Here is a 44,424-nt window from a genome sequence, read left to right on the forward strand (position 1 = left end):
CTGGCTCCATTGCGCCGCCCATCAGGTGGCCTCATTACGCCGCCCCCGGATTGGCTCCATAACGCCGCCCCGTGACATCATCGGCGCAATCGATTCGACCGCTGCCCACATCGACGGGTGTTCGCTACGCTGTTCGCGTACCAGACGCACTGCGCGCTCCCGCACTTCCGGGGAAAATTTGCTTGCCTTCTTGTTCATGACTCGATTCTCTCAAGAATACGAGCCTCCACAAAATCCGGTGCGGTTCACTGCCTCGAAAAGCGTTTTGTCACGCGTGACTAAAAACACGCCGGGTGTGCCTGAACCGAGCACGTGCTGAGGCTCCAACTTGGCGACCTGCTTCCAAAATTCTTCCGTGTAAGTGTCATCGACGTTGAGCGGACTAAACCCTAAACGATTCACGAAATTCGCATGGGGCTCAAATTTTATAAACCTATCGTACACGTACCATTCGTCAAAGCCAGGCATCGGAAGCTGAGATACCTCCGTGACTAACGGACTGACCGCGAGTGCGCCAATCTTTGACCATCCCGCCGTGAATTCCTCATCGGTCGGCGTATATGGGCCGCTGTCACAACTTGCAATCGCAACATATCGCCCTAGCACTAATTCTGGACAGCGTAGAACTAAGTCCTCGATCGCCCCGTCAGTCCCGTCGTTCCATTCGACAATCCGATAGCGGGCGCGTTCGCCTGTTCGCGTTACTCTCTCCCCGCTCTCGTCCGTCAGATTATCGATCATCTTTTCTAGCAATGCCCGCACATGTGCTTCCGCTTCTTCGCGGGTACCCTCGAAGTTCAACCTAATAGCGCCACTTCCGAATTGACAATCAGTTGCCTCCTGCACTACTTCGTAGCCGACTATGAATGCTCCATCGTTGCGCTGATATACGTGAAATCCAACGTCGTACGCCAAGCCGTGCGCATTTTGTCGCACATACCGAAACGTCTGATCATATCCGGCCCGGAGTTTCATCTGGTTTCCTCCATTCGACAGCAATTGAGACCTACGATTGGGATTTCTGTGCGGCTCCGTGCAGAAGGGTCAGGAAGCGAGGAGGGGCTTATCGGCGTCGCTGAGCGTCATCTTGGTTGCAGCCGGCCCGGGGATGAATCGCTTCCACATAGATAATGAGTCGAGGTTTGCGGCTACCGAGGCCTGTAAATCTTAGCCTTCCAATCCAGCAGCAGCTCGGCGACGTGTTTTGAATGCTCGCAGTTCTCCTGCAAGCCCATTCTCTCGGTCGCGACCGCCTCCAGATATCTTGCGACGGACGATGTGTCTGCTCCTTCCTGCAACATGGCGAATACCTTCGGCAGGTACGCTTGATATTCGTCGCGTGCCGCAGGATTAAGTGACACTCCAACAGGATCCCATACGTAGTACAGAACCTCATCCACGCGTTTGTATAGCTCCAGCTCGGTATCGGTCACAGCACCTCACCCCTTTCTTTCTACTGACCGTCGACGAACACGCGCGCGTCGATTGTCGACAATCTAGACGTTGACGTCGACCGACCGCTTCTGGCCGAGGGTGTGTCAAAACTCGAATTTACCGGGTTTCCGGGTGTCGCTTTACCCTTCCCGAAGTGCCGCGAAGCCGATACAGAGCGTTCTGGTGGGTCGACTTTCGCACCTCTGTCGAAGTCGCACGTTTTGACACACCCTCGGTCGACATGAGCCGGTCGGACGACACACCCGCAGGGCGCTCAAATGTGCAGCGCAACAGAAAACGCGCGCATCAACCGGGAAATACGAATACCCAAGATAGACTGACCTGACGCGCTCCTTAGTACCGTTCGCCGGCCGACGCGATGAGGCCGGAGCGGTGCTTCTTGCCCCACGACTTGCCGCCGCGCAGGAAGTGCAGCCAGCCGAGCACCGCGCCGACGTGGCGTAGCAACTGGAACGTGAACGGCTCCGCGATGGCCGCCGCGACGGCCATCCAAAGGCTCGATCCGGCGCGCAGGCCGGTCCAGCGCCGGTAAAGGTGGATGCTCCACACGTAGAACGCCAGATCGAGTACCGTCTTCAGAAAAATGACGCTGAAGATCGACACGACGATCGCGTCGTGGCGGCCGAGCAGAAACGCGACCAGCAGGCCGAAGGCGGTCAGTCCGTAGACTGGCTGCATCGTATCGAACGCCTTCACGGGCAACATCAGCGTGCCGAGCGTTCCGTACCGCCGGTTGCCCGTCATGTCGCTATTCCAGGATTGGGTCTCGAGGAAACCCGCGAACCAGCGGCGGCGTTGCCGCAAAAAACTGGCGAGCGTGCCGGGCGCGTCGGTGCGCGCGTGCGCGTCGCCGACCACGCGCACGTCCCAGTCGAGCCGTCGGTCTGCCGAATAGCGGCGCAGCCGGTGGATCAGCTCGTAGTCTTCTACGAGGCATTGCGGATCGAAGCCGCCGACCGCGACGAGAGCGTCCCGCCGGAACGATGCGAACGCGCCCGACACGAGCAGCAGGCTGTCCGCTCGCATCCACGCAAAGCGCGCGATGAAGTTGCGCATGTATTCATACGTCTGGAACCACTGGAACATGCGGCCGCCCACGGACTTGCTGCATACCGGCACCAGAATGCCCGTGGCCGCCACGAGCGTCGGTCTTCCGGCGAAGGCCGCGCGCATTGCGCGGGTGGCGTCGGGCGCGAGCAGCGTGTCGGCGTCAACGGTCATCACGGTCTCGGTCGTCGTCGCCGCTATCGCCGCGTTCAGCGCGCGCGCCTTGCCGCCGTGCGGCACGCGCAGCCAGTAGAGGTTCGGGTGACGAGAGCTCGGCGCGCTCAACTCGCCGAGCGCAGGCGCCGTCAGGCCGAATCGGCGGGTGAGCAGCTCGGCGGTGCCGTCGGTGGAGCCGTCGTCGGCGATCACGATCTGCGCCGGACCGTCGACCTGTTCGAGCAGCGCGGCGAGCGTCACCGGCAGCACGGCCGCCTCGTCATGCGCCGCGACGATGACACCCATCTCCGGCAACGGTCGCTCATGCTGCGCCGCGCGCGTCGATACGATTCGCCGTGCGAGCGGCAGCGTTTTTGCCGTAACGAAAAACAGCAGCAGCGTGTCGTAGACGACATAGATGATGCCGCTCGACCATGCGACGACACCGTGGAGAAAGAACGCTCGCGCGAACAGCAGCAGCCACAGCACCGTGACGCCGCCGTGAATCAGCCTGCTGGCCCACGTCGCCGGGCGCGGCACGATACGCGGAGACACGCGCGCCAACGCTTCATCCAGCAACTTCTTCCGCGCGGCTGCCGAACCGGTCGATCGTGCCGCCGGGCGCACGGCGTCAATGACGATATCGGCGTCCATCACGGCGCCATCCGTTTGAAGACCGACTGACGATCGAGCCATTGATGCTTGAGCGCGCCGCCGATGTGCATCGCGAGCAACGCATACAGCGCATAACCGAGCCACGTATGCAGCGTGCCGAGGCCCGTGTGCAGCGGTTCCTTGACGGACGGATCGAGGTTCATCACGAAGCCGATGCGCGGCCACGGGAACAGGTTGAAAAGCCGCATCGGATGCGTGAGCGCATCCTTCCATGCGGAGTCGTGCGCCCATCCCGAGAGCGGCAGCGCGATCATCAACAGGTATAGCAGGAAGTGCGCGACGTGTGCGGCCACGCGCTCCCACGACGGGAACTCGCGCGGCAGCGGCGGCGGTCGGTGTGAAACGCGCCACAGGATGCGCATGAGCGCAAGGCCGAGCACGGTGATGCCGATCGACTTGTGCGTGTCGATTACCGGACGCACCCAGCCATCGGACAGTGAGTCCGCGCTCAAGCCAAGGGCCGCGTTACCGATCATCAAAACGGCGATGGTCCAGTGAAGGACCATCGCCGTGCGTGTGTACTGCGACGGCGCCTGCGCGCCGTCGAGCGCGATAGGTGGCGATTCGACGCGTGTCGTCATAAGTTGATTGATGGGGCAAAAGTTTGGGGTCGAAAGCGTTTTGAAAAGCGCGTCGGAAAGTACGACCCATCCATCTCGGGGAACGTTCCGGTGCGCCGTTTTGTTCCCTTGCTTCGTGTATAAAGGAAGCGATCTTGGACGAACAGAGCCCGCCGTGCCCGAAACACCACCCTCAAGCACAAAACCCACTTCTGAAGGCTTGCGCACATCGGTCTGGCGCCGTGCCAGGCCATGGGCCATTGCCGGCGGCATCGGCCTTTTGCTTGTGAGCCTGTTGGTGGTGTTGAGCCCTTTTCGGGAAAAACTGGATGAACGGGCGCTGATCGATCTGGGATTTTACGCGGGCGCCTGCAATGACAGCAGCGATTCCGCTACGACACCCGAGTCGGGATGCCTGGCATTGCGGGCAAAGCCGGCATTGACGACCTCGCAGCTCGCCGCGGCGCTCCCGCATCTAAGCAAGCTCCGCCTCAGACTCGAGTTGAATCTGGCAGACACCGAAGTCGATAACATCGACTCGCTTGACGGACTGGGTGGTCTTCAATCGCTCGACCTCACGGGGACTCCGGTCTGGCGCATCGACGCGCTCAAGGGCATGCGTTCCCTGAAACGACTCGTGGTCCACCGCACCCAAGTCCAGAACATCGATGCGCTTCGAGGACTGACCGGCCTGCAATCGCTCAATCTGTGGGAGACCCGGGTCTCGAACCTCGATGCGCTGAAGGGCTTGACCGACCTGCGGGAACTCGATCTCCGGGACACACAGGTTCGGGACCTCGACGCGTTGGAGAAATTGCCTCACCTGGAAACACTCAAGCTGGGTGGTGCGAGGAATGTCCGGAACATCAAGCCGCTCAGCCAGCTGACCGCGTTGAAAACGCTCGATCTCAACGAGACGCAAGTCGAGCGCCTCGATGCGTTGAAGAAGCTGGACGATCTGCAGGCGCTCTATCTCGCCAATACTCCAGTTCGGAACCTCGATTTGCTAACGGGAATGCCCACCCTGAAAACGCTCGTGCTCGACGGCTCCAACGTCGAGAACATTGATGCGATGAAGGGATTGCGCCAGTTGGAAACACTCGTGCTTGCGCGCACGCAAGTCAGGAACATCGATGCGCTGAAGGGCCTGACGGACCTGCGAAGGCTCAATCTCGCCGACACCAGGGTCGAGAACATCGATGCGCTGAAAGACCTGACGGGCCTTCGAACGCTGAATCTCTTTCGCACCGACGTTCAAAACATCGATGCGCTGAAGGGCTTGACCAGTCTGCAAGAGCTCTATCTCGCAAACACGCCGGTCCAGGACATCGAAGTACTGAAGGGCCTGACAGGACTCCGAGAGCTGGTTCTCTACGGCACCAGGGCCAAGAACGTCGATGAGCTCAAGGCGGCCCTGCCAAACACTCGAGTTGTCTGGTGACCATTCGAATCGAATCGCAGCGTTGAAAGGATCCAAATGGCTGCCGACCTCGCCCAATCCTGGTTGAACTTCAGCGCGCCTGTGGCTGCCGCACGGGCCGTCGGCCGCCCACTCGTGGCGCTGGAATCGTCGACCATCATTGCCCACGGCATGCCCTACCCGGAGAACGTCAACACTGCGCGCGAAGTGGAGGCCTTGATCCGCGATTTGGGAGCGGAGCCGGCGACTATCGCGCTGATCGGCGGGCGCATCCACATCGGCCTGACAGCCGACGAACTCGAACTGCTCGGCCGCTCGGACCAGGTACACAACGTGAGCCGCCGCGAAGGCTCTAAATCGCTCGCGCTCGGCGATTGTCGGTGGCAAGCTCGAAGCTTAATCGGCAATCGTCTCATGTCGGCGCGCGACCGGACATTCGAAAATCCTGACTGAGCGTCTCACACGGGTCGATCAGCGCCGGTCGCGCGTTGCTGGGTGGTAGCCGGCCGAGTTCGGCCAGTTCCGGTCATTCGACATCGATGTCAAAATCGTTGACAATCAGCGCAGGATCAGGAAGCCGCCAGCGGAGTGCAGTACGAATCTCGCGGTACTGTACGTTGAGGGGAAAAGCGACGCACTAGAAAGCCTTCTTGACATGCTGCTCCGTAAGCCGGACGCTGAGTGGAAAGTAGGCGAATTGAAGCGTGAGTACTGCATCCCGAGCGCCTACAGCCGGAAGGTTCTGTATCAGCCCCGGTTCGGCTGTGAAGAGCCATTCAGGCCCAGCATGAATGCTGTCTTTCTACAGCTTCAATAGGAGCCTTCCAGCTATGCGAATGCGCACAAAGGCCACGCTCTTTTATATGGCAGCCACTGCGGTACCACTTGGCGTTGCTGTGCCTCTTTTTATCGTCTTGCCAGCGTCAGGCAAAGGCTTGGCGTTGATTCCTTTCCTTGTAATTGCAATGTGTTTTAATGTGGCTGGGCTTGCCGTCCTAGTCTGCCCGCATTGCAAATCACTTGCCATTCGTACTCCACGTGGCACATGGACTCCTTGGGTTGGTTCTAAGTGCCGCTACTGTCATAAGCCGTACTAGGCGAATCCATGCTGGGTAATGTTCAAATTTGGTCGAGGGCCAGCATGCGCTTGTAGTGGTGAGGCGCCGAGCACGTCCTTCCGTGAAGCTTAACTATTGCCGCCCGTGTAGTCAGGATTTGAGTGTCTGCTGTCGGAAAACCGGTGCGGCCGATTTGGGTCGGGTAGCGACCGTCGCTCAGCGAGCAAACTCGACCCAATATTTCTGAAAGAAAATTGTCATGAAATCGTTCGTCAACGGACTATCGCGGGCAACGGAACGGCTTTGTCGGCTGTCGGTCACTTGCCGGTCAGGAGCGGACTGTCGCAGGACCGTCGGACTTGCGTCTCACCAACCTATGGAATCTCGTTCGGTTTCGCACAGGTGACCGCCGTCCAATCTGGGTACCATGCGCCGGACGGGCAGCCCCTGTCCCAGTTGGATAGGTTGTCTATCGCGCTTGCGGGTACCGAATGCTCACGCCCAAGAGACGACCATCGACAAAGCAGTGTAGATACTCGACAATCAAACGGCGGCTAATCAAGAGTGGGCGACTGCGTCATGCCACAAATCTTCTATCGAGCCTGGCCGATCCCACCGAGAATGTCCCGGTCGGAGTATTTGAGGTTTCGCCTTAGGTTGCTCGCGCTTATTGTCGTTTGGGCAATTACTTGTATCGCCTTGGTAATTTTTTGGGGGCGTCTGCCCGTCCTGCTGAAGGGCCTCGTTGTGGTGCTGGAATACGTGTTTGGTCCTGATTTGGATTTGATCGAGAATCTGTTCGTTTCGTACGAGAAATACCTCAAAAATGGTCTGTGGTGACAGTGTGTCTCGTTGATCAACATGGCGCGGCGCGGTAGACAAAGCTGGCATCAAACTATTTGCTTCGGGTCGAACTCAAACGGCTGAGTTCGGCCAGAAGGTGAGAACAACGATCTTTAACTCTTTCCAGACGATTGGCCCCTGCTTCGTCCTATGGCTCACTGTCATTTGCTCGTCGACGGCCATAGCTGACGCGAGACTTTGTACAGTAGAAGAGGCTCATTGGGCAGAAGCTGCAGCTGCAGTAGCTACGTCGTGGAAGCAGTTGCATCGACAATTCGAACAATATGCACATTGTGATGATGGAGCCATAGCGGAAGGTTTCAGCGAGTCAATTACTCTTTTGCTTGCCGATCACTGGAAAACTTTGCGACAGATTGAACCCATGATCATGGCAGAGCCACCTTTCCGTAAATTTATCGTCCGGCATATCGACGAAACCGTGCCTGCAAAGCGATTGCAGCGGATCGCCAGAAATGCGAGTCAACAATGTCCTCGCAATCTAAAGAGCTTTTGTCAAGATATTCAAGCAGCGGCGACGAAATGAAATCGAACGTCCGTTTTCGAGAAATGCCTCTGACCGCTTCGAAATGTTCTCACTCACAATCGGGCCGGTTTCGGAGTGGACCGGCCGTTCGAGTGACCGCGTTGTGTGTCGGGCGACCGGCCGCTGCCGTTCGTTCCCCTCCCCGCCAACGACCGTTCTCACAAGTCCAGCGGTCATTTTCCCAAGCGACCACACCTGGCGCGACGACGATTGACCAACCTCCTGCGCAAGAAGATGTACGCCAAGCCGATGCTTGGCTGGCGCACTTCAGCCTTCAGCACCGAGGCCCGGCGATGTCGCACCACCTCGGCGCTTCGAGCATGTGCGATTCAAGGTCACGCCTTGAAGGATCGCGGCAGCGCCTGTCCGTGCTTCCGGAACAGGCGGGCGAGATAGGACGGTGAATCGAGACCGACCGCTGCCGCCGCCATGACGACCGTCATGCCGGGTGATTGCAATAGCAGCGACGCGTGGCGCACACGCTGCCGCGATTGATAGTCGACGATGGATTCGCCTGTGACGTCGCGAAACATGCGCGTCAACGTGCGCCGCGACAGCCCGAACTCGTAGGCAACGCGATCGAGCCCGATTGATTGATCGAGTGTCGAGTCGAGAAACGCCCGAATGTCTTTCACCAATTCACGGCGAGCGTCGGCAGGCGTCAACGGAAGGTGGCCCGAGCTCAACCCCGCCTCGACGCACGTGGCCGCCAACGTCTTGTTGGTCAGTTCCTTGCGATAGGCGGCGAGTTCGCCGACGTCGCGCTGAGCTGTGTCGGTGGCGAGACGCACCGCGTTGAGCAGCGGCAACGGTGCGGACCAGATGGATATCTTCGCGCACGACAGCCTTCTTTGCGCCTTGCGCTCGCAGTACGCGACGAAATCGCTCGCCACATAAACGGCGACGTGTTCCTGCTGCGTCCGATAGCCGTGCGTGTCATGCAGGCGCCGCGGCGGCACCACGACAAACGACATCGGCGCCACGCGCAAAGGCGAGGCGTTCGATTCGACGTTCAGGATCAGTTGGCCCGTGCGCGGCAGCAAAAACATGTACTCGTCATGTTCGTGCGGCTGCGTGCGGTAATCGCCGATCGAAACCTGCCGGACATCGGCAACGCGATCTTCGGACAAATGGGTACTGGCGGTCGGATAGTGCTTCACGAAATTACCCTTGGGCGCCACATACGGTGGGTAGCCACCAGCCATAGCGGGACTGGCAGACCGCTGTATCAACGGGACGGCCCAGTATAGCGTTTCAGACTTCCGTGCACGTAGCCCGGGCACTCACACACCCGGCCGCCAACCCGGTTCTCGGGGAAAACACGGGGGTGCGCGGACTCCCGCGCGCTGGGCCGGACGTGCACTTGGCCCGATTGTGTGCTTGTCGTGGCCCGACAGGCGGCGAAACATGGCTTCACCTTCGGCATGCTGGCGTCACTTACACGCCGGAGCCCGTTCATGTCGGTTGAAAACGACCTTTCCTTGTTGCCTCACTCACCCAACGCCACGTTCGCGTTGCGCCCTCACGGGGATCTGCATTTCGTGCGCGTCTTTCCCGCGGGGCCGGGCGGCGGCAACCCCGCGCCCGTCGTACTGGATGCGGATGCCATGTCCGCGGACGAGATGAAGGCGATTGCAGCGCGCTACGGCCACGAAAGCGCATTCGTGTGCACACCGCGCAATACGGCCAACACGTATCGCCTGCGCTTCTTCGTCCCCCACCACGAGATGGAGATGTGCGGTCATGCGACGCTCGGCGCATTGTGGCTTCTGCGCAGGCTTGGTCGCTGGACGTCCCGCGTCGCGACGCTCGAAACGTTGAGCGGCATCGTCGACGCGCGCTTTGACGAAAGCACGCAATCCATCGAAGTGAGCCAGCCCAAAGGCATCGTGCAACCGATCGAAGACGAACGGTTGCACGCCGCGATACGCGATGTGCTGCGCATCGACATTGGCGATCTGGATTCGCTCGCCATTGTCAACGCCGCGACGAGCCGGACCAAGACGCTGATACCGATTCGCTCGGTGCAGCGACTTCAGGCACTGACGCCGTCCTTTGACAAGGTGCAGGCGTTATGTGACGCGCTCGGATCGACGGGTCTCTATCCGTTTGCCGTCGAGCGGACACAACCTCTCGAAGTGCACGCGCGGCAGTTTCCGCGCTCGTCCGGGTATCCCGAAGATGCCGCGACCGGTATCGCCGCGGCTGCGACCCTGTACGGTGTGCTGCACTACGGTCTGCTCGCGCGTGGCGCGTCGAGTCTGGCCGTGCATCAAGGGTACGCGATGGGCAAACCGTCCAGCATCCAGGTCGAAATGCGAGACCCCGACAACGCCGACGCGGGCTGCTGGATCAGCGGCGCAGTCGAAAGCATGACGCTGGAGCCGCGGCAATGAAACGCTTTACCAACGACCAGATCGCAGCCGTGCTCGACATGCGCTCGGCATCGGACGCCATTCGCGCTGCGTATCTCGACCTGCAAAACGGTGCGGCCGCCGTTCAGCCGCGCGCGCGCATCGGCTTGTCCGACGTGAAGTTCAGCGCAATGAGCGCCATGCTGGGCATGGCCAAGGTTGCGGCGATCAAGATGTACACGACGCTCGATGGCCAGTTCCGCTTTTACATCGCGTTGTTTTCGCTCGTGGATGGCGCGCTCCTCGCGATGCTCGAAGGCGATGCGATCACGGGTGTGCGCACGGCCGCGACCACCGCGCTTGCAGCCCGACATCTGGCACGTGCGGAGAGCCGAAGCCTGGGACTGTTCGGCAGCGGCGTGCAGGCACGGGCTCATGCAGAGGCGTTGGCCGAACGACCCGGATTGCGCGACGTTCTGATTCACAGTCGCGATGCCGCATCCGCGGATGCACTTGCCGACAGCCTCAGGCATCGGTTCGATCTCAACGTATCGGTGGTCGATGCCGAAGCGTCCGCCGCCGCCGACATCGTCGTCATCGCAACGCGTGCATCCGAACCGGTAATCCGCGGCGAATGGTTACGGCCGGGCGCATTCGTCGCGAGCATCGGCGCGACGCGTCCCGATCAACGCGAGCTCGACGACGCATCGTTGCTCGCGGCATCGCGCATCGTCGTGGACTGGACGCGGCAGACGCCATTCGAAACGGGCGATCTGCTGCTTCCGTCGCGTGCGCTGATCGAGAGCAGGACGTTGGTGGATCTTTCGTCCGTCATCGGCGCCGACGAGCAGCGCGCCCGGGACGCCACCGACATCGTGATCTACAAGGCAGTCGGTATCGCCCTGCAGGACGCGGCCGTCGCACACATGGCTTACCTGCGGCTCAACGCCTGACACCTCTCGTCAATGTCGTTTGTCGAAGACACGCTTGGAGACCCTCATGAAATTTCCTCTTGCTGCGCGCATTGTTGTCGGGATGACGCTCGGTATCGCAACCGGTGTTGCCTGTCATGCGCTGCTGCCCAACGCGGATGCGGCCAACCAGGTCGGCGGCTATTTCTCGCTTCTGGCCGACGTGTTTCTGCGCCTGGTCAAGATGATCATTGCACCGCTTGTGTTCTGCTCGCTCGTCATCGGCGTGACGAAGATTGGCGATGTCCACGCGGTGGGCCGCATCGGGCTCAGGACGCTGGGCTGGTTTCTTGCCGCGTCTTTCATCTCGCTCGCGCTAGGCGCGCTGTTCGCCAACTGGTTGAAACCCGGCAGCGCGCTCAACTTGCCGTTGCCCGCGATAAACGCCTCGACCGGGTTGAGCACGAGTGGACTGTCGCCCAAGGAATTCGTGGTGCATCTCGTGCCGAGCAGCGTTGTGGGGGCGATGGCAACCAACGAAATCCTGCAGATCGTGGTGTTCTCCGCCTTCTTCAGCGTCGGGCTTACGACGCTTGGCGACAAGGCACAACTCGTCATTCGCATGCTCGATCAGGTTTCTCACGTCATGCTGAAGGTGACAGGCTATGTGATGGCGCTCGCGCCGTTCGCGGTGTTCGGCGCGATCGCGAACGTCGTGACGACGCGCGGTGTGTCGGTTCTCGTCACCTTTGGCCGGTTCATGGGCGAATTCTACGGAAGCCTGATCGTGCTGTGGCTTCTGATGGTATTGGCGGGTGGCGTGTTGCTCGGCCGCAGGGTATTTTCGCTGGTGCGTTTCATGCGCGTGCCGATGCTGATCGGCTTCAGTACGGCCAGCAGCGAGTCCGTTTACCCGAAGATGCTGGAACAACTGGTCCGTTTCGGTGTCCCCGAACGTATCGCGAGCTTCGTATTGCCCATCGGCTACTCGTTCAATCTCGATGGCACGATGATGTACTGCACATTTGCCACGCTGTTCATCGCGCAGGCGTATGGTGTTCATCTGTCGTTCGCGCAGCAGTTGTCGATGCTTGCGATCCTGATGCTGACCAGTAAAGGCATGGCCGGGGTGCCGCGTGCCTCTCTGGTCGTGATCGCCGCGACGCTGGGCCAGTTCAATATCCCCGAGGCCGGGCTGCTCCTCATCATCGGCGTCGATCATTTCCTGGACATGGGACGTACCGCAACCAACGTGCTTGGTAATGCGGTCGCCTCGGTCGCCGTCGCGAAATGGGAAAACGTGCTCGCGCCGTCGTTGTCCGCGGATGTTTCGGTTGATGATGCCGGCGGACATCACAAGGACGGGATTCGTTCGGACGATGAAGCGGCTATTGCGGGAGTGTGACGCGAGGGGCCAATGACAGCAGCTCATGCGGTTGAACGTAAATCGGGATTGCCATCGGCGCAAATCGCGCCGGTGGTCTGTGTCGGAGGATGAATGCCCGCTCCCTCCCCGAACGGGTCAACATCGCCGCGAGACTTCATCCTGAGCGCTGTCTAGTTGCTCGATTCGTCCGCTGACCATTTGGTTTAAATTTCCACAATGGCAGAGTGTGATCTGCCGTCTCCAGTGCATCCAGGTAGCGCTGAATGCTTTGTTCGATCTGCTTCAGGCGCTTCTCGATCCTGTTGGGCGTGAAGTTTCGGTCGCGGCTGTTGACCGCCTTAAGCTTGCTGCTATCGATCGCCACGACCGCTTGCGTGAACAGCTTCAGGTCACGGCATATCATCACGAAGCGTCGGCATACGTTGCGAATGCCATCCCCATTGTTTCGCCTGAATTCCGAAATGGTCTTGAAGGCCGGCCAGTCAGCCACATCAGTTCGATATTGCGCTGGCACTCCCGCTCCAAGCGCCGGCTCGACTGTACGCGATTGAGATAGCCGTAGATGTAGATCTTGAATCACGCGGCCGCGTGACAAGAGGGTCGGCCCGCGCGCCCCGCATCAGCAACTGCCACCGCAATGGTGCAGCAGTACCTGCGCCTTATCTGAAAACGGACCGATTCAAAACCTACGCTACCCACTGCGTCGGGCTGAAATCAGGTGCCTCGCCTTGCTTTGACGGATCGGGACATTGCTCCTCAACGACGTCCTTGCATTGCGACGGCGACGACAACGCCTGAAACGAACGTGACCATGGCGATCACCAGAATGGCATCGGCAAAGCCGAAGCGATCGGCAATGAGACCCGACGAAAGCGCGCCGATCGCATAGCCCAGGTCTCGCCAGAACCTGTACACGCTCAGCGATCGAGCGCGCCAGCGCGGGTCGGAAGCATCCGAGACGGATGCAATCAAGGTCGGGTAGACCATTGACGTACCGAGTCCGAGGAGCACGCTTGCCAAAAGCCACCACTCGAATCGCCTCGTGACGGCGGTTAGAAAGAGCCCGATTGCCTGAACCCACATGCCAGCGACGATAAGGCCCTTGCGTCCCCATCTGTCGCTCAACGGGCCGGTGATAACCTGAAAGACGCCCCACACGATCGGATAAACGGCCTTGAGTATCCCGATCCGTGTGACACCGAGCCCAAGTCCCGTGAAAAACAGCGGGAAAATGCCCCAGCTCATGCCGTCGTTGAGGTTATTGATCAACCCGGCCTGCGACGCGGCGAACAGGTTGCGGTCTTTGACAGACGTCAACAGAAAAACGTCGCGAAACGAGAGTGACGACGCCTCCGTCGGTTTGGCAGCCACCTCCAGGCGAACATGGTCGCGAGTATCTCGCACGACGAGGATCGACAGGATCAGGCCCGCTGCCGCATAGAAGACGCCCAGATAGATCGGCGTTGGACGAAGGCCGTGCCGGCTCGCCAGATAGCCTGTGAGAAACGCGGTCAGGCCGACCGAGAAGTAGCCCGCGAACTCGTTGAGTCCGACCGCCAACCCTCGCCCTTTCGGGCCGACAAGATCCACCTTCATGATCACGGTCATCGACCATGCAAATCCTTGGCTGACGCCAAGCAGCGCGTTGGCCGCAACCACCCACTCCCAATTCGGAGCGGTGATGATCATGAACGGAACCGGCAACGCAAGCAGCCATCCCGCAACCAATACACGCTTGCGGCCCCACGTATCGGCCAACTGCCCGGAAACGAGGTTGGCGAGCGCCTTGACGACCCCAAAGCTGACGATGAATGACGTAATGAGCGTCGCGGATTCGATATGGAATTCTTTCGCCCCGATCAGTGGTACGACCGTCCGCTCGATACCGACCATTCCTCCCACGAAGGCATTGATCAGCACGAGCAAAGAGAACTGTCGCCAGTTCTCCTTGAGCCCGAGCCGAATCGGAGGCCTCACTGACGAAATGGGCGCCTTCCCTGCCACGCGATGCTCCAAGAGTGCCGCGGCCCGCATCGACTGCGCATGGCCGGGCCGCTTCGGGCGGTGCAGGCGGTACGTCGTCTGCGCTGCATCCGGCAACTGACGCACATCCAAGACAACCTGATGTCCGACTGAGTCACGGATCCATGTAGCGTCACGTTGCAATCCAGGTTGAAATGCAACGCCTAGACCTCGACCAAAATTGACGACAGCGGGATCTGCGCTGCGATAGTGACGCCATGGCCCGGGCTGCTTTCGACGGACAGAACGCCACCGAGTTGCAGGATCCGCTCACGCATCCCGACAAGGCCGAAGGCGTCGGGACGCGGCGTCGACTCGTGAGGCAACCCCACGCCGTCATCACTGACCCGCAGGTAACAGTAGCGATGATTTGCGGACAGCGAGACCAATACTTCATTGGCCTGGGCGTGTCGTGCCACGTTGGTCAAGGCTTCCTGAACCACGCGATACAGCGAAATGGCAGCCAGATCATTCAGGCGTAGCGTCTCACCACGGATCTCGCATCGCGCAGAGACACCGTACTGATGTTCGAAGCCCTGCGTCATCCATTCGAGCGCGGCCTCGAGTCCCAGGTCGTCGAGGACGGGCGGGCGAAGATCGGCTGCGATGCGCCGCACCGACGTCGCCATGGTGTCGATCAGGCCTGCGATCTCATGAATGGAAGGCCGGGGCGTGAGCGCCTCCTGACGGACGTGCCTGGTCAGTTCCGTCTCGTGGAGCGCAAGTGTCATTTTCAGCGCGGTAAGCTGCTGGCCCAGATCGTCATGCAATTCGCGCGCGATGCGCTTCTGTTCATTTTCACGCGCTTGCTGGACGAGTGCCGACGTCGCAATGGCTCGTTCAAGCTCCTCCAGCCGACGCCGCTCGCTCAGGTCGCGCGTGATCTTCGCGAATCCGATCAGGTCCCCGGTTTCATTGTGAATGGCGGTGATGATGACGTTCGCCCAGAACTGGCTGCCGTCCTTGCGCACGCGCCACCCTTCGTCCTCCACTCGCCCCTGCAACGCCGCGGCAGCCAGCAAATGGGCGGGCTTGCCAGAAGCGCGGTCCTCTTCGGTATAGAACACGGAGAAGTGCCGGCCGACAATTTCATCCGACGAATAACCCTTGGCTCGCTGGGCACCGCGATTCCAGCTCGTCACCTTCCCCGATGGGTCGAGCATGAAGATGGCGTAATCCTCCAGCGCGTCAATGAATAGCCGGTAGCGGTGCTCGATCTCGATATCGCTCAAATTGACCGATGACCTGCCGGAGGTGGAGTTCCCCTGTGGCATGACGATCTCCTGGCCTGGGTACAAGAACCGGATGCAGACAGGACAGTCCGTTCGTCAGACTGTCACTGGGTCAGCGGTGACCTGATGAAACAATGGTAGTTGAGTTGACCCGGAATGTTCGTAACCGCGAGTTTCTCCGCACATAGCGCGTGGGCGTGTTGCGCCGACCAGACAAGCTGCTGAGTCATTCTGAATCCTGCGCGCCCTGGCGCGATCCGCAGTATTGTCGGAATCAATCCGACAGCGAGCCGTTTTTGCTGGTCCTGGCTTCGGCCTTTAACCAGCCGATGAACTGCGTCGCGACCTCACTCAGGGCCTGGTGACGCCGGGTCAAGATGTGATATGCGTGCCAGTGGCGCATCGTCATATCAGGAAAGGGCGTGACGAGCTCGCCTCGGCGCAATTGTGGCTCAATCAGTTCCAGCGCGCAGAGCGCAACTCCGTGGCCTTCGACCGCCATCTGCGCGAGGACATTCGAGTCCGTCACGATGTGTCCACGCTCAAAACACAGCTGGACGTTGGGGAACTGCTTCTGCCACCGCTCCCAGTCGTCGTGACTGCGGTCGTGCAGCAGTTGCTGGTGCCGCAGGTCAGAAGGTTCCAGCAAAGCCTTGGTGCCTTTCATGAGAGTCGGGCAGCACACCGGCGCGTAGTTCAGACCCATCAAGAACTCGGATTCGAAGCCAGGCCAGTGTCCGTCCCCCCACTTGATAGCGAGTTCGACCTCTCTCGGGAATTCGACTCTGTGGGTGGTAAGAAGCAACTTTATCTGAAGTCCTGGATAACGCTGCGTGAACTGCCTGAGCCGCGGGGTTAACCAGAATGCGCTCAGCACCGGTTCAGCCTCGACATGCAGCGTGGGAGCCTCGCCTTTGCGCGCGCAGCGGTCGAATGCCGTCACCAGTTGCTCGAAAGCACCCCGAATATCGTTCAACAGTTCGTTGCCCGCTGACGTCAGGCTTACGGCTCGGGTCGACCTGACAAACAGTTGCACGCCGAGCGCCTCTTCAAGCCGGACCACCTGTTGACTAACCGCAGACTGCGAAAGATGAAGGATGTCCGCAGCACGCGTGAAGCTGCCTTCCTCCGCCACCGTCTTGAACGCCAGTAGCAGACTGAGGTGCGGCAAGCGCGTAATTGCTTGCCGGTCGTTCGGCCGTTTTATAAGCACCGGTGATAAATCCATTAAGAATGCGCGTTTCTCGTGCCTGCAGTGCTGAGTTTACATTAGCCCTTGCCTCAAGGCGTCAGTGTTGGTTCATAACTAAAGGAGCGAGACATCATGCGAGTCGTGACATTGCCGTTTACCCTATGCAGGAGGTCGTCGTGAGCGCACAGCTTCCTGTCGATTCCGTCCCTCAGAAAGACCGCACCCTCATTATCACGAGCATCCTTGTAGTTGCGCTGACGGTCACGGCGCTTATGATTTTTCCCGACCGCTCGAAGGTAATTGCCGACCAGCTGTTTAACGGCGCAACCAGGATGTTCGGCACGGCAGTCCAGTTGCTCGGGTTCGCATGCGTTGTGCTTATTGTCTGGCTCGCTGCCGGAAAATACGGCAGCATTCGTCTCGGGAGCGGACGCCCCGAATACAGCAACGTAGCTTGGGTTTTCATGTTCATCTGCGCCGGATTGGGTTCGGCCACGATGTACTGGGCGTTCACCGAATGGGCATACTATTACGTGACCCCGGGGCTCAATATTGCGGCTTCCAGCAAACAGGCGCTGGAATTCAGCGTTGCCTACTCGTTCTTCCACTGGGGCATTACCCCTTGGGCGTTTTACGGCATCGCGTCTCTCGCGATGGCGTATCACTTCCACGTTCGTCGGAATAAGGGCTTGAGCCTCGCCAGCATCATTGAGGCGATCACCGGACTGAGCGCTCATGGAATCCTGGGGCGGGTCATCGATCTCGTATTCTTGTTCGCGACGTTCGGTGGCCTGATTCTGACGACGACACTGACGACCTCGACGGTCTCCAAGGGACTGTCAGACCTGCTCGGCGTCAGCGACAGCTTCGGTCTCAAGGCATTCCTTGTTGCCCTCGTGACATTCGTGTTCTCGTTGAGCTCGTGGATTGGTATCGGCTCCGGGATGCAACGACTGGCGAAGTTGGCTTGCGGACTGACGCTCACGTTTGCACTGGTTGTGCTCGTCCTTGGACCCACGGGGTTCATCGTCAACAACTTCACGAATGCAGTGGGCTTGAGCCTTCAGAATTTCATCCACATGAGCCTGTTCACGGACCCAACCGGCGACGGCGCATTCACGCGCGACTGGACGGTGTTCTACTGGCTCTACTGGATTACGTATACGCCCGGCGTCGCGATTTTCGTGACGCGTGTGTCGAAGGGCCGGACAATCCGCGAAGTCGTTCTGGCAATGATTCTGGGTGGATGCGGTGGCTGCTGGTTCTTCTTCGGAAGTCTCGAAAGCTACGCGATTCATCAATTCATTGGCAACGTCGTCAACACGCCAGCCATGCTCAACGGAATCGGCGGTGAAGCCGCCGTGTCCCAATTGCTTGCAAACCTGCCGCTCGGCAAGTTGATGTCGGTGGTGTATTTCCTGCTGATGCTGGTGTTCCTTGCTTCTCACCTGGATGCAACGGCCTATACGGTCGCGGCTGCCAGCACCCGAAATCTCCGTGAGGGGCAGGATCCGTCTCCGACTCTGCGATTGTTCTGGTGCGTGATGCTGGCGGCGCTCCCGTTGGCGATGCTCTATATCAAGGCGCCGCTCAGTACGCTCAAGACGGCGGTGATTCTGACGGCGATCCCGTTCATCTGCATCCTGGTGGTGAAAATATGGGGACTCTTCAAGTGGCTTCGAGAGGACCACGGGGCGGTAGCCCAAGAACCTGAAAAGCAAACGACGCCTTCTACCCAGAGCCACCTCTCCGGTGTCGAAGTCCAGAATCAGGTTTAAGCCATCGTCCATAGGCAAAAAAGCGATAAATGAAATATGAAAATTATTGACGTAGAAGCCATCTGGTTGCGCGTTCCCGCCCTTGACCAGCCTTGCGAGTGGGGAGAGGATGCCCTGATTGTCCGTGTGCATACCGACTCGGGACTGGTTGGTATTGGTGAGGCCGACAGTTCTCCCATGGTCATCAAGGCGCTGATTGAGACCCCTGCATCTCATGAGACGTGTCAGGGGTTGAAGCAGGTCCTCTTGGGCGAAAATCCCTTGGACATCGAGCGGCTGTGGAAGAAGATGTATCGCTCGACCGAGTATGTCGGCCGGCGCGGTGCGGCAATTCATGCGATTAGCGCGCTGGATATCGCGCTTTGGGACATCGCGGGACAGCATTACGGCGTGCCTGTGCATACGTTGCTGGGCGGAAAGTATCGTGACTCCATTGAGGCTTACGGAACCTTTATTCCGGCCGCCACGGACGAGGGGAATCGTCAAATTGTCAGCAGGCTTCTGGCCCAGGGACTTCGCAGTATCAAGCTCGGAGGCGCCGGGTTTGGAGAGAACCCAACGCGGGACAAGCAGCTTCTGCGCGCGATTCGCGATCATGTGGGTGATGACGTCCAACTTCAGATTGACCTCGTGGGTCGTTGGCTCAATGCCTCCCATGCGATGACCCAGTGCGACGCGCTGAGGGAATTCAACCTGGGCTGGATCGAGGAGCCGCTTCCGTCCGACGACCTGCGGGGCCTGGCTTACCTTTCCGAGCATGCGGCTATCCCGATTTCTGGCGGTGAAGGGCTCGCGACCCGTCACGAGTTTCGGGCATTTATCGAAGGGAGTCGTCCGGCGATTGTTCAGCCGGACATTACCCGCTGCGGCGGCATCAGCGAGATGGTTCATATCTACGAGATCGCTCGGGAGTATGGTGCCCAGCTCGTGCCTCACGGATTCAGTACAGGCATCCTGCTGGCCGCGACAATTCATTTCCTTGCGTCGCGCGAGTTCGGCGGATTAATTGAGTATTCACAAAGTGACAGTCCGCTCTTCAGAAAACTCGTCAAGAACCTAGTCCCGCTGGACAATGGCAGAGTAGCGGTGCCGACCGCTCCGGGGCTGGGAATTGTTCTCGACGAGGAGGTCGTGGAGCGTTATCGGGTCGGGCTGTAAGCTCGGCTCTCACCCCGGCTGAATGAGTATTTTTCTTGCGCGATCGTAAGAGGCCAGTTCAAAGTAAGCGCGCAATTTGGCACACCTCATGAGCAGCGGCATGCAAGGGACGAGCGAGCATAGCCTCACCGCGGCGATCGATCTCGACCGGCGATGTCCATTGTGTGGAATTGCTCATGCCGCTTGCTCGCGACGAGGCCAAACGAAGCGATCCGCCTCGAGCCGCTTCAACATCAGCCAGAAGCCGGCGCGATCATAGAGCAACAGCTTCACGCGATCGCGTTTCCGGTTGTGGAGCGCGAAGACGGCTCGTGCGAGCGGGTCGAGATGCATCGACTGCTCGACCATCGTCACCAGCGTGTTCACCCCGGCACGGAAGTCGATCGGCTCGCGGTGCAGTTTGCCGTCTGGATCGAATGATCGTTTGCCATTCGGGGCGACGTGCGTCACCTTCAGAGGCGGGAAATCGAGGTCAATCGTGTCAAGTGTCATCGTGGTTGCGTCCGCAAGTGTGGAGGTTGCGGACGCAAGCGTGACCTTTCTCAGACTTGCACGCTATGTGCGGAGAATTTCGCGCTTACGAATGTTCGAACAACGTGAATGGGATTTGCGATGCATCGGCGACCCCAACCCCGCCGCTTCCTGCTGTGGGCCTGAATCGCCGGCCCCGTTCCATGCGCCGGCATTGGTCAACTCCACCGATCGGCGTTAGCGCGTACCGCGACCACCAGCGGGCTTGCCGGCCGGTTTCCGCGAACCCGCAGCCGGCTTGCCGGCGGGTTTGCCGCGTGGCTTTTGCACGCTGAACGGACTACCGCTCAACACGCTTGCCCCCTTGCCCGAGGCGCCAGCCCGCTGCCCCTCGGCCTTGCGCTTGCCCTCACCACCTTGCGGCTTCGGCTTTTTGCCAGCCACCGGCATAGCCCCCGCCCCAGCCTGCGGAACTTTGGGCTTCTTCGGCTTTTTCGGCTTCTTGATGATCTGCCCCGTCGCGCTGGTTTCCGGCACGCGGTGTTCAGCTTCGAAACCCGGCTCTTCTTCGCGGCGCAGCGTCTGCCGGATCAGCGCTTCGATCGCGGCCAGTTGCGGTGCTTCATCCGCACACACCAGCGACACCGCCACACCGCTGGCCCCCGCGCGGCCGGTCCGGCCGATACGGTGCACATAGTCCTGCGCCACGATCGGCAGATCCACGTTGATCACCAGCGGCAGGTCGTCGATATCCAGCCCGCGCGCCGCCACATCGGTCGCGACCAGCATCTGCACTTCGCCCGTCTTGAAGCGCTCCAGCGCACGCAGGCGCGCGGGTTGCGGCTTGTCGCCGTGGATGGTGTCGACCGCATAGCCGGCATCGTCCAGCATCGCCGCCAGGTAATCCACGCCAACGCGGGTCTTGACGAACACCAGCGCGTGGCCCCAGTTGTTCTCGGCCACGAGGTGCATGAAGAGGTCCGGCTTGTTCCTTTTATCCACCGGCACCACCCACTGCTTGATCTTGCTGGCCGTGACGTTGGGCGGGCTGACGCTGATATTGACCGGACCGCGCAGAATGGTCGCCGCCATCGCGCGAATGTCGTCGGTAAACGTGGCGGAGAACAGCAGTGTCTGGCGCTGTGCGGGCAACGCGGCAAAGACGGCGTTGAGTTCGCGCGCGAAGCCCAGATCGAGCATGCGGTCGGCTTCATCCAGCACCAGCGTTTGCACCTGATCGAACTGCACCGCGTTCTGCCGATTGAGGTCCAGCAGTCGGCCCGGCGTGGCAACGAGCACATCCACGCCCTTGCGCAACTTCATCATCTGCGGGTTGATGCTCACCCCGCCGTAGGCGGCCAGAAACCGCAAGTCGAGGCCTTTGCCGTACTCGACAAAGCTTTGCAGCACCTGTTCGGCCAGTTCACGCGTGGGCACCAGCACCAGAACGCGCGCACGGTTGCTGGACACCGCCGGCCCATGTTGCACCAGGCGTTGCAGCAGCGGCAGCGCAAAACCCGCCGTCTTGCCGGTGCCGGTCTGTGCCGCCGCCATGACGTCCTTGCCGCCGAGCACCGCGGGAATCGCCTTGGCCTGCACCGGCGTCGGTGTCTGGTAATTGAGGCCCAGCAGATTACGCAGCAAGGGATCGATCAGGCCTAGCGAGGCAAAAGACATGGACGTGTTCCGAACTAAAACCGCAATTCTAGCCGCTGCCGCCGCGGCAACCGCATCGCGCAGCCCCCATCGTCGGAAAGATCGACGGGGATCGCGTTGAATCGCGCGGCGCTCATGAACGGGCACGCCGCGTGTCCGCGCGCAACCACGCGCCACCACCGCCTTCTGGGCATCGCTCAAAATGATCGATTCGATCATATTAGGGTTTTCATTGACTGATTCAGTCACGTCATCAGCTAGAATGCTCACATCGCGCAACGACTTTGATCGAAACGAGCAACTTGTTTCGTCATATGAGTTGCGTTGGCTGACGTGCGTGGCGGCACGGTCGTACCCGCAAACGCGCAGCCCCGCTGATTTCTGCCTAACCCATGGAGACGGCGCGTCCTCCCGCCGTCCCCTCTGCGATGGAGCAAGCATGTCAATTTCGTTCAAGGGGATCGTTCCCGCGCTGATCACGCCGATGACGGCGGACGAGAACGTCGATGAAGACGGTCTGCGCGCGCTGGTCGAACGGCTCATCGAGTCGGGCGTGCATGGGCTCTTCGTGCTCGGCACCAATGGCGAATTCATCGCCCTGAACGAGGAAGAGAAGCTGCGCATCGCGCGCATCGCGGTCAGCCAGGCCCGCTCGCGCGTTCCCGTCATCGCGGGCACGGGCGCCTATGCGACGCGTGACGTGATCGACCTGAACCGGAAGATGGCCGAGGTCGGCGTGGACGGCGTTTCGGTGATCACGCCGTATTTCAACGGCGCCACGCAGCCGGAGCTCTACACCCATTACAGGAAGATCGCCGAGGCAACGCCGCTTCCGGTCATGCTCTACACGATTCCCGCGAAGGCGGGCATCACGCTGACCGTCGACACCGTGCGCCGCCTTTCGGAGATTCCGAACATCCGCGGCATCAAGGACAGCGGCGGCGACTTCGATCGCCTGCTGCAACTGATCAATTTGCGGCGCGACGATTTCTCGGTCTTCACCGGCACCGACTCGATGATTCTCTGGACGTTGATCGCGGGCGGCGACGGCGCGGTCGCCGCGACGACCAATGCCGTTCCGCATGTCGTCATGTCCATCTGGAACAAGTTCCAGGCCGGCGATATCGCCGGCGCGCGCGCGGCCCAGGAATCGCTGCGTGCGCTGCGCGATGCATTCGCGCTGGGCACGATGCCCGTCGTGCTCAAGACCGCCGCGCAGATGCTCGGGATGCCTGCAGGCCCCGCGCGTTCTCCCGCCCAGCCGCTCGACGACAGCGCCCGCGAGCGTCTGGCGCAAGCGCTCTCCATTTACCACGACGCCGCGCGCGGCCACTGAAACGGGTCATCAGCATGACGAATTATCACTTCCAGACAGTCAAGCACATCGTCCACGGCGCCGGCAGCCTCGCCACGCTTCCCGACAAGCTGTCGCTGCTCGATACGCCGGTCCAGCGCATTGCGCTGATCACGCAACCCGCGATGGAAGCGCTCGGCATTGCCGATCGCGTGATCGAATCGCTCAAGGCGAAAGACGTCGACGTGCGCATCATTCGCGGTGTCGAGCCGGAGCCGACCATCGGCAACGTCGAGACGGTTTTCAAGGAGCAGATCGAGCCCTTCGCGCCTCAGGCGATTCTGTCCATCGGCGGCGGCAGCGTGCTCGATGCGGCGAAGCTGTTCGCGGTCCGGCTGACCAACGACGAGCCGCTGCGGAACTGGCTCGGCATCGACCTCATCAAGCACCCCGGCGTGCCGATGATTCTGGTGCCGACGACCGCCGGGACCGGCTCCGAGGTCACGCCCAACGCGATCGTGACGCTGCCGGACGAAGCGTTGAAGGTGGGGATCGTCAGCCGTCACCTGCTGCCGCAGATCGTCATTCTCGATGCGGAACTGACGCTCGGCCTGCCGAAGCCGATCACGGCCGCGACCGGCATGGACGCATTCGTGCATGCGCTCGAATCGTACATCTCGACGAAGGCGAATCCGGTCAGCGACATGTATGCGATGGAGTCGATGCGGCTGATCGGCGCGAACATCGTCGACGCGTACGAAAACGGCCAGTCGCTGAAAGCGCGCGAAGCGATGATGCTCGGGTCGATGTATGGCGGCCTCGCGCTCACCGCCGCCGGCACGGCAGCGGTGCATGCGCTGGCCTACCCGCTCGGCGGGATGTTCAACGTCACGCACGGCGTGGCGAACGCGATGCTCCTGCCGCACGTGATGGCCTTCAATCTCGATGCGATCGAAGGCCGGCTGTCGAACGTCGCGCGCGCACTCGATCTCGCGTCGAAGGCCGACTCGGACGCGGTCGCCGCACGCAAGCTGATCGACAAGATGGAGGAGTGGACCGCGGCCGTCGACATTCCGCAGGACCTGCGCAAGTTCGGCGTGTCGGAAGAACATCTCGACGCGCTGGCGGTCGCGGCATCGAAGGTCAAGCGCCTGCTCGGCAACAATCCGAAGGCGCTGACGCTCGACGACATGAAGTCCATCTACCGTCGCCTGCTGCCATGAACGCAGTCGCACAGCACGCGGCACGGCTCCTGATCGTCGCCGACGACCTGTCGGGCGCGGCCGACTGCGCGATGGCCGGGTTGCGTCACGGACTGACGGCGATGGTCCTGCTCGACACGGAGCATGCACCGGCGCCGACGAGCGGCCTGGACATCCTGTCGGTCGACGTGGACTCGCGCCGCGCATCGAAGGACGTGGCCGCCCGGCGCAACGTCGCCGCCGTCGAGTCGCTGTCGCGTGCCGGCACGCGCATCTACAAGAAGGTGGATTCCACGCTGCGGGGCAATGTCGCGGCGGAGGTCGCCGCGCTGGCGCCGCGCCTTGGCATGGCGATCGTGTGCCCCGCTTACCCGGCATCGGGACGCACCACGCGGGACGGACGCCAATGGGTTCGCGGCGTGCCGGTCGAAGCAAGCGAATACTGGCGCAACGAGAACATCCCGGGCAAGGCCGATCTGGTTGCGCTGCTGTCCGCCGAGCATCTGCGCGTCGAACACGCGGGAGTCGGCTCGGTGCGCGGCGAACCGGACGCGCTCGCGGCGCACCTGCGGCAGTTGCAAACCGCAGGCGTGCAAGCCGTCGTGTGCGATGCGGAGTCCGACGAGGACCTGCAACGCATCGCCCGCGCATCCGCGCGGCTCGACGACGTGTTCTGGGTGGGCTCGGCCGGCCTGGCCCCGGCCGTCATCGAAGCGCTCGCGCCAACCCGAAGCACGGCCGGCCCGGCTGCCGACCGAGAGGATCCGCAGGGGCCCGTGCTCACGGTGGTCGGCAGCATGTCGAGCATCTCGCACGCGCAACTGGACTGCCTCAAGGCCAACGCCGGCGCCAGCCTCGTGGCGCTCGAGGTCGCCGTCGCCGCGCTGGATGACCCGCGCGGCGACGTGACGACGGTCGTCTGCGACGCCCTGCGTCGCGGCCAGCATGTGGTGGTCTCGTTGAGCCAGACGCAGCGCGGCGACGTCGAGGACGGCCTGCTGTTCTGCAACCGTCTTGCCGCATTGCTGGCACCTGCCGTGCGCTATGCCGGCGGGATCATCGCGACGGGTGGCGAAACGGCGCGCGCACTGCTCACCGCGGCCGGCGCGAGCGCGTTGCGGGTCGTCGACGAAATCGAGGACGGCATGCCGCTGCTCGAATGCCGGCTGCCAGGCAAGACACTCCCCGTCGTGACCAAGGCGGGCGGCTTCGGCCAGCCCGGGTCGCTCCATCACGCGTGGCGCCGGCTTGCGAACGAAGGCAAGACGGCCAACACCGATCAAATCAATTTGTGAAGGGAACTGCCATGGACAACCGTCCCATCATCGGCATCACCATGGGCGACGCGGCCGGCGTCGGACCGGAAATCATCATGAAGAGCCTTGCCCATGCCTCCGTGTATGAGCAGTGCCGCCCCGTGGTCATCGGCGACGCCGCGCGCCTGCGGGACGCCGGCCGCAGGGCGGGCGTCGAGCTCGAGGTGCGTGCCGTCAGCCGGCCGTCCGACGGCGCGTTCCGCGTGGGCATCGTCGATTGCATCGACATGGCGCTCATTCCGGCCGACCTGCCTTACGGCAAGCTGTCCGCGATCGCCGGAGACGCCGCGTACCAATACATCGCGCGCACCGTGGAGCTGACGTCGAAAGGCGAGCTCGACGCGATCTGCACCGCTCCGCTCAACAAGGAAGCGCTGCATGCCGGCGGCCATATTTTCCCCGGACACACGGAAATGCTCGCGCATCTGACGGGCATCGACGAGGTGTCGATGATGCTGGTCGCGCCCAATCTTCGCGTGATTCACGTGACGACGCACATCGGCCTGCTCGACGCCATTCGCAAGATCGAGCCGGGCCTCGTGCAACGCACGATCGAACGCGCACATGACACGCTGGTTCGCGCCGGCATCGCGGATCCCCGCATCGGCGTATGCGGGATCAATCCCCATGCGGGCGAGAACGGCCTGTTCGGCTATGGCGAAGAGGAAGAGAAGATCGTTCCGGCGGTCCAGCTCCTTCAGGCGCGCGGCTGGGACGTGGAAGGCCCGCTGCCGGCGGACACGCTGTTCTTCCGCGCGGGCCGCGGCGATTTCGACGTGGTGGTCGCGATGTATCACGACCAGGGACACGGGCCGGTGAAGGTGATGGGTCTCGAAGCCGGCGTGAACGTGACGGTCGGCCTGCCCGTCATTCGCACGTCGGTCGACCACGGCACCGCATTCGACATCGCCGGCAAGGGCATCGCCGACGAACGCAGCCTGCTGGAGGCTTTCCGCCAGGCCGTGGACCTCGCGACGCGACGCCACGAGCCGTCGCCCGTGGCCAGCGCCGCCTGAGCAGCACATGTAACGACACGCATCGACCCAGGAGCGATACCGGCAGGAACATGCCGGATCGCCCGACACACCCGAACGCATATCAACCGAAGGTAACGTGGAGACAAACGATGGCCACCTTCAGTTATTGGGACACAGCCACCATCATCGGCATGGTTGTCGTCTACATTGTGATTACGAGCCTGATCAGCATTCGCCTGCGCAGCCGTAACTCCGAACAGTTCATGGTGGCCGGGCGCTCGATGCCCGCGCTGGTGGTCGCCATCCTGCTGATGTCGGAATTCATCGGCGCGAAATCGACGGTCGGGACGTCGCAGGAGGCCTTCTCGGCCGGCATCGCCGCTTCGTGGTCGGTCCTGGCGGCAGCCATCGGCTTTCTCCTCTTCGGCCTGTTCATGGCCAAGCGCCTGTATGCGTCCGGCGAGTTCACCATCTCCGGATTCATCGCCCAGCGGTACGGCCATGGCGCGAAGCTCGCCGTCTCCGCGATCATGATCTACGCGCTGTTCGTGGTGAACGTCGGCAACTACGTGAGCGGTGCGGCGGCGATCTCGACGGTCATGCGCATCAACCTGCCGACGGCCGCCATCATCACCGCCATCGTCAGCACCATCTACTTCGTCTGGGGCGGCCTCAAGAGCGTCGCGTACCTGACGGTCGTTCACAGCGCCGTGAAGCTGCTCGGCATCGCCATCCTGGTCGGCGTCGCGTGGAAGCTGTCGGGCGGCATCAAGCCGATGGCGCAGAACATGCCCGCGCACTATTTCACGTGGACCGGTGCACTGTCGGGCGGCACGATCGGCGCATGGATCATCGGCACGGCCGGCGCGATCTTCTCGACGCAGTTCATCATCCAGGCCATCTCCGCCACCCGCAGCCCCGAGGGCGCGCGCGCGTCCTCGCTGATCGCCGCGCTCCTGTGCGTGCCGATCGGGCTCGCGCTCGGCTTCATCGGCGTGACGGCCAAGTACCTGTATCCGAACATCAAGAGCCTGTACGCGCTGCCGGTGTTCCTGCAACACATGAACCCGATCCTGGCCGGCATCGTCACGACGTCGCTCGTGGCATCCATCTTCGTGAGCGTCTGCACCGTCGCGCTGGCGATCGCCTCGCTGATCGTCAAGGATTTCTATGTACCGCGCTTCAAGCCGACGCCCGATGTCGAACTGAGAATGACGCGCTGGATCTCGCTGATCGTCGGTTTCCTCCCGCTGATCTTCGTGCTGTTCGTCCCGCAGATCCTCGCGCTGTCGTTCTTCAGCCGCGCGCTGCGCCTGTCCGTGTCGGTCGTCGCGCTGATCGGCATCTACCTGCCGTTCTTCAGCGGCAAGCGCGGTGCCGTCTCGGCGCTCATCGTCGCGACGATCGCCACGACGGTCTGGTACCTGCTCGGCAATCCGTTCGGCATCGACAACATGTACGTCGCGCTCGTGACGCCCGCCATCGTGCTGGTCATCGGCAAGCTGCTGTTCCATGGCGAGGGCTCGGACCTGCGCGACAAGCGGCTCACGCATCGCGAATCGCACTAACCTCGCAACTCGAGACACATTTCATGAGCACGAATCTCGTTGAAGCGGCGAGCGCCGCGTCGGATCACCGCGTTCGCACGGCGTATGCCGACGCGGAACGGCAAGAGGCGTTCCTGCCCACCGCCTGCGTGCAGAACCACGCGGCCAACCTGCACTGCCTCGACAACGGCGACCTGCTGTGCGTCTGGTTCGGCGGCACCCAGGAAGGCATTCCCGACGTTTCCATCTACATGTCGCGTCTCGCGGCCGGAACGGACGAGTGGTCATCGCCTCGGAAACTGTCGGACGACCCCACGCGCTCGGAACAGAACCCGGTGCTGTTCACCGCGCCGGACGGCCGCCTGTGGCTGATCTACACCGCGCAACTGTCCGGCCATCAAAACACCGCGATCGTTCGCCGTCGCGTGTCGATGGACGGCGGCGTCACCTGGGGCCCCGTCGAAACCCTGTTCGACCGCCCGGGGACGTTCGTCCGCCAGCCGATCATCGCCCTCGACAGCGGTACGTGGATTTGCCCGGTATTCCTGTGCCGCACGGCGCCCGGCGAACGATGGGTCGGCAACGACGACGTCAGCGCGGTCATGGTCTCCGACGACCAGGGCGCGTCGTGGGCGCTGCATGAGGTACCGGACAGCGTCGGGTGCGTGCACATGAACGTTCACGTGCTGCACGACGGCTCGCTGCTGGCGCTCTACCGCAGCCGCTGGGCGGACTTCGTCTACGCGAGCCGTTCGACGGATGGCCGCACGTGGAGCGCGCCCGAGCCGACCGCGGTGCCGAACAACAACTCGTCGGTTCAGTTCACGGTGCTGCGGAACGGTCATCTCGCGCTCGTGTTCAACGAGAGCGATGCGTCGCACGCCACGGAACGCCGCGCCTCCCTGTACGACGACATCGAGGACTCCGAGGACAGCGGCGAGCTGCGCGACCAGAAGGCGTCCGCGCGCGGCACCGCCTTCTGGGGCGCACCACGCGCGCCGATGTCGCTGGCCATCTCCGAGGACGGCGGCAGGACATGGTCGCGCCGCCGCAACCTGGAAATCGGCGACGGGTACTGCATGACGAACAACTCCGCCGACCAGCGCAACCGCGAGTATTCATATCCGTCCATCGTGCAGTCGCAAGACGGGGCATTGCACATCGCATTCACCTGGTTCCGCCAGAAAATCAAGTACGTGCGCGTCGACGAAGCGTGGGTTCGCGGTCGATGACACCCGCCGGTGCAACTGGCCCGTCACTGCGGCAATTCGATAAACTTGTCGGTCGCGATGCGCAGACTTGCGCGCCAATTCGATCAGACCAGGAAATCACGCACATGAAAGTGACCAGGCGCCGGGAGGCGATGCTGCAGGCCGTGCTCGGGGGCATGACGGACGTCGCGACGTTGTGCGAGCACTTCGGAATGTCGGAAGCGACGGTTCGCCGGGATCTGCGTGCACTGGCGAGCGACCGTCGCATCCTGCGCACGTATGGCGGGGCCGCCGCGGTTGGCGGCCATGAGCCGGAACCGTCGCTCGAGGAGCGGCGCGTCAGCTCGCAGGAGCAGAAGGAAGCGATCGCGCACGCGGCAAGCACGTTCATCGAAGATGGCGACACCGTGTTCCTCGACGGCGGCACCACGACGGCGGCGCTCGCGCACCGGCTTGCCGGCCGGACCGCCGTTCACGTGGTCACCAACAACCTGCTGGTCGTGAGCCCGCTCGCATCGTCCGGCGTTCCGGTGACGGTGATCGGCGGCGACGTCCGGTCGTCCAGCATGAGCACGCTGGGACCGCTCGCGCAGATCGCGTTGAGCCGCCTGAGCGTCGACAAGGCGTTCCTCGGCGCCGATGGCGTGGTCGCCGAACTGGGGTTGTGCGAGGCGAGCAGCGAGCAATCGTATCTGAAGGAGTGCGTGATGCGGCAGGCCGCCGAGGTTTACGTGCTCGTGACCGCGGACAAGCTCGGGCGCGCGAGCCAGCAGCACTGGACGCCGCTGGAGCGCGACTGGACGCTCGTGACGGATGACGCAGCCCAGCACGAGCAGCTCGAACCGTTCCAATCGCAGGCGCGGATCACGGTGCATGCGGTCAGCACGAAGGCGACGCCGGCGTCCGCCGGTGCATCGCGGGTTCAAACGTAGCAGGAGGGATCGTGGGTCAATGGGAGCAGTCGGGTTCGAGTTCGGGTTCGCGCCATGCAGTCGTCACGGGCGCGTCGTCGGGAATTGGACGGGCGATCGTCGAACGGCTGCTCGCCGACGGCTGGCGCGTCACGGGACTCTGCCGCTCGCCCATTGAAGCGACCCACGGTTCCCTGAGAATCGTGCCGGTCGACGTGACCGACTTCGCGGCGCTCGGGCCCGTGTGCGATGTACTGGGTGCGGTCGACGCGCTCGTGCATGCGGCCGGTTTCATGCGTACCGCGCCACTCGGTCAGCTTTCACACGAGGACGGCGCCGCGATGTGGCGCCTGCACGTTGAGTCCGCAACCTTTCTCGCCGATCGCCTGGTGCCCCGGATGCCCGCTGGCGGACGCATCGTGCTGCTCGGCAGCCGCACCGCCAACGGCGCGGCCACGCGCAGCCAGTATGCGGCGACCAAATCCGCGCTGGTGGGGCTGGCGCGGTCCTGGGCGGCGGAACTCGCGCCGCAGGGCATCACCGTCAATGTCGTCGCGCCCGGTGCCACGGACACGCCGTTCCTGCGCGACCCTGCGCGCGCGGCAACGCCGCCCAAGCTTCCGCCGATCGGGCGGTTCATCACGCCCGAGGAAGTCGCCGCGCTGACGGGCTTCCTGTTGAGCACGGACGCGAGCGCGATCACGGGGCAGCAGATCGTCATGTGCGGCGGTGCGTCGCTTTGATTCGGCACGGCCTGATGTATCGCTCACTCGATTCGTTGCGCATTGGCTCGAGCATGTGCCGAAGCGAGAAGCATCCTGGCGAGCTCTTTCGCTTGATGACACGCACGAAAAATGGTGCCCTCGCTTAGTCTGATATAAGCGCCTCGGGCCTCCATGGCGGGTTCCGATCGCCACACTGCTGCGTCGTCCGTTTTATTCCCCAATCGGAAATCTCGCCGCTGGCGCACAACAGGTCGCAGAACCTTCACCGCGCCGCGGCAGCGTGCTTGCGCGTGTCGAGCGCGGGCGCCCCTCACTTTGCCCTACCCTCCCCGCGGTCCCGTCGAATCCGGGAATAACTGTCGTGTGCTCACGGTCACGGTATTGCAAGAAACACGAACCGGGTGATCGCTATGGACATCATCGACATGGCCCATGAATCGGGTATCAAACAAGAATCGCCCCCGGTGCGCGCACCGCACCGTGAATCGAGGGTTCAGATGCAATCTGTTATGCGCCGTTTTCAACTCGGATCGGGCGTGGTGCTGCTGACCTATCTCTTTCTCCACCTGGTCAATCACGCACTCGGGATCTGGTCGCTCGAACTTGCCGGACGCGGTCTCGTATTGGCGTTGCGGCTCTGGCGTAGCGCACCGGGGACGTTCGTGCTGTACGGTGCGGCATCGCTTCATTTCGCGTTGGCGTTGCACACGATATACCGGCGCCGCCACTGGGCACTACCGCCCGCCGAATGGCTCCGCCTCTGGGCAGGGCTCAGCCTGCCGCTGCTGCTGATCCGCCATGCGGTGACAACCCGGCTCGCCTCCTCGCTCTATGGCTTCGAGCCTGATTACGCGCGCGTCGTCACCGTGCTGCTTACCAGCGGCACGCAGGGCCTTCAACTGGCACTGCTCGCGCCCGGCTGGATACACGGATGTCTCGGACTGTGGTTCCGGTTGCGCCATCATCCGCTGGCGTGCCGCTTGAAACCCGCGCTGCTGGTACTCGTCGTCCTGTTGCCACTGCTCTCCGCAGGAGGCTTTATCCGTATGATGCGTGTCGTCGAGGCGAAGGGCTCCATGCTTCTGCCCCCCGATCCGAAACTGGTTTCACACCAACTCGCCCTTGACGCCTGGCGTCACCATCTCGTCACCCTCTACTTGTCCCTGATCATCAGCGCGTTGATCGCAGGCCTGTTGCGCAACCGCCTTGAACGTCGAAGATTGCAGAACACGTGACAGAGATCGGAATATCCGGCGACGCAGCGGCGTCTACGCTGCGCACATCCCGCACCACGCAGCCGCCCCGGTCGAACCGATCGATTGGCGTCACCGGTCCTGTTTCGACGCGACGCGCGCGAAAGGCTGCGGCAGCCTGCCCGCTGCCTGACGATCGATCATCCAGCCGGGATAGCCGGGAGGCAACGCACTCACGGCGTCGAGATGCGCAAGCTCGTCGTCGGTCAGGACGACGTCGACCGCGCCGAGGTTGTCTTCGAGCTGTTCGACCCGTTTGGCGCCGATGATGACGCTCGTGACGTGCGGCTTGGCGAGCAACCACGCGAGCGCGATCCGCGCGACCGATACACCGCGCGCGTCGGCGATGGCGCGCATCGCGGCAACGCACGGCCAGGCCCGCTCGAGATCGACCGGCGGAAAATCGAAATGGCTACGCCGCGAACCTTCTGCGGTCGGCGCCCCGGGACCGAACTTCCCCGAAAGCAGTCCGCCGGCGAGCGGCGACCAGACGAGGAGCCCCATCTGCTCGTCGATCGCGAGCGGCACCAGTTCGCGCTCCACGTCACGTCCGGCGATCGAATAGTAGGCCTGCAGCGTCTCGAAGCGCGTCGCATGGAGCGCCTGGCTGAGGCCGAGCGCCTTGCCGATCTTTCCGGCGCGCCAGTTCGAGACGCCTACATAGCGAACCAGCCCCTGGCGCGTCAGATCGTCGAGCGCCCGCAGCGTCTCCTCGATCGGCGTGACGGGATCGTTCGCGTGCATCTGGTAGAGGTCGATATGGTCGACCTGCAGCCGTTCCAGGCTTCTCTGCACCGAATCCATGATGTGGCCGCGCGACGCCCCCTGATCGTTGGGCTTCGGGCCCATCACGCCCGCCGTCTTCGTCGCCAGCACGATCTCGCCGCGCGGGACGCCGATGTCTCGAAGCGCCTGCCCGACGAGGCGTTCGGACTGGCCGAAGGAGTAGATATCGGCCGTATCGATGAAGTTGATTCCCTCGGCCAGTGCGCGGGAAATCAGCCGTGTCGCCTCGTCCTGGCCGACCGCGCCGATCGCCGCCCACATGCCGGCATCGGCATTGCCGCCCAGCGTCATCGTGCCGAGACACAGCTCGGAGACATACAGACCGGTGCGGCCCAGTTGCTTGTATTTCATGCCTGTTTCCTTCAGGGTCGGTTGAAAGAATGCGGCGGCGTCCGGTCCGGTGCGCCCCGCACGCCGGGATGTCAGCTGATTCGAGCGTGTCCTGCCCGAAACTGTGCGGCGATCGTTGCGACGCGTGCGCCATAGCGGCGTGCCGTCTCGAGGTCGCCCGGCGACATCTCGTCGGGCGACGCGTCGGCCGGCGTCTGCGCCATCGGCGCGATGTAGGAACCCATGCGATTCAGGTCGTCGCGCATCGACGCCTTCACGTTCGCCGGCTTGATGTCCATGCTCACCCAGAGACCGCCGTGCTGCCCGGCGAGCAAAACGAAGTATTCGAGCGTATTGAGCTTGTCGCCGTTGACGCTCGCGCTATTGGTGAAGCCACCGAATATCTTGTTGCGCCACCCGCCGTCGAACCAGGCCGTCGACGATGCGTCGGCGAACTTCTTGAACTGCCAGCTGGGGCCGCCCATGTAGGTCGGCGAGCCGAACAGGATCGCGTCGGCGCCGGCCAGCGTGTCCCACGCATCGTCTGCAATGTTTCCGTCCGCGTCGATCGCGACGAGTGCGGCACCGGCGCCCTCGGCGACAGCCGTTGCCATGCGTTGGGTATGCCCATAGCCGGAGTGGTAGACGACGGCCGTCTTAACCGGAGAGAAGTGTTGTGTCATGGTTGCGCCCTTTCGTTCAGATTGTCGTCGGGGGACGACATCGGAAAGCACTCTACTGAGTCACAACTGAGTTATAAATGACGACCGATTGAACGTTCTGTTACTCCCCGGGTGAACAATGCAAAACCTCGACGCGCTTTTGATCTTTACCCGTGTCGCCGAAATGACGAGCTTCACGCGAGCGGCCGAAAGCCTGGGCATCCAGAAAGGACGTGTCTCGATGGTGATCCGCAGGCTCGAGCGCGACGTGGGCGTCGCGCTGTTGCATCGGACGACGAGAAGCGTGCAGTTGACCGAGGACGGACGCGCGTTCTATTCGCGCGCCCGGGATCTGCTGGCCGAAGTCCAGGAGTTGCAATCGATGTTCTCGGGTAACGGCACGCGCCTGCGGGGAAGATTGCGCGTCGACATGCCGACCGAGCTGGCACGCAGCGTCGTGGTTCCCGCACTCCCGCAATTGATGGCGGCGCATCCCGAGCTGGAGCTGGAACTTTCGAGCACCGATCGGCGTGTCGATCTCGTGCAGGAGGGATTCGATTGCGTGATCCGTCTGGGTCCGATCGTGGACGAGACGCTGGTCGCCCGACCGTTGGGCCGGCTGCGCATGATCAATGCGGCGAGCCCCGGCTATCTGGCACGGTACGGCGTTCCGCGTACGCTCGACGATCTGCTCGGTCAAGGGCACCGGATGGTTCACTACACGCTGACACTCGGGGCGCGTCATCCGGGATGGGAGTACCCGAACGGCAACGGCTATGCGTCACTCCCCTTGCCGAGCGCGATGCAGGTCAACAGCGTGCAGACCTATCACGCAGCCGGGCTTGCCGGCATCGGGTTGATCCAGGCCGGATATTCAGGGGTCGCGAATCACATCGAAAGCGGTGCGCTGGTGGAGTTGCTGCCCGATCTGCGTCCCGAGCCGCTCGCCGCGTCGCTCGTCGTGGCCCATCGGCGCAATCTGTCGCCGCGCGTCCGGGCGTTCATGGACTGGATCGAGGGGGTGTTGGAGCCTTATTTCGATTAGGGGTGGGGGTGGGGCTTGGGGAGGCGGGGGGCGACTGTGGTTGAGCGGTTGCTGTGGCCGGTAGCGGTCGGGCCAACCCGGTCGCTAGAGATACCTCTTTCCCAACGACCGTTTCCAAGGGCGGATTCAACCGGTCGATGCAACAGCTTGATGGAATCGTTCAGCCGATGTATCGACCGGTTGAATCCGCCACCGAACTCGGCCGGCCACCGCCCACCGACACTCGACCGGCGCAGATCGACCCGAAGCGGTCCCACAACGCGCAGCATCGGTAATGGCTGTTCTCTGGGGAAAAGCGGTCGTCCGGCCCGACGTCGCACCACCTCGGCGTTGCCTGCCCGACGGTAAGGCGGCACGCCACAGGCGCGGTAACGCTCACGTGTCATCCTCAAACCTCAAACGTCATTCCGACAATGAGGTCAGAGGGGTGCGGGATTCAGTACGTGCCTGATACGGATACCATTGCGCCGGAACGAGCACTTTCCGAGATGGCATCCAAAGTAGCAGCGATGTCAAGACTTGCCCGCTCGGCATCCCCCAGTATTGTTCGCGGTTCTACTCCACGAACGAGTCGGGCGAACATTTCAGCCGCGAACAGGAACCCGCTGCCAGCGCGTGACGACACGTCTTCAAAAGGAATAGTTTGAGCCATCCCTCGTCGAACGCACATTCGACTTGGCAGATAGCCTCTTTCATCTCCCCCGGCAACGTCACTCGTGTGATTGAGATACTCTGTGTAAATGGTGCCCTCTGAACCGACTATCGTTGCATGTCGATGATTTGCGCCATCCATCGCACACGAGATTTGCGCCCGTCGCCCATCGTCATATTCGAAGAGTGCCATCGTACTTATGTCCACGCCTGAATCGGTCATGACGGATCGTGCCGTGACGCGCGAGGGAGCACAGCCCATCACGAGACGAACCAGGCTTGCGGTGTAGCTTCCGGCATCAAGTAGCGCGCCCCCGCCAAGTTCGGGTTTGAGGCGGATATTGGTCTTGGGGCTTCCTACCTGAAAGCCGAAACTGGCACTGACCGATCGTACCTCTCCAATGGTTCCGCTCGCGACAAGCTCCCGTAGTGCTTGCATCTGTGGCTGAAACCAGTATGGATATGCCTCGAGCAGCACGGTTCCATTACGATCGGCCGCTTCAAACATCGATTCGACTTCCTGTCGGCTTACTGCCAGTGGTTTCTCGCATAGCACATGCTTTCCCGCATTTGCAGCCTTGATCACCCACTCCGCATGCATGCTGTTGGGTAGGGGCAGATAGATTGCCTCGATACCCGGATCTTCCAGCATTGCCTCGTAGCTCGAAAAATTTCGGGCAACGCCGTTTTCAATGGCGAATGTGTGAGCAGTTTGTCCACTCCGACTCGCGACTGCATCGACGAACGCAACCGAGCTGCCACGGACGTCCCGGATGAACTGCCGAGCGATATTCGCGCATCCGAGGACGCCGATTCTTACTGGGGCGACCGTTGTATAAGGTGTGCTCATCTCAATAAACTCATACACGTGACTTGCGTTGAAGAAGGCTGTGCGGCCGAACAAGTGTAAGCGATCCATTATCGGCGTCTACCCAACGGCGCTCTGAGCGAGGAGCATAGGTGTCCACCTATTTTGGAGGTGGACACCTATGGCTGACAAAGACTCTGAGTTGAGAGTAGTTCGTCAAAACAGCGACGGCCGTCGCCGCTACGACGAGAAGGGCAAACGCGCATTGGTCGAGGCGGCGTTACGCCCGGGCGTGTCGGTGGCTCGCCTGGCGCAGGAGCACGGGATCAACGCCAACCTGCTACGCAAGTGGATTTCGAAGTATCTGATGGAGCGCGAGAAAGGCCTCGTGCCGGCGTCGCAAGATAATGAGACTCAAGGGCGCGATTTACCCCTCGCCGTCGAGGTGATCGATGGTGTGGCTATCGATCTCCCGGGTTCGCTCAAGCGCATCTCGGCTACGGCACCACCATCTGCGTTCGTGCCGATCGTCTCGAAGCCGTCGTTGACATCGCCCACACCACCCTCAGCATCGATGACGCTCGCGTTGCATGTGCGTTTATCCAACGGTGTCGAACTCGAGCTGGGCAAGGCCATCGCGACCGTCGACGAACTGACGACCTTGGTTCAGATCCTGGGGAGGATGCCGTGTTCCGGTTCGACGAAGGCTTGAAGGTCTACCTGCACCGCGATCCTGTCGACTTCCGCTACGGCATGAACAGCCTGTCGATTCTCGTCGAACAGTCGATGCGACTGAACCCGATGGATGCTTCGCTCTACGTGTTCGGCAATCGGCGTCGTGATCGGATCAAGATCCTCGGCTGGGATGGGAACGGCTTCTGGCTGCTGATGAAACGCCTCGAGGCCGATCGCTTCACCTGGCCAGACAAGAAAACCGAGGTCGTGACGATGACGACGGACCTGCTGCACGCGTTGCTCGACGGCGACGACATTACCACGATCCAGCGGCATCCGAAGCGCGAATATCGTCGCGTGAGCTGAACGTGTGATCGACATGTCTGTCCAATCGGCATGCCGATCCAGGTCGCGATCACCGCCGACGAACTTGCTGCGCTACTCGCGATACGCGAGGCGTATGGTTCGCTTCAGCGCGAGCATGAAGAGGTTCGCAGTACGCTGCGCCTCGTGACGGCGGAACGCGATCTCGCCGAAGAACGACTCCGATCCTACCGCCACGAACTGTTCGGCGCGAAGAGCGAGGCACGAACCTCGGAACAGCTCGGTCTGTTCAATGAAGCCGAGGCGCTCGGTGCGAACGCGACGCCCGCACTGGAAGATACGCCGGAGTCGACGGTCGCTGCACATACGCGCAAAAAGCGCGGTCATCGCAAGCCGCTCGATCCCAACCTGCCGCGCGACGTTGTGCGACACGAACTACCCGAAGCCGAACGCTTCTGCACGAATGACGGTCATGCGCTCGTCGAGTTCGGCGTGGAGATCAGCGAGCAACTCGATGTGATCCCCGAGCAGCTTCGCGTGATCCAGCATCAACGCGTCAAATATGCGTGTCCGTGCTGCGATCTCGGCATCAAGGTTACACCGGCGCCGCCGCGCATCATCCCTCGCGGACTGTTAAGCGAATCGGCACTCGCGTGGATCGCTACCGGAAAGTATCAGTTCGGGATGCCTATCTATCGCCAGGCCGGTTTGCTGCGTCGCTTCGGCGGCGACATCTCGTCGAACACGATCGCCGCCAGCATGGTCCGCGTCGGCCTCGCGGCGCAGCCGGTGATTAACCTGATGCGCGACGCGTTGCTCGACGCCGAGTTGATTTACTGCGACGAGACGACGCTCCAGGTACTGAAGGAAGAAGGCCGACGACCACAAACGACGAGCTACCTCTGGGCGCAGATGACCGACTCGGGTGTTCCCATCCGCTGCTTCACCTATACGCCGGGGCGCGGCACCAAGTTGGCCGACAGGCTGTTCACCGGGATTCGCGAGGGCGCGGTCATGATGACCGACGGCTACGAGCCCTACAACGACATCGCTCAACGTCACCAGCTCGTGCACCTTGGATGCTGGGTTCACGTGAGACGGTACTTCGTCAAAGCGGAAGACAGCGTACCGAAGGCAGCCCGAACGCCCGATCTGCTCGCGACGCGCTTCATCAAGCTGATCGGCAGGCTGTTCGCCGCCGAGGCCCGCAGCGCGACGTGGATGGCCGAACGACGACAGCGGTTGCGACGACGATACAGCGCGCGTGTGCTCGACTCGATCCACGCGCTAATGCGCGAGCAGTCATCCGGCGTCGTACCGAAAAGTTTGCTCGGCAAGGGACTGACCTACCTGCGCGCGCAATGGCCGAAGCTGATCCGCTACGTCGAGAACGGCGACTGGCCCATCTCGAACAATCCCTGCGAAAACGCGATTCGCCCGTTCTGCGTCGGGCGCCGCGGGTGGCTGTTCTCGGACACCATCGACGGTGCGAACGCGAGCGCCAACCTGTACTCTCTCGTCGAAACCTGCAAGGCCGGCGGTATCGATCCGTATCGCTATCTCACCTGGCTGTTCCAGCGTCTCCCACTGGCGAAGACCGTCGACGACTACGACGCGCTGCTTCCCTGGAAAATGCCGGCCGATCTCCGCTGACCCGCATTGCTACCACACCTCACCCGTTCTGCCACCTCACTCTGAGGGGCGTCGTTCGTGGATCGCTTACGAACAAGTCTATAGCCAGACCAGCACTGAGCGGAGAACGTACAAGCTTGTAGTGATTGTGGCGAAGGCCGTGAGTGTTGCGAAAAGCAGCACGGCGGCGCAGAAACTCTCTTGGCCGTACTTTTGCGCCAGGATCGGATAGATGCCGATCATCGGCGCGCTGGCGTACACAGTTGCTGCAGCACGTAACGGTGGGTCATCGGACACCACCAGCCAGGCAAGCGCTCCGACCGCAAGTGGATGCAAGAGAAGCTTGCATAGCGAGACCGTGAGCACTTCACCCTTGAATCCAGCTAGGCTCAAATTCACAAGAGAGCCACCGATTACGAAGAGTGCCACCGCCGTTGAAGACATCGCCAGCATGGCGACAGTCCGTGAAAACAGCTCCCCGACAGGAATACCAAGCAGCGCTACGCAAAACCCGGCGATGATTGCGATGATCATCGGGTTGCGTATCAGTTGACGCATCGATTCAAGAAAGACAAGATGCCAGCTCCCTGCCGTGGACGAGTTACTGTCTGCCAGTGTGATCGACAGCGGAATCATCAACAGATTCTCGACCAATAGATTCGATGCAAGCGCTACTGCAGCGGCCTTCGCGCCAACCACCTGCATGGCGATCGGGTACCCTACGTAACCGCTGTTTGAAGTGGACATTCCCAGTGCGTAAAGTGCACTGATCGTGACACCCTTTCGTCGACGCCATCCATTCCAGGCAAAGCCGGCGGCCATCAGGACAAACGAACCGATGGCGTAGGCGAGAAGATAGTGCCAGTGCACGAACTCTTGCGCACGATGCTGCGATAGCGCCGAAAATATGAGTGCAGGCAGGGCGAATTTCACTACGAATGTGCCAAGCACCCGAATTTCAGACTTCGAGAAAACTCCGTAGTGTCCTGCGACGTAACCCAGCGCAATGATGAGGTAGATCGGGCCAGTGACGGTCAAGATGGTCAGCATTGGCAGGTAGCCCTTTTTTGCAGCTCCATTGATCCTAGGTAGCCGCTATGCGCGCGACGCGCGTATGGGCGCGCGCCAGGTTTCCATCGCACCGCAGATCGAAGCAATCCAGGCGCGCCGCTGCATCGACAGGCAATGTATGGCGCACGACGGCAGCCACAGGATGTCGATGCGGCGGACTGATGCATCATCAACCCTTGTTTGCCTCGGTGGCCGCGGCAACCGCTGCCCGCAGCGCGAGCAGATAGCTGTCGAGCCCGAACCCGCAGATCTGCCCTTTCACGACCTCGGCGAACACCGAGTGATGCCGGAATGCCTCGCGCGCGTGGATGTTGGACATATGGAGCTCGACGACCGGCACGGTCAGGATGGCCAGTGCGTCGCGAATGCCGTAGCTGTAGTGGGTCCACGCGCCGGCATTGATTAACACTGCATCGATGCCTTCGGAGAAGGCCTTGTGAATGCGTTCGCACATCTCGCCTTCATGATTCGTCTGGAAGCTGTCGACCTCGACGTTCAACTCGCGGCCGAGCGCTTTGAGCTTATCGTCGATTTCGGCCAAAGCAATCGTCCCGTACTGAACCGGGTCGCGCTTGCCGAACATGTTGTGGTTGATGCCGTGAAGCATGAGTACTTTCATTTCAATCTCTCTTCTATGTTGATTTTCAGTCACGCGGCAGTTCGACGATGGTGCCTTGCGTTGCCGCAGTCACAATGGCTTCGGTGATTCGCAGGTTCTTGAGGCCATCGCGGGCCGATACCAAGGGTGCCACCTCACCGCGAGCGACCGCGCCGAAGTGCTCCATCTGATGCTTGATGGGGTCGTCACGCACCATGCCGACCACGCCTACCTCGAACGGCTTCCACCAGGAGCGGTCTTCGTGTCGCGGATACGTTTTCAGACGCATCGTCGGAATCGCGAGGCTCCCGTTCGTGCCTGCAACGAGGTAACAGTCTTCGTCGTCGTAGGTAGGATAGGCCTTATTTTCCTGCGAGGTCTGCTCCCAACTGCGAGCACTAGCCGCCGTGTCCGACAGCATGAACGTACCGAGCGCACCACTTTCGAAACAAAGGTTGATTGCAACCGTGTCTTCGACCGGGAAATCTCTGGTTGCGTGCGACCTGAATGCCTGCACCGCGACGATGTCACCGCAAAGCATGCGGAGGTTGTGCACTTCGTGAATCATGTTCAGCAGAATCGGGCCGGCGCCGATTTCGCGACGCCACGGAGCGTCGACGTAGTAGTGGTCGGGTTTCACAAACATCGCCGTACCCGTGACCGCAACCAGACGTCCGAGAACTCCGGAGTCGACCACTTGGCGGGCCTTCGCCATGATGGGGCTGTGGGCGCGATGGTGACCAATCAGAATTGGCACACGTGCATCCTCGCCGACGCGGACTAAGGCTTCGGCTTCTGCGACGGTCGGCGCAATGGGCTTCTCGAGCAACATTGGTACGCCTGCTTCGAGAGACAGCTTGGCGTGTGCAACATGCAACTGATTCGGCGTGGCGAGGACGACGCCATCCGGTTTGTCTTTCTCGAACATTTCGTCGAGCGTGGCATACAGCGGCACGTTTTCCTTCTCTGCCAGCGCCTTCGCCGCTGGCGACGGGTCAACGATGGCGGAGAGCATACAGGTGTTGCTTCCAACGGCGACGCCGATATGTGCCTGTCCGATATAACCGGCTCCGGCGACGGCGATTCGAGTCTTGCTCATGTTTGCTGCTCCTTAATGGATTACGCTCAGGCGCGCGATTGCTCAAGAGCCTGCTGGCGCATCTCTTGGTACTCAGGTTTGCCGATGGGGCTCGCGTCAGGCTTGCCCAAATCGTTCAACGGAATTCGATACGTCTCACGAGCGCTCCAGGCTGCCACCGCCGACACAATCGTGATGACCAATGTAACGACTCCAATGGTCGTCGGGATGCCGGATGCGCCCGGAGGGGCCACTGCCGCGAACAGAGCGGGCAGGAGTGCCGTCAGTGCGGTACCAACGTTTTGAGCGATTGCTACCGCTGTGACGCGGGTGCGCGTCGGGAAGAGTTCCGGGTACAGGCTGGGGAAAATCGCGTTGTAACCTTGGTAGACGACACCCCACATCAGCAGTGACATGCCTATTGCGAGCGGAACACTCTTGATGCTGATTGCGTACAGGTAGGCGAACGACAGCAACCCGGTCACGAGTGCACCGACCATGACAAGCGGTCTGCGTCCGACCTTGTCCGACAGGTTGCCGACAAACGGAATCACGAGGACGGCCACGATGTTTCCCAGCACGGGAATCCAGAGATAGACGTCCTTTGCGAAGCCGATGCCGTAGCCCGGCTGAACTGCATATGCTGCGCCGAACACTGTGGTCACAACGGGGATGACGTTCATCAAGGCGATGCCAACTACGCGAAGCATGTCGCGCCAGCTGTACTTGAACGCATCAACGATGGGAGAACGCGATACTGCATGCTTCTCGCCTTCCTCCTGGAAAGCTGGCGTTTCTTCCACATTGCGGCGGATGAGGTACCCGGCGATGACGACCACAAAGCTGAGCAGGAACGGGATACGCCAACCCCAGGAGTTGAATGCGTCTTCCGGCATGTAATGAGCCAGGGGGAGGAAAACGGCTGCGGCGAGAATCTGACCTGCTTGCACGCCCTGGAGGGTGAAGCTGGCGTAGTAGCCTCGGCGCCCGAATGGAGCATGTTCCAGAATCATCGAACTCGCCCCAGAGATTTCGCCTGCGACAGCGAAGCCCTGGATGAGGCGCATGATGACGAGCAGCGTCGGGGCGAAAACACCGACTTGTTGATAGGTCGGCAGCAACCCCACGGCCATGGTCGAGAAGCCCATCAGGAACATACAAACGATGAGCACCTTCTTGCGTCCGTGCGTATCGCCTAAGTGACCGAGGAAGAAAGCGCCGATCGGACGCGCTACATAACCGACGCCATAGGTGGCCAACGAGGCAACGATGGCGACGGTGGGGTCACCTTTCGGGAAGAAGATTTGCGGAAAGATAAGCGACGCGGCCGTCGCATAGATGAAGAAGTCGTAGTACTCGAGCGCTGAACCTATCCAACCGCTCGCAGCGGCTCGTCGCGTCTGGCGAGTCGGATGCGCGCCGTCGGCGGTGGCCTTGGTGGCTTGCTGCTTCATTGCCTGTCTCCGTTTATATGAACCGCGAACTAAGACGCGCGGTTTCGTCGTGGAGCAGAGAATAGAGTCAACCGATGCGCCTACAATGCGTGCATCATTCACTTCAATCCTTCCAAATCGTGAACAATGATTGGGACCTCATCGACCTCAAGGTCTTCTGCGAAGTGGCTCGGCGCTCGAGTTTCGTCGCAGCAGCTACCGAACTAGGGATTTCCCCGGCCTATGTGAGCAAGCGAGTCGCGGACCTGGAACGGGCGCTAGGCGTAACCCTGTTCCACCGGACGACTCGACGCGTTCGAATCAGCGATTCGGGTGAGGCGGCTTACGCGTGGGCGCGCCGGGTGCTGGAAGCGGTCGATGGTTTGAATGACAGCGTGTCGCGAACGGACAGACGATTATCGGGGCAGCTGCGAATCAGTTCTAGCCTCCGTCTGGGGCGCAATCATCTGTCCCCGATACTGGCGGAGCTGCATCGCGAGCATCCTGACCTCGAAATCTGGCTCGAACTGATGGACCGGCGCGTTGACCTTCTTGCCGAAGGCTTTGACATCGACATCAGGATGGGCGAAGTGTCAGAGCCGCACCTTGTGACGCACCTCGTGGTCGAAAACGCGCGGGTGCTTTGCGCCGCGCCCGAATATCTCGCCAGACGCGGCACGCCGAAGACGGCAGCTGAACTCGCCGGCCACGACTGCCTTCTCTATCGGGAGCGGCACCAAACTTTCGGTGTCTGGCGACTCCAAGGTCCGCAGGGGATAGAAGCGGTGAAGGTAACGGGGCCCATCGGTTCCAATCACAGCGACATCGTAAGCAACTGGGCGCTGGCTGGGCACGGCATCATTCTGCTGGCCGGGTGGGACGTCGCCCCTGCGCTCAAATGCAGTGGACTAGACTAAATCTGACAGTGGTTGGTTTTTCATGCTGGCGCGCATTGGCGCGGAGGGCGTAGCCCGTA

Annotated in this window: 40 protein-coding genes and 2 pseudogenes; 23 read left to right on the top strand and 19 right to left on the bottom strand. The window is 61.5% G+C overall.

The annotated features are described in order from the left end of the window. Window positions 1–21: 21 nt before the first annotated feature. From DIE23_RS39790 to DIE23_RS33540, 5 genes are all read right to left on the bottom strand, one after another. Window positions 22–198: a hypothetical protein gene (locus DIE23_RS39790; protein ID WP_185646591.1), complete on the bottom strand. Its 177-nt coding sequence runs from the start codon at window positions 196–198 to the stop codon at window positions 22–24. 12 nt (window positions 199–210) lie between these two features. After that, the gene (locus DIE23_RS40510; protein ID WP_260436298.1) at window positions 211–975 is read right to left on the bottom strand and encodes a hypothetical protein; all 765 of its coding nucleotides are present in this window, start codon (window positions 973–975) and stop codon (window positions 211–213) included. A gap of 173 nt (window positions 976–1,148) precedes the next feature. Then, window positions 1,149–1,433, bottom strand: a complete 285-nt coding sequence (locus tag DIE23_RS33530; RefSeq protein WP_124616475.1) for a hypothetical protein — start codon at window positions 1,431–1,433, stop codon at window positions 1,149–1,151. 355 nt (window positions 1,434–1,788) lie between these two features. Continuing rightward, entirely contained in the window at window positions 1,789–3,312 is a 1,524-nt protein-coding gene (locus DIE23_RS33535; RefSeq protein ID WP_124616535.1) for a glycosyltransferase, read from the bottom strand. Continuing rightward, window positions 3,312–3,914 (bottom strand): cytochrome b, encoded by a 603-nt coding sequence (locus tag DIE23_RS33540; protein WP_124616477.1) that lies wholly within the window; start codon window positions 3,912–3,914, stop codon window positions 3,312–3,314. The genes DIE23_RS33535 and DIE23_RS33540 overlap by 1 nt, the downstream gene beginning before the upstream one ends. Window positions 3,915–4,068: 154 nt before the next feature. Here DIE23_RS33540 and DIE23_RS33545 point away from each other — a divergent pair, with 154 nt between their 5' ends. From DIE23_RS33545 to DIE23_RS33560, 4 genes and pseudogenes are all read left to right on the top strand, one after another. Next, window positions 4,069–5,334 carry a leucine-rich repeat domain-containing protein gene (locus DIE23_RS33545; protein ID WP_124616479.1) on the top strand — a complete coding sequence of 422 codons (1,266 nt, stop codon included), beginning with the start codon at window positions 4,069–4,071 and terminating at the stop codon, window positions 5,332–5,334. A gap of 36 nt (window positions 5,335–5,370) precedes the next feature. Further along, window positions 5,371–5,685 (top strand): annotated as a pseudogene (locus DIE23_RS33550) (pseudouridine-5'-phosphate glycosidase); the annotation flags it as partial. Window positions 5,686–6,950: 1,265 nt separating this feature from the next. Further along, entirely contained in the window at window positions 6,951–7,211 is a 261-nt protein-coding gene (locus DIE23_RS33555) for a hypothetical protein (RefSeq protein WP_124616481.1), read from the top strand. 100 nt (window positions 7,212–7,311) lie between these two features. After that, a complete protein-coding gene (locus DIE23_RS33560; RefSeq protein WP_124616483.1) occupies window positions 7,312–7,758 on the top strand; it encodes a hypothetical protein in 447 nt (148 codons plus the stop codon). 335 nt (window positions 7,759–8,093) lie between these two features. Here the strand turns inward: DIE23_RS33560 and DIE23_RS33565 are convergent, their stop codons facing one another. Beyond that, entirely contained in the window at window positions 8,094–8,963 is an 870-nt protein-coding gene (locus tag DIE23_RS33565; RefSeq protein ID WP_124616485.1) for an AraC family transcriptional regulator, read from the bottom strand. A 252-nt stretch (window positions 8,964–9,215) separates the two neighbouring features. Here DIE23_RS33565 and DIE23_RS33570 point away from each other — a divergent pair, with 252 nt between their 5' ends. The 3 genes from DIE23_RS33570 to DIE23_RS33580 are packed head-to-tail and all read left to right on the top strand — an operon-like array spanning window position 9,216 to window position 12,428. Continuing rightward, window positions 9,216–10,154 carry a PhzF family phenazine biosynthesis protein gene (locus DIE23_RS33570; RefSeq protein WP_124616487.1) on the top strand — a complete coding sequence of 313 codons (939 nt, stop codon included), beginning with the start codon at window positions 9,216–9,218 and terminating at the stop codon, window positions 10,152–10,154. After that, window positions 10,151–11,065 (top strand): ornithine cyclodeaminase family protein, encoded by a 915-nt coding sequence (locus tag DIE23_RS33575; RefSeq protein ID WP_124616489.1) that lies wholly within the window; start codon window positions 10,151–10,153, stop codon window positions 11,063–11,065. Before DIE23_RS33570 ends, DIE23_RS33575 begins: the two co-directional genes overlap by 4 nt. Window positions 11,066–11,111: 46 nt before the next feature. Continuing rightward, entirely contained in the window at window positions 11,112–12,428 is a 1,317-nt protein-coding gene (locus tag DIE23_RS33580) for a dicarboxylate/amino acid:cation symporter (protein ID WP_124616491.1), read from the top strand. 199 nt (window positions 12,429–12,627) lie between these two features. Here DIE23_RS33580 and DIE23_RS33585 read toward each other — a convergent pair. The 4 genes and pseudogenes from DIE23_RS33585 to DIE23_RS33600 all read right to left on the bottom strand — a co-directional run. Continuing rightward, a pseudogene (locus DIE23_RS33585) lies at window positions 12,628–13,016 on the bottom strand (transposase); the annotation flags it as partial. 150 nt (window positions 13,017–13,166) lie between these two features. After that, entirely contained in the window at window positions 13,167–14,336 is a 1,170-nt protein-coding gene (locus tag DIE23_RS33590; RefSeq protein ID WP_409364266.1) for an MFS transporter, read from the bottom strand. A gap of 260 nt (window positions 14,337–14,596) precedes the next feature. After that, complete coding sequence (locus tag DIE23_RS33595) at window positions 14,597–15,706, bottom strand: PAS domain S-box protein (RefSeq protein ID WP_124616493.1); 1,110 nt, start codon at window positions 15,704–15,706, stop codon at window positions 14,597–14,599. 232 nt (window positions 15,707–15,938) lie between these two features. Continuing rightward, on the bottom strand, window positions 15,939–16,892 hold the full coding sequence (locus DIE23_RS33600) for a LysR substrate-binding domain-containing protein (protein WP_124616495.1): 954 nt from the start codon (window positions 16,890–16,892) through the stop codon (window positions 15,939–15,941). Window positions 16,893–17,032: 140 nt separating this feature from the next. On the opposite strand from DIE23_RS33600, the gene DIE23_RS33605 reads away from it, so the two are divergent. After that, entirely contained in the window at window positions 17,033–18,634 is a 1,602-nt protein-coding gene (locus tag DIE23_RS33605) for a BCCT family transporter (protein ID WP_221623373.1), read from the top strand. Between the two features lie 36 nt (window positions 18,635–18,670). Next, complete coding sequence (locus tag DIE23_RS33610) at window positions 18,671–19,792, top strand: mandelate racemase/muconate lactonizing enzyme family protein (protein WP_124616499.1); 1,122 nt, start codon at window positions 18,671–18,673, stop codon at window positions 19,790–19,792. A gap of 174 nt (window positions 19,793–19,966) precedes the next feature. Here the strand turns inward: DIE23_RS33610 and tnpB (DIE23_RS40515) are convergent, their stop codons facing one another. Together tnpB (DIE23_RS40515) and DIE23_RS33620 are read right to left on the bottom strand one after the other, a co-directional pair. Then, on the bottom strand, window positions 19,967–20,284 hold the full coding sequence (gene tnpB / locus DIE23_RS40515; protein WP_260436301.1) for an IS66 family insertion sequence element accessory protein TnpB: 318 nt from the start codon (window positions 20,282–20,284) through the stop codon (window positions 19,967–19,969). A gap of 216 nt (window positions 20,285–20,500) precedes the next feature. Then, window positions 20,501–21,940: a DEAD/DEAH box helicase gene (locus tag DIE23_RS33620; protein ID WP_124616539.1), complete on the bottom strand. Its 1,440-nt coding sequence runs from the start codon at window positions 21,938–21,940 to the stop codon at window positions 20,501–20,503. A 418-nt stretch (window positions 21,941–22,358) separates the two neighbouring features. On the opposite strand from DIE23_RS33620, the gene dapA reads away from it, so the two are divergent. The 9 genes from dapA to DIE23_RS33665 all read left to right on the top strand — a co-directional run bounded on the left by dapA (window position 22,359) and on the right by DIE23_RS33665 (window position 32,337). Beyond that, a complete protein-coding gene (gene dapA, locus DIE23_RS33625; RefSeq protein WP_124616541.1) occupies window positions 22,359–23,255 on the top strand; it encodes a 4-hydroxy-tetrahydrodipicolinate synthase in 897 nt (298 codons plus the stop codon). Between the two features lie 14 nt (window positions 23,256–23,269). Further along, window positions 23,270–24,436 carry an iron-containing alcohol dehydrogenase gene (locus DIE23_RS33630; RefSeq protein WP_124616501.1) on the top strand — a complete coding sequence of 389 codons (1,167 nt, stop codon included), beginning with the start codon at window positions 23,270–23,272 and terminating at the stop codon, window positions 24,434–24,436. After that, window positions 24,433–25,710 (top strand): four-carbon acid sugar kinase family protein, encoded by a 1,278-nt coding sequence (locus DIE23_RS33635; protein WP_124616503.1) that lies wholly within the window; start codon window positions 24,433–24,435, stop codon window positions 25,708–25,710. The genes DIE23_RS33630 and DIE23_RS33635 overlap by 4 nt, the downstream gene beginning before the upstream one ends. A gap of 11 nt (window positions 25,711–25,721) precedes the next feature. Beyond that, window positions 25,722–26,747: a 4-hydroxythreonine-4-phosphate dehydrogenase PdxA gene (pdxA, locus tag DIE23_RS33640; protein WP_124616505.1), complete on the top strand. Its 1,026-nt coding sequence runs from the start codon at window positions 25,722–25,724 to the stop codon at window positions 26,745–26,747. Window positions 26,748–26,857: 110 nt separating this feature from the next. Then, on the top strand, window positions 26,858–28,276 hold the full coding sequence (locus DIE23_RS33645) for a sodium:solute symporter family protein (protein WP_124616507.1): 1,419 nt from the start codon (window positions 26,858–26,860) through the stop codon (window positions 28,274–28,276). Window positions 28,277–28,299: 23 nt separating this feature from the next. Next, window positions 28,300–29,487: an exo-alpha-sialidase gene (locus tag DIE23_RS33650; protein ID WP_124616509.1), complete on the top strand. Its 1,188-nt coding sequence runs from the start codon at window positions 28,300–28,302 to the stop codon at window positions 29,485–29,487. Between the two features lie 104 nt (window positions 29,488–29,591). Next, window positions 29,592–30,398: a DeoR/GlpR family DNA-binding transcription regulator gene (locus DIE23_RS33655; RefSeq protein WP_124616511.1), complete on the top strand. Its 807-nt coding sequence runs from the start codon at window positions 29,592–29,594 to the stop codon at window positions 30,396–30,398. Window positions 30,399–30,409: 11 nt separating this feature from the next. Then, complete coding sequence (locus DIE23_RS33660; protein WP_124616513.1) at window positions 30,410–31,120, top strand: SDR family NAD(P)-dependent oxidoreductase; 711 nt, start codon at window positions 30,410–30,412, stop codon at window positions 31,118–31,120. Between the two features lie 479 nt (window positions 31,121–31,599). Next, complete coding sequence (locus DIE23_RS33665) at window positions 31,600–32,337, top strand: hypothetical protein (RefSeq protein WP_124616543.1); 738 nt, start codon at window positions 31,600–31,602, stop codon at window positions 32,335–32,337. 90 nt (window positions 32,338–32,427) lie between these two features. Here the strand turns inward: DIE23_RS33665 and DIE23_RS33670 are convergent, their stop codons facing one another. Beyond that, the gene (locus tag DIE23_RS33670; protein ID WP_124616515.1) at window positions 32,428–33,492 is read right to left on the bottom strand and encodes an aldo/keto reductase; all 1,065 of its coding nucleotides are present in this window, start codon (window positions 33,490–33,492) and stop codon (window positions 32,428–32,430) included. A gap of 71 nt (window positions 33,493–33,563) precedes the next feature. Further along, the gene (locus DIE23_RS33675; RefSeq protein WP_124616517.1) at window positions 33,564–34,154 is read right to left on the bottom strand and encodes a flavodoxin family protein; all 591 of its coding nucleotides are present in this window, start codon (window positions 34,152–34,154) and stop codon (window positions 33,564–33,566) included. 118 nt (window positions 34,155–34,272) lie between these two features. Here DIE23_RS33675 and DIE23_RS33680 point away from each other — a divergent pair, with 118 nt between their 5' ends. Beyond that, window positions 34,273–35,178, top strand: coding sequence for a LysR family transcriptional regulator (locus tag DIE23_RS33680; RefSeq protein WP_124616519.1), 906 nt, complete (start codon window positions 34,273–34,275; stop codon window positions 35,176–35,178). A gap of 436 nt (window positions 35,179–35,614) precedes the next feature. Here DIE23_RS33680 and DIE23_RS33685 read toward each other — a convergent pair whose 3' ends face one another. Next, window positions 35,615–36,748 (bottom strand): Gfo/Idh/MocA family protein, encoded by a 1,134-nt coding sequence (locus DIE23_RS33685; protein ID WP_260436302.1) that lies wholly within the window; start codon window positions 36,746–36,748, stop codon window positions 35,615–35,617. A gap of 70 nt (window positions 36,749–36,818) precedes the next feature. Between DIE23_RS33685 and DIE23_RS33690 the strand changes: the two genes are divergently transcribed. From DIE23_RS33690 to tnpC, 3 genes are read left to right on the top strand one after another with little or no spacing between them, the layout of a single operon-like run. After that, window positions 36,819–37,349, top strand: a complete 531-nt coding sequence (locus DIE23_RS33690) for a transposase (RefSeq protein WP_124616521.1) — start codon at window positions 36,819–36,821, stop codon at window positions 37,347–37,349. Continuing rightward, on the top strand, window positions 37,325–37,678 hold the full coding sequence (gene tnpB, locus DIE23_RS33695) for an IS66 family insertion sequence element accessory protein TnpB (protein WP_059729852.1): 354 nt from the start codon (window positions 37,325–37,327) through the stop codon (window positions 37,676–37,678). The genes DIE23_RS33690 and tnpB (DIE23_RS33695) overlap by 25 nt, the downstream gene beginning before the upstream one ends. A gap of 30 nt (window positions 37,679–37,708) precedes the next feature. Then, entirely contained in the window at window positions 37,709–39,289 is a 1,581-nt protein-coding gene (gene tnpC, locus DIE23_RS33700) for an IS66 family transposase (protein WP_124616523.1), read from the top strand. 78 nt (window positions 39,290–39,367) lie between these two features. On the opposite strand, the gene DIE23_RS33705 is transcribed toward tnpC, so the two are convergent. From DIE23_RS33705 to DIE23_RS33720, 4 genes are all read right to left on the bottom strand, one after another. Beyond that, on the bottom strand, window positions 39,368–40,318 hold the full coding sequence (locus DIE23_RS33705; RefSeq protein WP_124616525.1) for an AEC family transporter: 951 nt from the start codon (window positions 40,316–40,318) through the stop codon (window positions 39,368–39,370). 190 nt (window positions 40,319–40,508) lie between these two features. Then, window positions 40,509–40,958, bottom strand: coding sequence for a type II 3-dehydroquinate dehydratase (gene aroQ / locus DIE23_RS33710; RefSeq protein WP_124616547.1), 450 nt, complete (start codon window positions 40,956–40,958; stop codon window positions 40,509–40,511). 25 nt (window positions 40,959–40,983) lie between these two features. Continuing rightward, window positions 40,984–42,036, bottom strand: coding sequence for a Gfo/Idh/MocA family protein (locus DIE23_RS33715; protein ID WP_124616527.1), 1,053 nt, complete (start codon window positions 42,034–42,036; stop codon window positions 40,984–40,986). 26 nt (window positions 42,037–42,062) lie between these two features. Next, on the bottom strand, window positions 42,063–43,469 hold the full coding sequence (locus DIE23_RS33720; RefSeq protein WP_124616529.1) for an MFS transporter: 1,407 nt from the start codon (window positions 43,467–43,469) through the stop codon (window positions 42,063–42,065). A gap of 74 nt (window positions 43,470–43,543) precedes the next feature. Here DIE23_RS33720 and DIE23_RS33725 point away from each other — a divergent pair, with 74 nt between their 5' ends. Next, window positions 43,544–44,365 carry a LysR substrate-binding domain-containing protein gene (locus DIE23_RS33725; protein WP_124616531.1) on the top strand — a complete coding sequence of 274 codons (822 nt, stop codon included), beginning with the start codon at window positions 43,544–43,546 and terminating at the stop codon, window positions 44,363–44,365. The last annotated feature ends 59 nt before the right edge of the window (window positions 44,366–44,424 follow it).

Origin of the sequence: Burkholderia sp. Bp9143, assembly GCF_003853645.1 — a bacterium.
Classification (GTDB): domain Bacteria; phylum Pseudomonadota; class Gammaproteobacteria; order Burkholderiales; family Burkholderiaceae; genus Burkholderia.

Bases quoted from the DNA above. Each gene is read 5' to 3' on its own strand.
- DIE23_RS39790 (WP_185646591.1), bottom strand. From the start codon at position 198: ATGAACAAGAAGGCAAGCAAATTTTCCCCGGAAGTGCGGGAGCGCGCA.
- DIE23_RS40510 (WP_260436298.1), bottom strand. From the start codon at position 975: ATGAAACTCCGGGCCGGATATGATCAGACGTTTCGGTATGTGCGACAA.
- DIE23_RS33535 (WP_124616535.1), bottom strand. From the start codon at position 3,312: ATGGACGCCGATATCGTCATTGACGCCGTGCGCCCGGCGGCACGATCG.
- DIE23_RS33540 (WP_124616477.1), bottom strand. From the start codon at position 3,914: ATGACGACACGCGTCGAATCGCCACCTATCGCGCTCGACGGCGCGCAG.
- DIE23_RS33555 (WP_124616481.1), top strand. From the start codon at position 6,951: ATGCCACAAATCTTCTATCGAGCCTGGCCGATCCCACCGAGAATGTCC.
- DIE23_RS33565 (WP_124616485.1), bottom strand. From the start codon at position 8,963: ATGGCTGGTGGCTACCCACCGTATGTGGCGCCCAAGGGTAATTTCGTG.
- DIE23_RS33570 (WP_124616487.1), top strand. From the start codon at position 9,216: ATGTCGGTTGAAAACGACCTTTCCTTGTTGCCTCACTCACCCAACGCC.
- DIE23_RS33575 (WP_124616489.1), top strand. From the start codon at position 10,151: ATGAAACGCTTTACCAACGACCAGATCGCAGCCGTGCTCGACATGCGC.
- DIE23_RS33580 (WP_124616491.1), top strand. From the start codon at position 11,112: ATGAAATTTCCTCTTGCTGCGCGCATTGTTGTCGGGATGACGCTCGGT.
- DIE23_RS33595 (WP_124616493.1), bottom strand. From the start codon at position 15,706: ATGCCACAGGGGAACTCCACCTCCGGCAGGTCATCGGTCAATTTGAGC.
- DIE23_RS33600 (WP_124616495.1), bottom strand. From the start codon at position 16,892: ATGGATTTATCACCGGTGCTTATAAAACGGCCGAACGACCGGCAAGCA.
- DIE23_RS33610 (WP_124616499.1), top strand. From the start codon at position 18,671: ATGAAAATTATTGACGTAGAAGCCATCTGGTTGCGCGTTCCCGCCCTT.
- tnpB (WP_260436301.1), bottom strand. From the start codon at position 20,284: ATGACACTTGACACGATTGACCTCGATTTCCCGCCTCTGAAGGTGACG.
- DIE23_RS33620 (WP_124616539.1), bottom strand. From the start codon at position 21,940: ATGTCTTTTGCCTCGCTAGGCCTGATCGATCCCTTGCTGCGTAATCTG.
- dapA (WP_124616541.1), top strand. From the start codon at position 22,359: ATGTCAATTTCGTTCAAGGGGATCGTTCCCGCGCTGATCACGCCGATG.
- DIE23_RS33630 (WP_124616501.1), top strand. From the start codon at position 23,270: ATGACGAATTATCACTTCCAGACAGTCAAGCACATCGTCCACGGCGCC.
- DIE23_RS33635 (WP_124616503.1), top strand. From the start codon at position 24,433: ATGAACGCAGTCGCACAGCACGCGGCACGGCTCCTGATCGTCGCCGAC.
- pdxA (WP_124616505.1), top strand. From the start codon at position 25,722: ATGGACAACCGTCCCATCATCGGCATCACCATGGGCGACGCGGCCGGC.
- DIE23_RS33645 (WP_124616507.1), top strand. From the start codon at position 26,858: ATGGCCACCTTCAGTTATTGGGACACAGCCACCATCATCGGCATGGTT.
- DIE23_RS33650 (WP_124616509.1), top strand. From the start codon at position 28,300: ATGAGCACGAATCTCGTTGAAGCGGCGAGCGCCGCGTCGGATCACCGC.
- DIE23_RS33655 (WP_124616511.1), top strand. From the start codon at position 29,592: ATGAAAGTGACCAGGCGCCGGGAGGCGATGCTGCAGGCCGTGCTCGGG.
- DIE23_RS33665 (WP_124616543.1), top strand. From the start codon at position 31,600: ATGCAATCTGTTATGCGCCGTTTTCAACTCGGATCGGGCGTGGTGCTG.
- DIE23_RS33670 (WP_124616515.1), bottom strand. From the start codon at position 33,492: ATGAAATACAAGCAACTGGGCCGCACCGGTCTGTATGTCTCCGAGCTG.
- DIE23_RS33675 (WP_124616517.1), bottom strand. From the start codon at position 34,154: ATGACACAACACTTCTCTCCGGTTAAGACGGCCGTCGTCTACCACTCC.
- DIE23_RS33680 (WP_124616519.1), top strand. From the start codon at position 34,273: ATGCAAAACCTCGACGCGCTTTTGATCTTTACCCGTGTCGCCGAAATG.
- DIE23_RS33685 (WP_260436302.1), bottom strand. From the start codon at position 36,748: ATGGATCGCTTACACTTGTTCGGCCGCACAGCCTTCTTCAACGCAAGT.
- DIE23_RS33690 (WP_124616521.1), top strand. From the start codon at position 36,819: ATGGCTGACAAAGACTCTGAGTTGAGAGTAGTTCGTCAAAACAGCGAC.
- tnpC (WP_124616523.1), top strand. From the start codon at position 37,709: ATGCCGATCCAGGTCGCGATCACCGCCGACGAACTTGCTGCGCTACTC.
- DIE23_RS33705 (WP_124616525.1), bottom strand. From the start codon at position 40,318: ATGCTGACCATCTTGACCGTCACTGGCCCGATCTACCTCATCATTGCG.
- aroQ (WP_124616547.1), bottom strand. From the start codon at position 40,958: ATGAAAGTACTCATGCTTCACGGCATCAACCACAACATGTTCGGCAAG.
- DIE23_RS33715 (WP_124616527.1), bottom strand. From the start codon at position 42,036: ATGAGCAAGACTCGAATCGCCGTCGCCGGAGCCGGTTATATCGGACAG.
- DIE23_RS33720 (WP_124616529.1), bottom strand. From the start codon at position 43,469: ATGAAGCAGCAAGCCACCAAGGCCACCGCCGACGGCGCGCATCCGACT.
- DIE23_RS33725 (WP_124616531.1), top strand. From the start codon at position 43,544: ATGCGCCTACAATGCGTGCATCATTCACTTCAATCCTTCCAAATCGTG.